The organism is Streptomyces sp. NPDC038213 (assembly GCF_055600495.1).
This window is the reverse complement of record NZ_JBVJYM010000011.1, coordinates 113,976-170,460: the sequence shown is the minus strand read 5'-3', so window position 1 is coordinate 170,460 and position 56,485 is coordinate 113,976. Positions and strand designations below refer to the sequence as shown.

The 56,485-nt window shown below is 72.7% G+C and carries 52 protein-coding genes and 1 tRNA gene (1 of these 53 running past the window's edge); 36 read left to right on the top strand and 17 right to left on the bottom strand.

Features of this window, described 5'->3' with window-relative positions:
* Positions 1–1,492, bottom strand: partial view of a SulP family inorganic anion transporter gene (locus ACZ7JZ_RS18465; protein ID WP_470940182.1) — the 5' portion only. It extends 845 nt beyond the left edge of the window; only the first 1,492 of its 2,337 coding nucleotides appear in the window; it begins with the start codon at positions 1,490–1,492; its stop codon lies beyond the left edge, outside the window.
* 248 nt (positions 1,493–1,740) lie between these two features.
* Between ACZ7JZ_RS18465 and ACZ7JZ_RS18460 the strand changes: the two genes are divergently transcribed.
* On the top strand, positions 1,741–3,186 hold the full coding sequence (locus tag ACZ7JZ_RS18460; protein WP_470940179.1) for a polysaccharide deacetylase family protein: 1,446 nt from the start codon (positions 1,741–1,743) through the stop codon (positions 3,184–3,186).
* Here ACZ7JZ_RS18460 and ACZ7JZ_RS18455 read toward each other — a convergent pair.
* A complete protein-coding gene (locus ACZ7JZ_RS18455; protein ID WP_470940176.1) occupies positions 3,161–4,183 on the bottom strand; it encodes an ATP-binding protein in 1,023 nt (340 codons plus the stop codon). The two genes, ACZ7JZ_RS18460 and ACZ7JZ_RS18455, sit on opposite strands and share 26 nt — an antisense overlap.
* A 102-nt stretch (positions 4,184–4,285) precedes the next feature.
* Here ACZ7JZ_RS18455 and ACZ7JZ_RS18450 point away from each other — a divergent pair, with 102 nt between their 5' ends.
* The gene (locus ACZ7JZ_RS18450) at positions 4,286–5,164 is read left to right on the top strand and encodes a Fic family protein (protein ID WP_470940173.1); all 879 of its coding nucleotides are present in this window, start codon (positions 4,286–4,288) and stop codon (positions 5,162–5,164) included.
* 423 nt (positions 5,165–5,587) lie between these two features.
* On the opposite strand, the gene ACZ7JZ_RS18445 is transcribed toward ACZ7JZ_RS18450, so the two are convergent.
* Positions 5,588–6,445, bottom strand: coding sequence for an HAD family hydrolase (locus ACZ7JZ_RS18445; protein WP_470940170.1), 858 nt, complete (start codon positions 6,443–6,445; stop codon positions 5,588–5,590).
* Between the two features lie 457 nt (positions 6,446–6,902).
* On the opposite strand from ACZ7JZ_RS18445, the gene ssd reads away from it, so the two are divergent.
* The 7 genes from ssd to ACZ7JZ_RS18410 all read left to right on the top strand — a co-directional run bounded on the left by ssd (position 6,903) and on the right by ACZ7JZ_RS18410 (position 12,167).
* Entirely contained in the window at positions 6,903–8,039 is a 1,137-nt protein-coding gene (ssd, locus tag ACZ7JZ_RS18440; RefSeq protein ID WP_470940167.1) for a septum site-determining protein Ssd, read from the top strand.
* Positions 8,036–9,184, top strand: a complete 1,149-nt coding sequence (locus tag ACZ7JZ_RS18435; RefSeq protein WP_470940164.1) for a TadA family conjugal transfer-associated ATPase — start codon at positions 8,036–8,038, stop codon at positions 9,182–9,184. The genes ssd and ACZ7JZ_RS18435 overlap by 4 nt, the downstream gene beginning before the upstream one ends.
* Positions 9,181–10,059, top strand: a complete 879-nt coding sequence (locus ACZ7JZ_RS18430) for a type II secretion system F family protein (RefSeq protein ID WP_470940162.1) — start codon at positions 9,181–9,183, stop codon at positions 10,057–10,059. Before ACZ7JZ_RS18435 ends, ACZ7JZ_RS18430 begins: the two co-directional genes overlap by 4 nt.
* Complete coding sequence (locus ACZ7JZ_RS18425) at positions 10,056–10,844, top strand: type II secretion system F family protein (protein ID WP_470940159.1); 789 nt, start codon at positions 10,056–10,058, stop codon at positions 10,842–10,844. Before ACZ7JZ_RS18430 ends, ACZ7JZ_RS18425 begins: the two co-directional genes overlap by 4 nt.
* An 84-nt stretch (positions 10,845–10,928) precedes the next feature.
* Complete coding sequence (locus ACZ7JZ_RS18420) at positions 10,929–11,159, top strand: DUF4244 domain-containing protein (RefSeq protein WP_470940156.1); 231 nt, start codon at positions 10,929–10,931, stop codon at positions 11,157–11,159.
* Positions 11,146–11,550 (top strand): TadE family type IV pilus minor pilin, encoded by a 405-nt coding sequence (locus ACZ7JZ_RS18415; protein WP_470940153.1) that lies wholly within the window; start codon positions 11,146–11,148, stop codon positions 11,548–11,550. Before ACZ7JZ_RS18420 ends, ACZ7JZ_RS18415 begins: the two co-directional genes overlap by 14 nt.
* On the top strand, positions 11,547–12,167 hold the full coding sequence (locus ACZ7JZ_RS18410; protein WP_470940150.1) for an Rv3654c family TadE-like protein: 621 nt from the start codon (positions 11,547–11,549) through the stop codon (positions 12,165–12,167). The genes ACZ7JZ_RS18415 and ACZ7JZ_RS18410 overlap by 4 nt, the downstream gene beginning before the upstream one ends.
* Here the strand turns inward: ACZ7JZ_RS18410 and ACZ7JZ_RS18405 are convergent.
* The gene (locus tag ACZ7JZ_RS18405) at positions 12,088–14,595 is read right to left on the bottom strand and encodes a DEAD/DEAH box helicase (protein WP_470940147.1); all 2,508 of its coding nucleotides are present in this window, start codon (positions 14,593–14,595) and stop codon (positions 12,088–12,090) included. The two genes, ACZ7JZ_RS18410 and ACZ7JZ_RS18405, sit on opposite strands and share 80 nt — an antisense overlap.
* Positions 14,596–14,676: 81 nt before the next feature.
* Between ACZ7JZ_RS18405 and bldG the strand changes: the two genes are divergently transcribed.
* The 11 genes from bldG to ACZ7JZ_RS18350 all read left to right on the top strand — a co-directional run bounded on the left by bldG (position 14,677) and on the right by ACZ7JZ_RS18350 (position 30,985).
* Entirely contained in the window at positions 14,677–15,018 is a 342-nt protein-coding gene (gene bldG, locus ACZ7JZ_RS18400) for an anti-sigma factor antagonist BldG (protein WP_328969280.1), read from the top strand.
* A 98-nt stretch (positions 15,019–15,116) separates the two neighbouring features.
* Positions 15,117–15,548: an ATP-binding protein gene (locus tag ACZ7JZ_RS18395; protein WP_470940144.1), complete on the top strand. Its 432-nt coding sequence runs from the start codon at positions 15,117–15,119 to the stop codon at positions 15,546–15,548.
* Positions 15,549–15,840: 292 nt separating this feature from the next.
* Complete coding sequence (locus ACZ7JZ_RS18390) at positions 15,841–18,240, top strand: sodium-translocating pyrophosphatase (protein WP_470940141.1); 2,400 nt, start codon at positions 15,841–15,843, stop codon at positions 18,238–18,240.
* Positions 18,241–18,369: 129 nt separating this feature from the next.
* The gene (locus ACZ7JZ_RS18385) at positions 18,370–18,942 is read left to right on the top strand and encodes a small secreted protein (protein ID WP_470940138.1); all 573 of its coding nucleotides are present in this window, start codon (positions 18,370–18,372) and stop codon (positions 18,940–18,942) included.
* 193 nt (positions 18,943–19,135) lie between these two features.
* Positions 19,136–20,656: a DUF7059 domain-containing protein gene (locus tag ACZ7JZ_RS18380; RefSeq protein ID WP_470940135.1), complete on the top strand. Its 1,521-nt coding sequence runs from the start codon at positions 19,136–19,138 to the stop codon at positions 20,654–20,656.
* Between the two features lie 245 nt (positions 20,657–20,901).
* Entirely contained in the window at positions 20,902–21,099 is a 198-nt protein-coding gene (locus ACZ7JZ_RS18375) for a hypothetical protein (RefSeq protein ID WP_470940132.1), read from the top strand.
* Between the two features lie 364 nt (positions 21,100–21,463).
* Positions 21,464–24,310 (top strand): type I DNA topoisomerase, encoded by a 2,847-nt coding sequence (gene topA, locus ACZ7JZ_RS18370; RefSeq protein WP_470940129.1) that lies wholly within the window; start codon positions 21,464–21,466, stop codon positions 24,308–24,310.
* A 183-nt stretch (positions 24,311–24,493) separates the two neighbouring features.
* A complete protein-coding gene (gene tmk, locus ACZ7JZ_RS18365) occupies positions 24,494–27,619 on the top strand; it encodes a dTMP kinase (protein ID WP_470940126.1) in 3,126 nt (1,041 codons plus the stop codon).
* Positions 27,620–27,900: 281 nt separating this feature from the next.
* Positions 27,901–29,112, top strand: coding sequence for a DNA polymerase III subunit delta' (locus tag ACZ7JZ_RS18360; protein ID WP_470940123.1), 1,212 nt, complete (start codon positions 27,901–27,903; stop codon positions 29,110–29,112).
* A gap of 128 nt (positions 29,113–29,240) precedes the next feature.
* A complete protein-coding gene (locus ACZ7JZ_RS18355; protein WP_470940120.1) occupies positions 29,241–30,806 on the top strand; it encodes an alpha/beta hydrolase in 1,566 nt (521 codons plus the stop codon).
* 102 nt (positions 30,807–30,908) lie between these two features.
* A tRNA-Thr gene (locus tag ACZ7JZ_RS18350) sits at positions 30,909–30,985 on the top strand.
* Positions 30,986–31,066: 81 nt separating this feature from the next.
* Here ACZ7JZ_RS18350 and ACZ7JZ_RS18345 read toward each other — a convergent pair.
* The gene (locus tag ACZ7JZ_RS18345; protein WP_470940117.1) at positions 31,067–32,380 is read right to left on the bottom strand and encodes a tyrosine-type recombinase/integrase; all 1,314 of its coding nucleotides are present in this window, start codon (positions 32,378–32,380) and stop codon (positions 31,067–31,069) included.
* Positions 32,377–33,036: a hypothetical protein gene (locus ACZ7JZ_RS18340; protein ID WP_470940114.1), complete on the bottom strand. Its 660-nt coding sequence runs from the start codon at positions 33,034–33,036 to the stop codon at positions 32,377–32,379. Before ACZ7JZ_RS18340 ends, ACZ7JZ_RS18345 begins: the two co-directional genes overlap by 4 nt.
* A 138-nt stretch (positions 33,037–33,174) precedes the next feature.
* Here ACZ7JZ_RS18340 and ACZ7JZ_RS18335 point away from each other — a divergent pair, with 138 nt between their 5' ends.
* The 11 genes from ACZ7JZ_RS18335 (at position 33,175) to ACZ7JZ_RS18285 (ending at position 38,864) form a co-directional block, all read left to right on the top strand.
* Positions 33,175–33,411 carry a helix-turn-helix domain-containing protein gene (locus tag ACZ7JZ_RS18335; protein WP_470940111.1) on the top strand — a complete coding sequence of 79 codons (237 nt, stop codon included), beginning with the start codon at positions 33,175–33,177 and terminating at the stop codon, positions 33,409–33,411.
* A gap of 46 nt (positions 33,412–33,457) precedes the next feature.
* Entirely contained in the window at positions 33,458–33,817 is a 360-nt protein-coding gene (locus tag ACZ7JZ_RS18330) for a hypothetical protein (protein WP_470940108.1), read from the top strand.
* A complete protein-coding gene (locus ACZ7JZ_RS18325) occupies positions 33,814–34,746 on the top strand; it encodes a bifunctional DNA primase/polymerase (RefSeq protein ID WP_470940105.1) in 933 nt (310 codons plus the stop codon). Before ACZ7JZ_RS18330 ends, ACZ7JZ_RS18325 begins: the two co-directional genes overlap by 4 nt.
* Positions 34,733–36,100, top strand: a complete 1,368-nt coding sequence (locus ACZ7JZ_RS18320) for a hypothetical protein (RefSeq protein ID WP_470940102.1) — start codon at positions 34,733–34,735, stop codon at positions 36,098–36,100. The genes ACZ7JZ_RS18325 and ACZ7JZ_RS18320 overlap by 14 nt, the downstream gene beginning before the upstream one ends.
* Positions 36,101–36,289: 189 nt before the next feature.
* Complete coding sequence (locus ACZ7JZ_RS18315; protein ID WP_470940099.1) at positions 36,290–36,508, top strand: hypothetical protein; 219 nt, start codon at positions 36,290–36,292, stop codon at positions 36,506–36,508.
* Between the two features lie 77 nt (positions 36,509–36,585).
* On the top strand, positions 36,586–36,942 hold the full coding sequence (locus ACZ7JZ_RS18310; RefSeq protein ID WP_470940097.1) for a hypothetical protein: 357 nt from the start codon (positions 36,586–36,588) through the stop codon (positions 36,940–36,942).
* Positions 36,939–37,226: a hypothetical protein gene (locus tag ACZ7JZ_RS18305; protein ID WP_470940094.1), complete on the top strand. Its 288-nt coding sequence runs from the start codon at positions 36,939–36,941 to the stop codon at positions 37,224–37,226. Before ACZ7JZ_RS18310 ends, ACZ7JZ_RS18305 begins: the two co-directional genes overlap by 4 nt.
* Complete coding sequence (locus ACZ7JZ_RS18300) at positions 37,223–37,486, top strand: hypothetical protein (RefSeq protein WP_470940091.1); 264 nt, start codon at positions 37,223–37,225, stop codon at positions 37,484–37,486. Before ACZ7JZ_RS18305 ends, ACZ7JZ_RS18300 begins: the two co-directional genes overlap by 4 nt.
* Complete coding sequence (locus tag ACZ7JZ_RS18295; RefSeq protein WP_470940088.1) at positions 37,479–37,880, top strand: helix-turn-helix domain-containing protein; 402 nt, start codon at positions 37,479–37,481, stop codon at positions 37,878–37,880. The genes ACZ7JZ_RS18300 and ACZ7JZ_RS18295 overlap by 8 nt, the downstream gene beginning before the upstream one ends.
* Positions 37,849–38,091: a hypothetical protein gene (locus ACZ7JZ_RS18290; protein ID WP_470940085.1), complete on the top strand. Its 243-nt coding sequence runs from the start codon at positions 37,849–37,851 to the stop codon at positions 38,089–38,091. Before ACZ7JZ_RS18295 ends, ACZ7JZ_RS18290 begins: the two co-directional genes overlap by 32 nt.
* Positions 38,088–38,864: a hypothetical protein gene (locus tag ACZ7JZ_RS18285; RefSeq protein ID WP_470940082.1), complete on the top strand. Its 777-nt coding sequence runs from the start codon at positions 38,088–38,090 to the stop codon at positions 38,862–38,864. The genes ACZ7JZ_RS18290 and ACZ7JZ_RS18285 overlap by 4 nt, the downstream gene beginning before the upstream one ends.
* Positions 38,865–38,980: 116 nt before the next feature.
* On the opposite strand, the gene ACZ7JZ_RS18280 is transcribed toward ACZ7JZ_RS18285, so the two are convergent.
* The gene (locus ACZ7JZ_RS18280) at positions 38,981–39,400 is read right to left on the bottom strand and encodes a hypothetical protein (protein ID WP_470940079.1); all 420 of its coding nucleotides are present in this window, start codon (positions 39,398–39,400) and stop codon (positions 38,981–38,983) included.
* Between the two features lie 139 nt (positions 39,401–39,539).
* Here ACZ7JZ_RS18280 and ACZ7JZ_RS18275 point away from each other — a divergent pair, with 139 nt between their 5' ends.
* The 5 genes from ACZ7JZ_RS18275 (at position 39,540) to ACZ7JZ_RS18255 (ending at position 41,858) form a co-directional block, all read left to right on the top strand.
* Positions 39,540–39,806, top strand: coding sequence for a hypothetical protein (locus tag ACZ7JZ_RS18275; protein WP_470940076.1), 267 nt, complete (start codon positions 39,540–39,542; stop codon positions 39,804–39,806).
* 159 nt (positions 39,807–39,965) lie between these two features.
* Positions 39,966–40,169, top strand: coding sequence for a hypothetical protein (locus ACZ7JZ_RS18270; protein WP_470940267.1), 204 nt, complete (start codon positions 39,966–39,968; stop codon positions 40,167–40,169).
* Positions 40,170–40,171: 2 nt separating this feature from the next.
* On the top strand, positions 40,172–40,696 hold the full coding sequence (locus ACZ7JZ_RS18265) for a DUF6879 family protein (RefSeq protein WP_470940073.1): 525 nt from the start codon (positions 40,172–40,174) through the stop codon (positions 40,694–40,696).
* A 1-nt stretch (position 40,697) separates the two neighbouring features.
* Positions 40,698–41,540 carry a helix-turn-helix domain-containing protein gene (locus ACZ7JZ_RS18260; RefSeq protein WP_470940069.1) on the top strand — a complete coding sequence of 281 codons (843 nt, stop codon included), beginning with the start codon at positions 40,698–40,700 and terminating at the stop codon, positions 41,538–41,540.
* 87 nt (positions 41,541–41,627) lie between these two features.
* Positions 41,628–41,858, top strand: a complete 231-nt coding sequence (locus ACZ7JZ_RS18255; protein ID WP_470940066.1) for a hypothetical protein — start codon at positions 41,628–41,630, stop codon at positions 41,856–41,858.
* A gap of 254 nt (positions 41,859–42,112) precedes the next feature.
* On the opposite strand, the gene ACZ7JZ_RS18250 is transcribed toward ACZ7JZ_RS18255, so the two are convergent.
* From ACZ7JZ_RS18250 to ACZ7JZ_RS18205, 10 genes are all read right to left on the bottom strand, one after another.
* Entirely contained in the window at positions 42,113–42,451 is a 339-nt protein-coding gene (locus ACZ7JZ_RS18250; RefSeq protein ID WP_470940063.1) for a hypothetical protein, read from the bottom strand.
* On the bottom strand, positions 42,448–42,957 hold the full coding sequence (locus ACZ7JZ_RS18245; protein WP_470940060.1) for a hypothetical protein: 510 nt from the start codon (positions 42,955–42,957) through the stop codon (positions 42,448–42,450). Before ACZ7JZ_RS18245 ends, ACZ7JZ_RS18250 begins: the two co-directional genes overlap by 4 nt.
* Positions 42,958–42,965: 8 nt before the next feature.
* The gene (locus ACZ7JZ_RS18240) at positions 42,966–43,127 is read right to left on the bottom strand and encodes a hypothetical protein (RefSeq protein WP_470940057.1); all 162 of its coding nucleotides are present in this window, start codon (positions 43,125–43,127) and stop codon (positions 42,966–42,968) included.
* An 8-nt stretch (positions 43,128–43,135) separates the two neighbouring features.
* Positions 43,136–43,504, bottom strand: coding sequence for a DeoR family transcriptional regulator (locus tag ACZ7JZ_RS18235; protein WP_470940054.1), 369 nt, complete (start codon positions 43,502–43,504; stop codon positions 43,136–43,138).
* Positions 43,501–43,863 carry a DUF6907 domain-containing protein gene (locus ACZ7JZ_RS18230; RefSeq protein WP_470940051.1) on the bottom strand — a complete coding sequence of 121 codons (363 nt, stop codon included), beginning with the start codon at positions 43,861–43,863 and terminating at the stop codon, positions 43,501–43,503. Before ACZ7JZ_RS18230 ends, ACZ7JZ_RS18235 begins: the two co-directional genes overlap by 4 nt.
* Entirely contained in the window at positions 43,860–44,132 is a 273-nt protein-coding gene (locus ACZ7JZ_RS18225) for a hypothetical protein (RefSeq protein ID WP_470940048.1), read from the bottom strand. Before ACZ7JZ_RS18225 ends, ACZ7JZ_RS18230 begins: the two co-directional genes overlap by 4 nt.
* A gap of 465 nt (positions 44,133–44,597) precedes the next feature.
* Positions 44,598–46,463, bottom strand: a complete 1,866-nt coding sequence (drmB, locus tag ACZ7JZ_RS18220; RefSeq protein WP_470940045.1) for a DrmB family protein — start codon at positions 46,461–46,463, stop codon at positions 44,598–44,600.
* Positions 46,460–49,717 carry a helicase-related protein gene (locus ACZ7JZ_RS18215; RefSeq protein WP_470940042.1) on the bottom strand — a complete coding sequence of 1,086 codons (3,258 nt, stop codon included), beginning with the start codon at positions 49,715–49,717 and terminating at the stop codon, positions 46,460–46,462. The genes drmB and ACZ7JZ_RS18215 overlap by 4 nt, the downstream gene beginning before the upstream one ends.
* On the bottom strand, positions 49,714–51,618 hold the full coding sequence (locus tag ACZ7JZ_RS18210; protein ID WP_470940039.1) for a UvrD-helicase domain-containing protein: 1,905 nt from the start codon (positions 51,616–51,618) through the stop codon (positions 49,714–49,716). Before ACZ7JZ_RS18210 ends, ACZ7JZ_RS18215 begins: the two co-directional genes overlap by 4 nt.
* Positions 51,615–56,378, bottom strand: coding sequence for a DEAD/DEAH box helicase (locus tag ACZ7JZ_RS18205; protein ID WP_470940036.1), 4,764 nt, complete (start codon positions 56,376–56,378; stop codon positions 51,615–51,617). Before ACZ7JZ_RS18205 ends, ACZ7JZ_RS18210 begins: the two co-directional genes overlap by 4 nt.
* Positions 56,379–56,485: the final 107 nt, after the last annotated feature.

The following is a 56,485-nucleotide window of genomic DNA, read 5'->3' as shown; positions in this document are numbered from 1 at the left end:
CGCCCAGCCGGGTGCCCGAGCTGCCGGTGACCTCCACCGCGCCGCCGTGCGCCACGTGCGAGTCGTGCCAGTCCTGGAGGGCCTCGAAGGCCGCGTGGTCCATGAAGGAGCCGTCGAGCTCCACCACCGCCGGGGCCCCGTGCGGGACCTGGCCCAGGGCCCGGCTCAGCCGCGGCACCGCGAGGAAGGTCAGCTGCCCGCGGACGCGTACGGAGTGCACGCCGTCCGCGAACTCCTGCGTGATCCGCGTCCGCGTCAGCCGGTGCAGGGCCACCGCCACCGCCACCGCGATCCCGACGGCGACCCCCTCCAGGACCCCCGCCAGCACCACCCCGACCGTCGTCGCCGCGTACACCAGCACCTCGCGGTGGCGGATCACGTTGCGCATGTGGGTGATGTTGACCATCTGCACGCCGACGGCCATGACCAGCGCGGCGAGCGCGGCCAGCGGGATCATGTCCAGTACGGGCACCAGCAGTCCGGCCGCGATCAGCACCCACGTGCCGTGCAGCATCGTCGACCTGCGGGTCGCCGCACCGGACTTGACGTTGGCCACGCTGCGCACGGCGACGCCCGTGATGGGCAGTCCGCCGAGGGAGCCCGAGACGATGTTCGCCGCGCCCTGGCCGCGCAGTTCGCGGTCGAGGTCGGCGCGCGGCGGGCGGTCCTTCGTCCCGCGCTCGGAGGCGATCAGCTTGTCCGTGGCCACCGCGGAGAGCAGCGATTCCACGCTGCCGACCAGGGTGATGGTCAGGACCGCGGCGAGCACGGCGAGCACCGGGCCCTGCGGCATCTCCGGCAGTGCGTGGCTGCGCCAGGAGGGCAGGTCCACCCGCGCCAGGCTCAGTCCGGCGAGGGCGGCGACGGCCGTGGCCGAGGCCACCGCGGCGAGGGCCGCGGGGATCCGGCGCAGCAGCTCCCCGGCGCGCCCGGGGATGCGCGGCCAGGCGAGGAAGACGAGCAGGGTCAGCGCGCTGATGCCGAGCGCGACCGGATGCAGGTCCGCCAACTGGCCGGGCAGGCCGAGGACGTTGTCGACCGCGGAGCTCTGGGGGCTGCCGCCGAGCACGATGTGCAGCTGGGCCAGCGCGATGGTCACGCCGATGCCCGCGAGCATCCCGTGCACGATGGCGGGGCTGACCATCAGGGCGGACCGGGCCGTGCGCAGCAGGGCCAGCCCGAGCTGGGCCACTCCCGCGAGCACGGTGATCGCGCACGTGGTGCGCCAGCCGAACTGCTGGATCAACTCGGCCGTGACCACCGTCAGTCCGGCGGCGGGCCCGCTCACCTGGAGCGGGGCGCCGCCCAGCCGGCCCGCGACGATCCCGCCGGCCGCCGCGGCCACGAGCCCCGCCTGCAGGGGGGCGCCCGTGGCCAGGGCGATGCCGAGGGAGAGCGGCAGAGCGATCAGGAAGACGGCGATCGACGCGGAGAGGTCCGCGGCGAGCGGCGAGCGGTGGGTGCGTGTGGTGCCTGTGGAGCGTGTGGACATGTTTCCCGTCTCCTCCGGGGCAGGGGGTGAAGCGGCGGGATTCTCAACACTCGGTAAATGGATCGTAATGGAGAGTAAAGACAATGGTGGGATAAAGCAGGCAAATGGGCTACATAGTCCCTCTCAAGGATGAATAAGCAGTTTTTACGGCTTGTCATACCTTTTCCGGGACCGCCCCCGTGCGACGTTGCAGCGGCCCGCCTCCTCGGGGGCACCCACGCGGACGACGCAAGGAAGAGGGTGGGCGGATGATGGCCGCCTCGAAGAAGATCGCCGGCGGCCTCGCGGCCGCGGCACTGGTCATGGCCGCCGCCGGCTGCTCCGGCCCGGAGCGGCCCGGGCGGGACCCGGCCGCGGGGCAGCAGCCCCCGCGCAAGGGGGCCCCGGCCGCGCCCGCGCCCGGCAGCGTGTTCCGCGCCATCGGCGACGGCTCGACCGCGTACACCGGCTCCCAGCCGAACACCGCCCCCGCGGCCCGGCTGGCGCCCGGCGAGAAGCCTCCGCAGTTCGTCGTCTTCTCCTGGGACGGCGCGGGCGAGGACAGCCAGCGGCTCTTCTCGTACTTCCGGGAGGTCGGCAAGAAGTACAACGCCCGCATGACGTACTTCCTCAGCGGCGTCTACATGCTCCCCGAGGAGAAACGAAACCTCTACGCGCCCCCGCAGCACTCGGCGGGCCGCTCCGACATCGGCTTCGGCGACACCGAGGGCATCCGGGAGACCGCCGCCCAGCTCCGCGGCGCCTGGCTGGAGGGCAACGAGGTCGGCACCCACTTCAACGGCCACTTCTGCGGCCCCGAGGGCGGGGTCGGCACCTGGTCCGTGGAGGAGTGGAAGAGCGAGATCCGCCAGGCCAAGTCCTTCGTCAAGAGCTGGAAGAGCAATGCCGGCCTGGCCAAGGAGAAGGCCCTGCCCTTCGACTACGACAAGGAGCTGATCGGCGCCCGCACCCCCTGCCTCGAAGGCCAGAAGAACTTCATGGCCGCCGCCCGGGAGATGGGCTTCCGCTACGACTCCAGCGGCATCAGCAAGCAGGTCTGGCCGAAGAAGGCGGACGGCCTGTGGGACCTGCCCCTCCAGCTGGTCCCGATGCCCGGCCGCGCCTTCGAGACGCTGAGCATGGACTACAACTTCATGGTCAACCAGTCCGGCACGACCTCCCAGGGCGACCCCGCCCAGCACCGCTTCTGGGGCGACCAGATGCGCGACGGCCTGCTCAAGGCCTTCGACCGGACCTACCGCGGCAACCGCGCCCCGCTGATCATCGGCAACCACTTCGAGTCCTGGAACGGCGGCACGTACATGCGCGCCGTCGAGGAGACCATCAAGGGCGTCTGCACCCAGAAGGACGTGCGCTGCGTGCCCTTCCGGGAGCTCGCCGACTGGCTCGACGCCCAGGACCCGCAGGTTCTGGAGCGGCTGCGCGGGCTCGACGTCGGCGAGGAGCCGAGGGAGGGCTGGCAGGCCTTCCTGACCGCCCCCGCCGCACCGCCCGCCGCCCCCGCGGAGCCCGGCTCCCGGGCGGGCGCCATGGACGACGCCCGGCCCGGCGACCGGTCCGCCTCCCGGCCCGTGGACTGGTCGGCGGCCCTCTCCGACCGGCTGCCCGGCGCGGCCCGCGGCCTGCCGGGCCTGCCCGCCGGCCCGGCGGGCGGCCTGACCCCGGCGCTCAGGCCGGCTGCGGCGCCGCAGTAGCGGAGGCGGGGCGCGGCGCGCCCACCGCGCCGAGCGCCTCGTGGAGGACGAAACCGGGATCGACCTGGCCCGCCAGGTCGGCCCCGGTCTTCGCGTTGCCCCAGCTCTCCGCGTTCCTGAGGTGGAAGTGCACCATCTGCTCGGTGTACCGTTCCCAGTCGCGCAGCGCGTACGCGCCGTCCACCGCCTCCCGCAGCTGCTCCAGCGCCGTGCGGTTCGCGGACTCCAGCAGCTCGAAGGGGGCCGGGCGGCCCTTCTCCATCGCGCGGACCCAGTCCGACTGCCCGACGGCCACGAGCAGGTCGTCGCCGACCTCGGCCCGCAGGAAGTCCAGGTCGTCCTGGCCCTGCACCTTGTTGCCCACGACCTTCAGCGCCACGCCGAAGTCCCGCGCGTACTCCTTGTACTGGCGGTAGACGGACACGCCCTTGCGGGTCGGCTCGGCGACCAGGAAGGTCATGTCGAAGCGGGTGAACATGCCGGAGGCGAAGGAGTCGGAGCCGGCGGTCATGTCGACGACGACGTACTCGTCGGGCCCGTCCACCAGGTGGTTCAGGCACAGCTCCACGGCGCCGACCTTCGAGTGGTAGCAGGCCACCCCGAGGTCCGCCTCCGTGAACGGCCCGGTGGCCATGAGCAGGGCGGACCCGCCGTCCAGGGGGACCCGGCGGCCGCAGGCCCCGTAGACCGGGTTCTCCTCGCGCACGCGCAGGAGCCGCGAGCCGGTCCCGGGCGGGGTGGTTTTGATCATGGTCTCGGCGGAGGCGATCCGGGGGTTCGAGCCCCGCAGGTACTCCTTGATGAGCGGCAGGTGCGCACCGAGTGCGGGCAGGGCCGCGGACTCCTCCTCGGGCAGCCCGAGCGCGGCTCCGAGGTGCTGGTTGATGTCGGCGTCCACCGCGACGACGGGGGCCCGCTGCGCGGCGAGGTGGCGGATGAAGAGCGAGGACAGCGTGGTCTTGCCGCTGCCGCCCTTCCCTACGAAAGCGATCTTCATGTTCACCAAGCGTAGCGGCATGGTGCCTTTGTGTGGTCGGGCCGAGTGAAGAAGACCACTCCAAGGTGGGGCGCGCGCCGGGGGTGCGTAGGCTCCCTACCTATGAGTACGTCAGCCGATCCCCTGGCCGCACTGGCCTCCCTGCCGGGCGTGCCCGAGTCCGTGGAATCCGTCCGCAAGGCCGTGGACCGGGTCTACGGGCACCGCGTGATGCGCCGCCGCAGCGCGGAGATCACCTCCGAGGCCGCCCTGCGCGGGGCCCGCGGCAGTGCGGCGCTCTCCGGCGCCGACTGGGCCCTCGAAGAGGTGCGCCGCCGCACCGACTTCGGCGCGGACGCCGAGGCGCGGACCGTCGGCGCCGCCCTGCGGCTCACCGCCGAGGCCGGACAGCTGCTGAGCATCTGGCGGCAGTCGCCGCTGCGGGTGCTGGCGCGGCTGCACCTGGTGGCGGCGGGCGACGCGGCGGGTGCTGCGGGTGCGGGAGTTGCTGCCGGTACGGATGGTGTGGGCGGTGCGGGTGGCGCGGCCGATACGGTCGGGCGGCCGCGGCTGGCCGGCGAGCCGGTGGACGAGCCGTTGGTGGAACTGCCCCTTCCGGGTGCGGACGAGGTGGCCGGCCGGCTCGACGGGCTGGCACGGCTGATCATTGCGGGCAGCTCGGCCCCGGCACTGGTCACGGCCGCCGTGGTGCACGGCGAACTGCTCGCGCTGCGCCCGTTCGGCTCGTCCAACGGGCTCGTGGCGCGGGCGGCGGAACGGATCGTGCTGATCGGCAGCGGTCTCGACCCGAAGTCGGTCTGCCCGGCCGAGGTGGGCCACGCGGAGCTGGGGCGGGCCGCGTACCGGGCCGCCCTCGACGGCTACGCCTCGGGGACCCCCGAGGGGATGGCGGCCTGGATCGCGCACTGCGGGCGCGCGGTGGAGTTGGGGGTCCGGGAGTCGACGGCGGTGTGCGAGGCGCTCCAGCGCGGGGCCGCCTGACCCGGGCCCGTCCTCGGGAGTGCCCCGGAAAAGGGTTGCGGCGACACCGTCTTGCTCGTGGTGTCGCCGCTGGCACTTGCGCCCAGTTACCAAGCGTCCTCGATATGTGCCCATCAGGTCGGGAGCTCTGCCCGGTCCCTGGTGCGGCTGGCCCGTAATCGACGGGTCGACGTCGCGTGGGTGCTCGGCGTTCGTGCTTCGGTCCGTGGGGCCTTACTGCGTTCTAAAGATGATCCTCTCGGATGTTCTTCGGTCTCGCGGGCCGTGAATCCTTTGTACCTCGGTTCGGGAGGAAGTGGAACCCTTTGCCGCAGTTCTTTACGTTCCCGGACGCTCCGGGGCGAATCGGACGGCGGAGATCCGTGCAGGTCAGAGCGGCCGCCCCGGGTGGGCGGCCGCTCTGCCGAGCGCTGCCGAAAGCGGTCAGGCGGACCCGGCGAGGGCGCCGGCCCGGCGCCTGCTCGCGTACCAGACCAGCCCCGCGGTGGCCGCTGCGGCGCCCACCGCGGCCGCGGCGACGAGCGCCGGGCGGGCCGGCATGGACAGCCCGGGCAGCCGCTGCTTGAGCCGCACCGGCCGGTTGAAGACCAGCACCGGCCACTCCCGGGCCACGGCCTCCTTGCGCAGGGCGCGGTCGGGGTTGACGGCGTGCGGGTGGCCGACGGCCTCCAGCATCGGCACGTCCGTGACCGAGTCGCTGTACGCGTAGCAGCGCGCGAGGTCGTAGCCCTCGGACTCGGCGAGCTGCCGTACGGCCTCGGCCTTCGTCGGGCCGTAGGCGTAGTACTCGATCTCGCCGGTGAAGCAGCCGTCCTCGCCGACCACCATCCGGGTGGCCACGACGCGGTCCGCGCCGAGCATCTCCCCGATGGGTTCGACGACTTCGGCGCCGGAGGTCGACACGATCACCACGTCGCGGCCGGCCGTGTGGTGCTCCTCGATGAGCGAGGCGGCCTCGTCGTAGATGATCGGGTCGATGAGATCGTGCAGCGCCTCGGCGACGATCTCCCGGACCTGCTGCACGTTCCAGCCCTTGCACAGGGCGGAGAGGTACTCGCGCATCCGCTCCATCTGGTCGTGGTCGGCGCCGCCGGCCAGGAAGATGAACTGCGTGTACGCGGTGCGCAGCACGGCGCGGCGGTTGATCAGCCCGCCCTGGTAGAAGGACTTGCTGAAGGTCAGCGCGCTCGACTTCGCAATGACCGTCTTGTCCAGGTCGAAGAAGGCGGCTGTGCGGGGCAAGGAGTGGTTTTCCACGCCCCGAGCATATGCGCCCACCATTCGGCGTAAGGTGTGGCGCGTGGGTTTGCCTGAGAAGGCTCTCGGGTACACCATGGAAGTCACGGATCGTTCGCGACCGTGCTAACCCGGTCTGGCTCCTCCCCCCCCGAGTCGGACCGTGGGGACGACCCCCGCTCTCCCCCCCGGCGGGGGTCGTCGCATGTCCGGATGCGTTTTCAGCCCGCATCCAGGCTGCCGGGACCGAGGTTTTTCTCCCGTGTGGGCCCCGGGCCCTCCCCCTCTTCTCCCCTCCTCCGGCCTGTCCGGGCCCTCCCATCGTGACAGTCGGTGACGGATTCGCTCCACTCCGGAACACCGGAATGGGTGGTCGGGATATTCACAAGGTGAGGGCCGTCCACAGATTTCGACCAAGATCCACTCGATTTTCCCGATCGCTGCAGGGTGATTCCACCGCGAAGTCCGCGGGGTGGATTTGCAGGGAGAAGGAGGCCGGATCGTGGCCGGAGCGAAGTCGCGCGAGCGGGAGCGGGGCCGGGAGCGGACGGCGGCCCCAGGGCCCGGGGGCGGTGCGCCGCTGATCATCACGGAGGACGCGGACCTCCTGGACGACCTGCTGAGGCTGTGCGCCGCGGCCGGCGCCGAGCCGTGGGTGCACCACTCGGTGCCGGAGCGGGCGGAGCCGGGCCGGGGCCCGGGCTGGGAGGAGGCCGCGCTCGTCCTCGTCGGCGAGGACGCGGCCCGCCGGGTGCGCGGGGCGCCGCGCCGGGCCGGGGTCCTCCTCGTGGGCGGGGACCGGGACGACCCCCTGGTCTGGCAGCGGGCGGTGGAGCTCGGCGCCGAGCGGGTCCTGCGGCTGCCGCAGGACGAGCCCTGGCTGGTGGACCGCCTCGCCGACGTGGCCGAGGGCGCCGGAGCCCACGCCCTGGCCGTCGGCGTCATCGGCGGCAGCGGCGGCGCCGGGGCGTCCACGCTCGCCTGCGCCCTCGCCCTCGCCGCGGCCCGCAGCGGCGAGCGCACCGTCCTCGTGGACGGGGACCCGCTCGGCGGCGGGCTCGACGTCCTGCTCGGCGGCGAGGGCGCCGAGGGGCTGCGCTGGCCCGATTTCGCGGCCTCCCGGGGCCGGGTGGGCGGCGGGGCCCTGGAGGAGTCCCTCCCGGAGCTGCACGCGCTGCGCCTCCTCAGCTGGGACCGCGGGGACCGGGTCCTCGTCCCGCCCGAGGCCGTCAGATCCGTGCTCGCCGCGGCCCGCCGCCGCGGTGGGGTCGTGGTCGTCGACCTGCCCCGCCGGATGGACGAGGGCGCCGGGGAGGCGCTGGCCCAGCTGGACCTGGGCCTCCTCGTGGTCCCGGCCGCCCTGCGCAGCGTCGCCGCCGCCAGCCGGGTGGCCAGCGCGGCCCGCGCCGCGGCCCGGGACCTGCGCGCGGTGGTCCGCGGCCCGTACCCGCCGGGGCTCGACGCGGACGCCGTCGCCGGTCTCCTCGGGCTGCCGCTCGCCGGGGAGCTCCCCGAGGACCCCGGGCTGCGGAGCTCCCTGGAGGCCGGGGAGCCGCCCGGGTCCCGCCCGAGGGGGCCGCTGGCCCGGTTCTGCGCGGAGTTCTGGACGCGGGCGCTGGCCGGCGGTGGTGCGCGATGAGCGCGGGACTGCTGGACGCCGTACGGCAGCGGCTGGCCGAGAGCGGCGCGGATCCCACGCCCGCCCGCGTGGCGGCCGCCCTCCGGGCCCAGGGGCGCCTCCTCGGGGACGCCGAAGTGCTCGGCGCCGCCCGGGAGCTGCGCTCCGAACTGGTCGGCGCGGGGCCCCTGGAGCCGCTGCTCGCCGACCCCGAGGTCACCGACGTGCTCGTCGCGGCCCCGGACCGGGTCTGGGTGGACCGGGGCGGCGGGCTGGAGCTGGCGCCCGTGCGCTTCGAGGACGCCGGAGCCGTGCGCCGGCTCGCCCAGCGGCTCGCAGCCGTGGCCGGGCGGCGACTGGACGACGCCCGGCCCTGGGTGGACGCCCGGCTGCCCGACGGCACCCGGCTGCACGCGGTGCTCCCCCCGGTCGCGGTCGGCTCGGCCTGCCTCTCGCTGCGGGTCGTGCGGCCCCGCGCCTTCACGCTGGAGGAGCTGGTGGCCGCGGGCACCCTGCCGCCCGGCGGCCAGCGGGTGCTGCGGGCCCTGATCGAGGCCCGGCTCTCCTTCCTGATCAGCGGGGGCACGGGGACGGGGAAGACCACGCTGCTGAGCGCCCTGCTCGGGCTCGTCGGCCCCGGCGAGCGGATCGTCCTGGCCGAGGACTCGGCCGAGCTGCGCCCCGACCACCCCCACGTCGTCCGCTTGGAGACGCGGCCCGCCAACCAGGAGGGCGCCGGGCTCGTGGGCCTCGCCGACCTCGTGCGGCAGGCGCTGCGGATGCGGCCCGACCGGCTCGTGGTGGGCGAGGTCCGCGGGGCGGAGGTGGCCGACCTCCTCGCGGCCCTCAACACCGGCCACGAAGGCGGCTCGTGCACGCTCCACGCCAACGCCGCGGCGCACGTTCCGGCGCGGCTCGAGGCGCTGGGCACGGCGGCCGGGCTGGACCGGGCCGCGCTGCACAGCCAGTTGGCGGCCGCCGTGAGCGTCGTGCTCCACCTGGTGCGCGACCGGACCGGCAAGCGCCGGATCGCGGAGGTCCACGTGCTGGAGCGGGACCCGGCGGGGCTGGTGCTGACCGTCCCGGCCCTGCGCTGGGGCGCGCGGGGGTTCCAGCGCCAGGCGGGCTGGGAGCGGCTGCGCCCGCTGCTGGGCGGTCTGCGGTGAGCGGGGCGGGGGCGGAGCCCCTGTACGCGGCCGTGGTGCTGTGTGCGGCTGCCGCCTGGGTGCTCGGCGGCGGTGCCCCTGCGCCCAGGCGGGCCCGGCTGCTGCTGGAGGGCGGTGCGGCGGACCCCGCCCCGGCCCCGGTCTGGCGGGAGCGGGCGGCGCGGGCCGCCGCGCGGGCGCGGGAGCGCCGTGAGTGGGCCTGCGCGGCCCTGGGGCTGCTGCTGGCGGTGTACAGCCTCTCGGTGGTCCCGCTGGTCGCAGGGGCGCTGGCCGTTCCCCTGGCGCGGCGCAGGCTGCGGGCCGGGCGGGCGGAGCGGCGGAAGCGGGCGCGCGAGGCGGAGGTGGTGTCCCTGTGCGCGGCCGCGGCGGCCGAGCTGCGGGCGGGCGCGCAGCCGGGGCAGGCCCTGACGGCCGCCCTGCGCGGCGGGCTTGCCGGGCCGGGCGGTCCGGGTCCGGCGGAGACGGCGGTGCTGGCCGCGGCCGCGTTCGGGGGCGACGTACCGCAGGCGCTGCGGCAGGCGGCCCGGGAGCCGGGGGCCGCCGGGCTGGCCGGGATGGCGGCCTGCTGGCGGGTCTCCGTGGACGGGGGCGCGGGCCTGGCGGCCGGACTGGAGCGGCTGGAGCGGGCGCTGCGGGCCGAGCGGGACCAGCGGGAGTCCCTGCGGGCCCAGCTGGCCGGGGCGCGGTCGACGGCGGTGGTCCTCGCCCTGCTGCCGGCGGTGGCCCTGCTGATCGGCACGGCGCTCGGGGCTGATCCGCTGCGGGTGCTGTTCCACACCCCGCTGGGACTGGGCTGCCTGCTCGCGGGCGCGGTCCTGGAGGCCCTGGGGCTGGGGTGGGCCTGGCGGATCGTACGGGCGGGGGAGCGGGCGTGAGCGGGGCGGCGGTCCACAGCCTGGGGACGGTGCTCGGGATCGCGGCGCCCGTGGCGTGGGCGCTGTGGGCCCCGGCCGGGTGGGTGCGGGAGCGGGCGGCCCGGCGCCGGGCCGCTGTGGTCCTGCGGGTGCCGGGTCCGCGCCGGGGTGGTCCGCGGCCGGGGGCGCGGGTGCGGGCCGGGGCGCGGGACTGGTGGGGCCCGGCGGGGGCGCTGGTGCTGGGCTGGCTGCTGGTCGGCGGTGCGGCCGGGGTGCTGGCCGGCGGCTGCGCTGCCTGGGCGGTGCGGCGTGTACAGGCCCGTGCGCGGCGCCCGTCCGGGGCGCCCCGTACGGATCCGCGGGAGACGGCCCGTCAGCTCCCCTTCGCCGCCGACCTGTTGGCGGCGTGCCTGGCCGCGGGTGCGGGTCCGCGGGAGGCCGCGGAGGTGGTGGGCGACTCCCTGGGAGGGCCGGTGGGCGAGCTGCTAGCCCGGGCCGGCGCGGAGCTGCGGCTCGGCGGCGAACCGGCCGCCGCCTGGGGCCGCCTGGCGGAGATACCGGGGGCCCGGCCCCTGGCGGACTGCCTGGAGCGGGCCGCGCGGACGGGGTCCCCGGCCGCCGATCCGGTGTCCCGGCTCGCGGCCGGCCTGCGGGCGGACCGCACCAGGGCGGCCGCAGCCCGCGCCCAGCGCGCGGCGGTGCTCATCACGGCGCCGGTGGGGCTGTGCTTCCTGCCCGCGTTTCTCGCGGTTGGGGTCGCACCGGTGGTGATCGGGCTGGCCTCCGGGCTGCTGTCCGGGGGCTGAGGGGCCGGACGCGCCGCAGTGGTGCGGGCGGTGACGGCAGATCAGAAGAGATCGATCGGGATCGGAATCGGAAGGGGAATGGCCATGAGGTTCTTCAGCGGAATGCGGGTGCGGGTGCGTGAGGCCGTGCGGGCGAGGCTGGCCGCGGTGGCTGCCGGCGGGCGGCGCGACGCGGGCATGTCCACATCGGAGTACGCCATGGGGACGATCGCCGCGTGCGCGTTCGCCGCGGTGCTCTACAAGGTGGTCACGAGCGAGGTGGTGGCCACGGCGCTGCAGTCGACGATCGGGAAGGCGCTCGATGCGCCGTTCTGACCGGGGGTACGTGACGGCGGAGGCGGCGCTGGTGCTGCCCGCGCTGGTCGCCCTCGCCGCGGTGCTGGTGTGGGCGCTGCTCGCGGCGGCCGCGCAGATCCGGTGCGTGGACGCCGCCCGGGCCGGTGCCCGGGCGGCGGCCCGCTCCGAGCCCCCCGACCGGGCGGTCGCCGTAGCCCGGGCCTCGGCGCCGGAGGGGGCCCGGATCGCGGTGGAGCGCACCGGAGGGCTGTGGCGGGTGCGGGTGGAGGCGCCCGCTCCCGGTCCGGAGTTGCTGCGGATCCGGGTGGGGGCGCAGGCCGTGGCCCTCGCCGAGGACGTGGTGGGGGAGGGGCCCGGAGTTCCTGCCGGATCCGCTGCCGGGGGTGCGGACACGGGGGCCGGGCCGTGAGCCGGGGCTTGCGGGCCGCGGGCCCGGACCGGGGGTCGGCGACCGTGTGGGCGGTGGTGGTGGCCTGTGCGCTGTGCGCGGTCTTCGGCGGGGTGCTGGCCCTCGGGCAGGTGGTGGTGGCGCGGCACCGGGCGGCCGCCGCGGCCGATCTGGCCGCCCTGGCGGCGGCGGTGCGGTGGGCGGAGGGCGCCGAGGCGGCCTGCGGGGCGGGCGGCCGGGTGGCCCGCGCCCAGGGGGTCCGGCTGGAGGAGTGCGTCCTGGAAGGGAAGGTGGCCGATGTGGTGGCCCGGGCGGACACGGGGCCCTTTGCGGCCCGCGTGCGGTCCCGCGCGGGCCCGCCGGAGGCGGTTGCGGGCGGTCCGCCTGGGCCGGTGGCGGGCGGTTCGGGGCCGGAGGGTTCGGGGTCGGAGGGTTCGGGGTCGGAGGGTTCGAGGTCGGGCGGTTCGGGGTCGGAGGGGTCTGGGCCGGACGGTTCGGAGGTGGCTGAGGGGCCGGGTCCGGCTGGCGGTGGCGGTGCGGGGGACGTGGCCGCGGGGGTTACGGGAGCGGCGGGTGCGGGTCTGCGGGACCGGCCGGGGGAGGGGGTGTGGGCGGTGCGGCGGACAGGAGGCGGGTGAGCAGCCGGACGGCGCCGCGCTTGTGGAGCGGGTCGTTTCCGTTGCCGCACTTGGGCGACTGGATGCAGGAGGGGCAGCCGGCCTCGCACTCGCAGGCGGCGATGGCATCGCGGGTGGCCGTCAGCCATTCGCGGGCCGTGCGGAAGGCCCGTTCGGCGAAGCCCGCGCCGCCCGGGTGCCCGTCGTAGACGAAGACCGTCGGAAGGAGGGTGTCGGGATGGAGCGGCACGGACACGCCGCCGATGTCCCAGCGGTCGCAGGTGGCGAAGAGCGGGAGAAGGCCGATGGAGGCGTGTTCCGCGGCGTGCAGGGCCCCGCCGAGGATCTCCGGGTTGATCCGGGCCTCGTCGAGCTGGTCCTCGGTGACCGTCCACCACACGGCCCGGGTGCGCAGGGTGCGCGGGGGAAGGTCGAGTTTGGCCTCGCCGAGCACCTCGCCCGTGATCAGTTTGCGGCGCAGGTAGGAGACCACCTGGTTGGTGACCTCGACCGAGCCGTAGCAGAGCCGGGCCGGGCCCCAGGCGATCTCGGTCTCGGTTTCGAGGACGGAGACGGAGGTGGTGTCGCGAGCGGTGGTCGAGAAGGGCGGTGAGGCCTCCTCGACGAGGGCGACCGGGCCGTGCGGGTCCTCCAGGTCCAGGCGCTGCACCAGGTAGGTGCGGCCCTGGTGCAGGTGGACGGCGCCCTCGTGGACGGCCGTGTGGGCGGCGGACTGCTCCACCGTGCCCAGCAGGCGGCCGGTGGCCGACTCGACGATCTGGACGGGGCTGCCGCCCCCGCCGCGGATGTCGGCGAGGTCCGAGGAGCGCTCGCGCCGGGTCCAGTGCCAGCCCGAGGCCCGGCGGCGCAGCAGCTTCGCGGCCTCCAGCTGGGGCAGCAGCCCGGCGGCTGCGGGGCCGAAGAGCGCCAGGTCGGCCTCGGTCAGGGGGATCTCCTCGGCGGCCGCGCACAGGTGCGGGGCGAGGACGTACGGGTTGTCCGGATCGAGGACGGTGGCCTCCACGGGCCGCCGGAAGAGGGCCTCGGGGTGGTGGACGAGGTACGTGTCCAGCGGGTCGTCGCGGGCGATCAGCACGGCCAGGGCGCCCTGGCCGGAGCGGCCCGCCCGGCCGGCCTGCTGCCACAGGGAGGCCCGCGTGCCCGGGTACCCGGCGATCAGCACGGCGTCCAGCCCGGACACGTCCACGCCGAGTTCCAGGGCGGTGGTGGCGGCCAGTCCGAGCAGTTCCCCGGAGTGCAGGGCGCGCTCCAGGGCCCGCCGCTCCTCGGGCAGGTAGCCGCCGCGGTAGGCCGCGACCCGGGCCGGCAGGGAGCGGTCGACGCCGGCCAGCCGCTCCTGGGCGATGAGGGAGATCAGCTCCGCGCCGCGGCGGGAGCGGACGAACGCGACCGTGCGGACCCCCTGCACGGCGAGGTCGGTGAGGAGGTCGGCGGTCTCGGCGGTGGCGGTGCGGCGGACGGGCGCGCCCTTCTCGCCGCGGAGCTCGGTCAGGGGCGGCTCCCAGAGGGCGAAGACCACCTCGCCGCGCGGTGAGGCGTCCTCGGTGACGGCGGTGACGGGCAGGCCCGTGAGCCGCCCGGCGGTGACCGCGGGCTCGCTCGCGGTGGCGGAGGCGAGCAGGAAGACCGGTTCGGAGCCGTAGCGGGCGCAGATCCGGCGCAGGCGGCGCAGCACCTGGGCCACGTGGGAGCCGAACACCCCGCGGTAGGTGTGGCACTCGTCGACGACCACGTAGCGCAGGGCGCGCAGGAAGGAGGACCAGCGGGGGTGGCCGGGGAGTATCCCGCGGTGCAGCATGTCGGGGTTGGTCAGCACGTAGTTGGCGTACTGCCGGACCCATTCGCGCTCCTCGACCGGGGTGTCCCCGTCGTACACGGCGGGGCGGACCGCGTTGCCGAGGGGGGCGGCGAGTTCCCGTACCGCCCGGCGCTGGTCGGCGGCCAGGGCCTTGGTCGGGGCGAGGTAGAGGGCGGTGGTGCCGCGGCCGTTGGGCGCCTGGGCGCCGTCGGCGAGGGCGCTGAGCACCGGGGCGAGGTAGGCCAGGGACTTCCCGGATGCGGTGCCGGTGGCCACCACCACCGACTCGCCGTCCAGGGCGAGCTCGGCCACGGCGGCCTGGTGGGCCCACGGGTGTTCGATTCCGGCCTTTGTGACGGCCGCCACCACATCGGAGCGGATGCGGTCGGGCCAGAGCGCATGGCGCCCCTCCCGAGGGGGCAAGTGCTCCGTATGGGTGATGCGCGCAGCCCGGTCCGGCCCCCGTGAGAGCCGGTCCAGGACCATGCCGGGGGTGGGTCGGGAGTCCGCGGCCGCCGTGGGCTGACCGGGGCGGTGAGTGTTGGCCATCGGAACCGAGTGTGTCACCGGCGTGCAGGACAATGAACCGAAGGCGTCGTGCGCGCCTGCCGGTAAGTGATTGAATGCCATCGCGGCTGCCAATCCGTCCCCTACCTTCGGATGGGGAGGCCCCTGGGGGGCGCCGCTCGATAGCAAGGTGCTGGAGGATCCGTGGACCTGTCCCTGTCGACTCGCACTGTCGGCGACCGTACGGTTGTCGAGGTCGGTGGCGAGATTGATGTGTATACCGCGCCCAAGCTGCGCGAGCAGTTGGTCGAGTTGGTGAACGACGGCAGCTACCACCTGGTAGTCGACATGGAGCGAGTGGACTTCCTCGACTCCACCGGCCTCGGCGTGCTCGTCGGCGGCCTGAAGCGCGTGCGCGCGCACGAGGGCTCCCTGCGCCTGGTCTGCAACCAGGAGCGCATTCTCAAGATCTTCCGTATCACCGGACTGACCAAGGTGTTCCCCATCCACACCACGGTCGACGAAGCAGTCAGCGCCACCGACTGACGCCTTCCGGCACTGCCGGAGCAGCGGAGTAGGGGCGGGGTACCGGGTCGTCCAGGCCCGGGCCCCCGCCGAGCACGCCCGAGTCCGAGGGGGATCCCATGGCCACCGTTGAACTCCGTTTCAGCGCCCAGCCCGAACACGTCAGGACGGCCCGCCTCGTCGCGGCCGCCGTGGCGCGCCGGGCCGGTGTGGAGGAAGCCCTCCTCGACGAGGTGAGGCTCGCGGTGGGCGAGGCCTGCTCGCGCGCCGTCGGCCTGCACCGGGGCAACGGGATCACCGCGCCGGTGCGGGTGGTCCTGACCGATGAGGAGAAGCTCTTCTCCATCGAGGTCGGGGACGAGGTGCCCGGCCAGGCCGCCGCCGGCGGTGCGCGCGCCGGGGACACCCCCGATGGCGACGCCGAGGGGGAGGACGAGATGGGCCTCGCCGTTATCAGCGGGCTCGTGGACGACGTCGAGGTCACCAGCGACGCCTCGGGCGGGGCGATCCGTATGAGCTGGCCCGTTTCCGGGGCTCCGGAACTGTCCTGACCGGGAATCCCGGAAGTATTCCCGCAATCCGAGATCGTTAATCCGAGATCTTTTCCGGTCCTACATTGCGATCTTATTCAAGGCCCTGCTGAGCAGGGCCTTTTTTCATTTACCTAGATCATGGATCAGGCGTCAATGCTTTTGCCCCATTACTGCTTTCGGGCGTATTGGGGTGCGGCGATCAATTGGTGAGAGGCGAGACCCCGCCAATTCCGTTTCCCGCGTACTGTTTTGATCGGGTAGGGCTCCCTACAATCCGTCCATCTTGAGCTCTTCACGTCAAGGAGGACGAATGACGGGGCTCTTCACCCCTAACGAGCAGGCCGGCGTCTCGAAGCTGGCAGCCGCAGTACTCACGGACGACAACCGCCTCATCGTCATCGTGATCGCCGTCGTGGCCCTGGCCGCCCTGGTCCTCGCGCAGGTCCTGGTACGCCAGGTACTCGCCGCGGACGAGGGCACCGACAGCATGAAGAAGATCGCGGCGGCCGTGCAGGAAGGCGCGAATGCCTATCTGGGACGGCAGTTGCGCACGCTCGGCGTATTCGCCGTCGTCGTGTTCTTCCTGCTGTTCCTGCTCCCGGCCGACAACTGGTCCCAGCGGGCCGGGCGTTCCGCATTCTTCCTGGTGGGCGCGATCTTCTCGGCGGCCACGGGATACATCGGCATGAGGCTCGCCGTACGCGCGAATGTCCGCGTCGCCGCAGCCGCCCGAGAAGCCACTCCCGCCCCCGGAGAACCGGAGAAGGACCTCACCGCCGTCGCCCACAAGGCGATGAAGATCGCATTCCGTACGGGCGGCGTGGTCGGCATGTTCACCGTCGGCCTCGGGCTTTTCGGCGCCTCCTGCGTCGTCCTCGTCTACGCCGCGGACGCGCCCAAGGTGCTGGAGGGCTTCGGCCTCGGCGCCGCGCTCATCGCGATGTTCATGAGGGTCGGCGGCGGCATCTTCACCAAGGCCGCCGACGTGGGCGCCGACCTGGTCGGCAAGGTCGAGCAGGGCATCCCGGAGGACGACCCGCGGAACGCCGCGACCATCGCCGACAACGTGGGCGACAACGTCGGCGACTGCGCGGGCATGGCGGCCGACCTCTTCGAGTCGTACGCCGTCACGCTCGTCGCCGCGCTGATCCTCGGCAAGGCCGCCTTCGGCGACCTGGGGCTCGCCTTCCCGCTGATCGTGCCCGCCATCGGCGTGATCACCGCGATGATCGGCATCTTCGCCGTCTCGCCGCGCCGTACGGACCGCAGCGGGATGACCGCCATCAACCGCGGGTTCTTCATCTCCGCCGCGATCTCGCTCGCGCTCGTGGCCGTCGCCGTCTACGCGTACCTCCCCGGCACGTACAAGGAACTCGCCGGGGTCGAGAGCGCCGCCATCACCGCACACAGCGGCGACCCGCGGATCCTCGCGCTCGTCGCGGTCGCCATCGGCATCGTCCTCGCCGCCCTCATCCAGCAGCTCACCGGCTACTTCACCGAGACCAGCCGCCGCCCCGTCCGCGACATCGGCAAGTCCTCGCTGACCGGACCCGCCACCGTGGTCCTCGCCGGCATCTCGGTCGGCCTCGAATCCGCCGTCTACACCGCCCTCCTGATCGGCCTCGGCGTCTACGGGGCCTTCCTGCTCGGCGGCGCCTCCATCATGCTGGCGCTCTTCGCCGTGGCCCTCGCGGGCACCGGCCTGCTGACCACCGTCGGCGTCATCGTCGCCATGGACACCTTCGGCCCGGTCTCCGACAACGCCCAGGGCATCGCGGAGATGTCCGGGGACGTCGAGGGCGCCGGCGCCCAGGTCCTCACCGACCTCGACGCGGTCGGCAACACCACCAAGGCCATCACCAAGGGCATCGCCATCGCCACGGCCGTGTTGGCCGCGGCCGCGCTCTTCGGCTCGTACAACGACGCCATCGCCACCGCCGTCAAGGAAGTCGGGGCCAAGGCCGGGGAGATGAACCTCAGCCTGGACATCGCCCAGCCCAACAACCTCGTCGGCCTGATCCTCGGCGCGGCCGTCGTCTTCCTCTTCTCCGGGCTCTCCATCAACGCCGTCTCCCGCTCGGCGGGCGCGGTGGTCTACGAGGTGCGGCGCCAGTTCCGCGAGCACCCCGGAATCATGGACTACACCGAGAAGCCCGAGTACGGGCGCGTCGTGGACATCTGCACCAAGGACGCGCTGCGCGAGCTCGCCACCCCGGGCCTGCTCGCCGTGCTCACCCCCATCGCCGTGGGCTTCTCCCTCGGCGTGGGCGCGCTCGGCTCCTTCCTCGCGGGCGCGATCGGCTGCGGCACCCTCATGGCCGTCTTCCTCGCCAACTCCGGCGGCGCCTGGGACAACGCGAAGAAGCTGGTCGAGGACGGCCACCACGGCGGCAAGGGCAGCGACGCCCACGCCGCGGTCGTCATCGGCGACACCGTCGGCGACCCGTTCAAGGACACCGCGGGACCGGCGATCAACCCGCTGCTCAAGGTCATGAACCTGGTCGCGCTGCTCATCGCCCCCGCGGTGGTGCAGTTCAGCTACGGGGACGACACCAGTCCGGTGATCCGCGCAGTGATCGCCGTCCTGGCGATCGGCGTGATCATCGGCGCCGTGTACGTGTCCAAGAAGCGCGGGATCGCTGTCGGCGACGAGGACTCCGGAGCGGCCGAGCGGGTGGCCCAGCAGCCCGGCGCCGCCGCTACGTCCTGACCGGATCTCCCGTACGCCCGGACGGCGGACAGGCGGTGCGCTCGGACGCGCCGCCTGTCCGCCGTTCTGCGCAGGTGCGGCGGGGCCGTGTATGTTCCGGGGCCGAGAGCCTTGGAAGGGACCGATCCGGTGAACAAGAAGCTTGCGGCCGCGGTGTCCGGCGGTGCGGTACTGGTACTCGTGCTGACCGGTTGCGGCGACGACAGTGAGAAGAAGGTCAACGACTGGGCCAAGAAGGTCTGCGACCAGGTCCAGCCGCAGGTCAAGAAGATCGAGGACGCCAACACCGCGATCCAGAAGGAGACCACGGACCAGAGCAAGGCCGAGGTCGTCCAGAAGACCGACTCGGCGGCGTTCCAGTCCATGTCCGAGGCCTACAAGGCGATGGGCGCCGCCGTCCAGGGCGCCGGGGTGCCCCCGGTCAAGGAGGGCGAGAAGACCCGGACGGACGCCGTCGCGGAGCTCAACGGCATCTCGGCCTCGTACGCGGAGCTGAAGAAGAAGGTCGACGGGCTCGACAGCAAGGACCAGGCCAAGTTCGCGGACGGTCTCAAGGACATCGCTGGCGAGCTCGACAAGCTCAGCAAGAGCGGCAACGAAGCGCTGACGAAGCTTCAGTCCGGCGAACTGGGCAAGGCCATGAAGAACCAGACGAGCTGCCAGCGCACCGACGGCCAGGCGCCGGCTCCCGCACAGAGCTGAGCCGCCGGGCCGCGGCGGGTGTGCCGCGGCTGCCTGCTGCCTGCTGCCGGTGTCCGGCGGGCGGTGACGACCGGTCACCGCCCCCGGGCGCCGGCAGCGGCATGCCCGGTATGAGGAATCGCCCGGTATGACGAATGGGCGGGTCTGTGGACGGCCAGCGGCGCCGGCCGCGGTGAGCGGACACAATGGCTGTGTGAGTACCACCAGCCTTCCCGTCCCCGACCGCGCCGCCGTGCTCCGCGCGGCCCTGCTCTCCGCCGGGTTCACCGCCGACGGACTGCTCGACCTGCTCGGCGCCCCCGCCTACACCGCACTCGCCCGCAGCGAGACCGTGCCCGCCCTCCGCGCCACCCGGGGGGACGGCCCGCTCGCCGTCCTGATCCGCCTGTTCCTGCTCCAGCGCCCGGTGCCCCGGGTCCACGCCTCCGGCGTGCTGCCCGTGGACGAGCTGCTCGCCGACGGCTGGCTGCGCCAGGAGGGCGACGAGCTCCACGCGACGGTCGACGTCCGGCCGTACGGGGGCCCGGACGGCGAGGACTGGTTCATCGTCTCCGACCTCGGCTGCGCCGTCGGCGGCGCGGGCGGTATCGGCAGCCGCGAGGAGGCCGTCGTCCTCGGTGTGGGCGGCGCCTCCACCACCCTCGCGGGGATCACGGTGCGGACCCCCGTCGGCTCCGCCCTCGACCTGGGCGCCGGCTCCGGCATCCAGGCTCTGCACGCCTCCCGCCACGCCACCCGCGTGACCGCGACGGACGTCAACCCCCGCGCCCTGGAGTTCACCCGGCTGACCCTCGCCCTCTCCGGGGCTCCGGAGGCCGAGCTCGCCGCGGGCTCCCTCTTCGAGCCGGTCGGCGGGCGTACGTACGACCTGATCGTGTCGAACCCCCCCTTCGTGATCTCGCCCGGAGCCCGGCTCACGTACCGGGACGGCGGGATGAGCGGGGACGACCTGTGCCGGACCCTCGTCCGCCAGGCCGGGGAGCACCTGAACGAGGGCGGGTACGCCCAGTTCCTCGCCAACTGGCAGCACGTGGAGGGCGAGGACTGGCGCGACCGGCTCCGCTCCTGGGTGCCGCGCGGCTGCGACGCGTGGATCGTCCAGCGCGAGGTGCAGGACATCACGCAGTACGCCGAGCTGTGGCTGCGGGACGCGGGGGACCACCGCAGCGACCCGCAGGAGTACGAGCGGCTGTACGAGGACTGGCTCGACGCCTTCGAGGCGGGCAAGACCCGTGCCGTCGGCTTCGGCTGGATCACCCTGCGCCGGACGGCGGCCGCCGAGCCCTCGATCGTGGTGGAGGAGTGGCCGCACCCGGTGGAGCAGCCCCTCGGCGACACGGTGCGGGCGCACTTCGAGCGCCAGGACTACCTGCGGTCGCACGATGATGCGGCCCTGCTGGAAGGCCGGTTCCTGCTGGCGGACGAGGTGGTCCAGGAGCAGGTGGGCCTGCCCGGCGCCGAGGACCCGGAGCACGTGGTGCTGCGGCAGAACCGCGGGATGCGCCGGGCCACCGAGGTCGACACGGTCGGAGCGGGCTTCGCCGGGGTCTGCGACGGGACGCTGACCGCCGGCCGGATCCTCGACGCCATCGCGCAGCTGGTCCAGGAGGACCCGGTGGTCCTGCGCGACCGCACGCCGGAGGCCATCAGGCTGCTGGTCGAGCAGGGCTTCCTGGAGCCGGCCGGGGACGGGGAGGCCGAGCTGAAGGGCTGAGGCCGGGGCGGAGGGCGGGGCCTGCGGCGCGTACGGCGGGGCGAACGGCGTACGGGCGCGGGACCGCGCGGCGCGTACGGCGTACGGGACCGCGCGGCGCGTACGGCGTACGGGACCGCGCGGAGCGGGGCACGCGGGCCGGGACGCCCCGGGTCACCCAGGGTGAGTTCACCCGCGCTTCGCCCGGATTTCGGCCTGCCGTACAACGCCGCATGCCACGCTCCCGGAAAGGGAAGGAGCGTGGCATGGAGAGCGGACCCGCAGTCTTCGCCGGGACGACGTTCCTGCTGTTCGGGGCCGGGCTGCTGGCCTGGACGGCAGCACGCGCAGTACGCCGCGAGCCGGTGGCCGAGGGCGTGCGCCCCGCGGTGGCCGTACCCGCCGCGGCGCTGGCCGGGGCCCTGTCGCTGGCCCTCGGCCTCTGGTGCTTCGGCCGCCTCTGAGCGGGGTGGCCCGGGCGGCCTCCGAGGGGGCGGTCCCGTCGGCGGTGCGCCGGTCGGCGGTTCGCGCCGCGGCGCGCCCGGGCGGCGCGCCGGATCCGCCCGCGCGGCCGGGTTCCCGCCGGACTTGTCCGGATCGCATCGGGTGAAGGCCGCGTGGAAGGGCGGCGAAGGGCTCGTGGACGGGGGGAGAACGGCCAGGTCCGGAGCCGACGGACGCATCCGGGCGGCAGGAATGGCACTAGTCGGGTTACCGTTCGAGTGGCCGTTGCGGGCTTCTGCCGTTTGACACGGGGGCGGGTTGTACCGTCACACTCCGCAGCGTCGCCGTACTGCGACCGAGTGCCGACCGGAGAGAAGAGCCAAGTTGTCCCCGACTAGCGAGACCGCAAAGGGCGGCCGCCGACTCGTCATCGTCGAGTCTCCTGCCAAGGCGAAGACGATCAAGGGCTACCTCGGGCCCGGGTACGTCGTCGAGGCGAGCGTCGGGCACATCCGCGACCTCCCGAACGGCGCCGCGGAGGTCCCCGAGAAGTACACGGGCGAGGTCCGCCGCCTCGGCGTGGACGTCGAGCACGACTTCCAGCCCATCTACGTCGTCAACGCGGACAAGAAGGCGCAGGTCAGGAAGCTCAAGGAGCTGCTGGCCGAGTCCGACGAGCTCTTCCTCGCCACCGATGAGGACCGCGAGGGCGAAGCCATCGCGTGGCACCTGCAGGAAGTCCTCAAGCCCAAGGTCCCCGTCCACCGGATGGTCTTCCACGAGATCACCAAGGACGCGATCCGCGACGCCGTCGCCAACCCCCGCGAGCTGAACCAGCGGATGGTCGACGCCCAGGAGACCCGCCGCATCCTCGACCGCCTCTACGGCTACGAGGTCTCGCCGGTCCTGTGGAAGAAGGTCATGCCGAAGCTGTCGGCGGGCCGCGTGCAGTCCGTCGCCACCCGGCTCGTCGTCGAGCGCGAGCGCGAGCGCATCGCCTTCCGCTCCGCCGAGTACTGGGACCTCACCGGAACCTTCGCCACCGGCCGTACCGGCGATGCGTCCGACCCGTCGACGCTGGTCGCCCGCCTGAACACCGTCGACGGCCGGCGCGTCGCCCAGGGCCGCGACTTCGGCTCGAACGGGCAGCTCAAGAGCGACGTCCTGCACCTCGACGAGGCCACCGCGCGCGCCCTGGCCGCCGCCCTCGCCGACACCGCCTTCGCCGTCCGCTCGGTGGAGTCGAAGCCGTACCGCCGCTCCCCGTACGCGCCCTTCCGCACCACCACCCTCCAGCAGGAGGCCAGCCGCAAGCTCGGCTTCGGTGCGAAGGCGACCATGCAGGTGGCGCAGAAGCTGTACGAGAACGGCTTCATCACCTACATGCGTACGGACTCGACCACCCTGTCCGACACCGCGGTGACCGCGGCCCGGGCGCAGGTCACGCAGCTGTACGGCGCCGACTACCTGCCGGAGAAGCCGCGCGTCTACGCCGGCAAGGTCAAGAACGCGCAGGAGGCGCACGAGGCGATCCGGCCTTCGGGTGATCGTTTCCGCACCCCGGCCGAGACCGGCCTGACCGGCGACCAGTTCCGCCTGTACGAGCTGATCTGGAAGCGGACCGTCGCCTCCCAGATGAAGGACGCCACGGGCAACTCCGTCACCGTCAAGATCGGCGGCCGGGCGGCGGACGGCCGGGACGCCGAGTTCAGCGCCTCCGGCAAGACCATCACCTTCCACGGCTTCATGAAGGCCTACGTGGAAGGCGCCGACGACCCGAACGCCGAGCTCGACGACCGCGAGCGCAGGCTGCCGCAGGTCGCCGAGGGCGACGCCCTGAGCGCCGACGGGATCACCGTCGACGGGCACGCCACCAAGCCGCCGGCCCGCTACACCGAGGCCTCGCTGGTCAAGGAGCTCGAGGAGCGCGAGATCGGCCGCCCGTCGACGTACGCGTCGATCATCGGCACGATCCTCGACCGCGGCTACGTCTTCAAGAAGGGCACGGCCCTCGTGCCGTCCTTCCTGAGCTTCGCCGTGGTGAACCTCCTCGAGAAGCACTTCGGCCGGCTGGTCGACTACGACTTCACCGCCAAGATGGAGGACGACCTCGACCGCATCGCCCGCGGCGAGGCCCAGTCCGTGCCCTGGCTCAAGCGGTTCTACTTCGGCGAGGGTGCCGAGGGCGCGGGCACGGCCTCTGCGGCGGGCAACGGCGACGGCGACCACCTCGGCGGTCTGAAGGAGCTGGTCACGGACCTCGGCGCGATCGACGCGCGCGAGATCTCCTCCTTCCCGGTCGGCGACGGCGTCGTCCTGCGCGTGGGCCGCTACGGCCCGTACGTCGAGCGGGGCGAGAAGGACACCGAGGGCCACCAGCGGGCCGACGTACCGGACGACCTGGCTCCGGACGAGCTGACGGTCGCGTTCGCGGAGGAGCTCTTCGCGAAGCCGAGCGGCGAGTTCGAGCTCGGCGCCGACCCGGTCAGCGGGAACCAGATCGTGGCGAAGGACGGCCGCTACGGCCCGTACGTCACCGAGATCCTCCCCGAGGGCACCCCCAAGACCGGCAAGAACGCGGTCAAGCCCCGGACGGCCTCCCTCTTCAAGAGCATGTCCCTGGACACGGTCACCCTGGACGAGGCGCTCAAGCTCATGTCGCTGCCGCGCGTGGTCGGCGCCGACGCCGAGGGCGTGGAGATCACGGCGCAGAACGGCCGCTACGGCCCGTACCTGAAGAAGGGCACGGACTCGCGCTCCCTGGAGACCGAGGACCAGCTCTTCACGATCACCCTGGACGAGGCGCTGGCGATCTACGCCCAGCCCAAGGTCCGGGGGCGCGCCGCGGCCAAGCCGCCGCTGAAGGAGCTGGGCACCGACCCGGTCAGCGAGCGCCCGGTGGTCGTCAAGGACGGCCGCTTCGGCCCGTACGTCACGGACGGCGAGACCAACGCCACCCTGCGCCGGGACGACGACGTCGAGACCATCACCCCGGAGCGCGGCTACGAGCTGCTGGCGGAGAAGCGCGCCAAGGGCCCGGCCAAGAAGACGGCGAAGAAGGCGCCCGCGAAGAAGGCGGCGGCGAAGAAGACGACGACGGCCGCGGCGGCCAAGAAGACCACCGCGAAGAAGACCGCGGCCAAGAAGACGACGACGGCCGCAGCCGCCAAGAAGACCACCGCGAAGAAGACGGTGGCGAAGAAGACCGCCGCGGCACCCGCGGAGGACTGAGCAGAGCTCCCGCCCCGGCCCTGCGAGGGCCGGGGCGGGCGGTGGCACACGGAGGGGCGGACCGGTTGCGGTCCGCCCCTCCGCACGGTTGTCCACAGCCCCCGGGCGGTCAGACGGCCAGGTCACAGCCCTGCGGCAGGCTGTGCACCCCGCAAGCCCGAGCACAGCGGATAGGCTGGGCGGATGACGCGAGCCGAGCAGCCAACGGTCGTGAACCCCACCTACGACGAAGCCCTAGCCGCAGACTCACGTGAGCGTGCGGTGCGCGCCCTGCTGCGCATCCCCCCGCTGAAGCGGCTGTGGAGTGCGCAGCTGGTCAGCGGTGTCGGCGACGCGCTCGCGCTGCTGGTGGTGGTGCTGCTCGCGTTCCAGGCCGCGGTGGCCCGGGAGTCCTTCGGGGGCGGCTACCGCGGCGCCGCCCTCGCCGTCGCCGCCGTCTTCGGCGTACGCATCCTCGCGACCCTCCTCAGCGGCGCCGTGCTCCTCGGGCCGCTGGCCGCCCTGACCGCCCCCGGAGGCAGGCTCGACCGCCGCTGGACGATGGTCGGAGCCGACGGGCTGCGCATCGCGCTGCACGTGGTCGCGCCCCTGTGGCTGGCCTGGGTGCCCGCGCAGGCGCTGACGGCACTGCTGGTCACGGCCTTCGTGTCCGGGATCGCCGAGCGCGTGTGGACGGTGGCCAAGGACTCCGCGGCCCCCGCCCTGCTGCCCGGGCCCCCGCCGGAGGGCGCGACCGTGCGGCCGCTCCCCGACCACCTGGAGGCCCTGCGGCGGCTGTCGCTGCGCACCGGCTTCGTCGCGCTGCCCGCCGCCGCGGCCGTCCTGGTCGCCGCCGGGCTGCTCGGGAGGCTGCTCGGGCTGTGGCTGGACTGGTTCCGCGACAATCCGGCGGCCCTCGGCTCGTACGTGGCGGCCGGCCTGTTCGCCGCGTCCGTCTCCGTCCTCGTCCCGCTCGTCCTGCCCGACACCAAGACCCCGCGCCCCCGCTCGCCCCTGGAGGGGCTGCGCCGCCCGGTCCAGGGCGACCGCCCGGAGAAGGGGCGCACGGGCGCGATCCCGCTGCTCGTGCTGGCCTGCGCGGCCGTCGCCGGAGCCGTGTCCTGCGCCGTGGCCCTCGCCCCGCTGCACGCCGCCGACCTGGGCGGCGGCCCCGTCGCCTTCGCGCTTCTCGTCCTCGCCCTCACCGGCGGGACGGTGGCCGGGATCCGCGCCGGGCAGGCCGGCAAGGTGCTGCCCGCGCTGTCGCGGCGGCGGATGCTGGCACTGTCCGTGGCCCTGACCGGATTCGCACTGCTCGCCATGGGCCTGGTCGCGGACACGACCACCGTGCTGCTCCTGGCCCTGCTGGCCGGCACGGGCGCCGGCGTCGCCGCGAACACCGGGCACGCCCTGCTCGACCAGGAGACCGAGGAGTTCCGCCGGGCCCGCATCGGCGAGCACCTGCACGCGGTCGTACGGGTCGCCGTGGCCGTCGGAGCCCTCGCGGCCCCGCTGCTCGCCGCCGGCATCGGCCCGCACCGGCTCGCCGGCGGGGACGTGGTCTTCGCGCACGGCGGCGCCGCCTTCACCCTCATGCTCGTCGGCGCCCTGCTGCTGCCCGTGGCCGCGATCGTGCTGGCGCGCGCCGACGACCGGCAGGGCGTACCGCTGCGCCGCGACCTGAAGGACGCCCTGCTCGGCGGCGAACCCGCCCAGGCCCCCTCGGCCACCGGCTTCTTCATCGCCCTGGAGGGCGGCGACGGCGCCGGTAAGTCCACGCAGGTCAACGCGCTCGCCGAGTGGATCCGCAGCAAGGGCCACGAGGTGGTCGTGACCCGTGAGCCGGGGGCCACCCCCGTGGGCAAGCGGCTGCGGTCGATCCTGCTCGACGTGTCCTCGGCCGGCCTGTCGAACCGCGCGGAGGCCCTGCTCTACGCCGCCGACCGCGCGGAGCACGTGGACTCGCTGGTGCGCCCGGCCCTGGAGCGCGGCGCCGTCGTCATCTCCGACCGGTACATCGACTCCTCGGTGGCCTACCAGGGCGCGGGCAGGGACCTGTCCCCGACGGAGATCGCCCGGATCTCCCGCTGGGCCACCAGCGGGCTCGTACCGAACCTGACCGTGCTCCTCGACGTCTCCCCCGAGACCGCCCGCGAGCGCTTCACGGAGGCGCCCGACCGGCTGGAGTCCGAGCCCGCGGAGTTCCACCAGCGGGTGCGCTCGGGCTTCCTGACCCTGGCCGCCGCCGATCCTGCGCGCTACCTCGTCGTGGACGCGGGCCAGGACCCCGAATCGGTCTCCACCGTCCTGCGGCACCGGCTCGACCGGGTCCTGCCGATGTCCGACGCGGAGCGCGAGGCCCAGGCCGAGGCGCGCCGCAAGGCCGAGGAGGAGGCCCGGCGGGCCGCGGAGGAAGCGCGGTTGAAGGCCGAGGAGGAGGCTCGCAGGAAGGCCGAGGAGGAGAAGGCGCGCGCCGAGGAGGAGGCCCGCAAGAAGGCCGAGGAGGAGGCGCGCCGCAAGGCGGCGGAGGAGCAGGCCGCCCGGGAGGCCGAGGAGGCCCGGCTCCGGGCCGAGGCCGAGGCCCGGCGCAGGGCGGCCGAGGAGCAGGCCCGCCGGGAGGCCGAGGAGAAGGCCAGGGCCGCGGAGGCGGAGCGGCTGCGCCGGGAGGCCGAGGAGGAGGCCCGGATGCGGGCCGAGGCCGAGGAGCGCCGACGCGAGAAGCAGCGCAAGGCCGAGGAGGCCCTGCTGAAGGCCGAGGAGGCGCGCCGGCTGGCGGAGGCCTCGGCCGCGGCGGCGGCAGCAGCGGCCGCAGCGGCCGCGGCCGCACCGGCGCCGGCACCTGCGGCCGCGCCTGCGCCCCCGCCCGAGTCGGCGCCTGCGGCCGGGGCCGCGCCGCGGGTCGGGCTCAGGAAGGAGCCCGCGACCCCCGTCCCGGCGGACGAGGCCGTGACCGTCGAGACCCCCGTGGTGCGGCCGGACCCCCGCGCCGACGAGCGGTCCGAGGAGATCACGCAGACCGTCCCCGTCCCGAAGGCGACGGCGCTGGACGAGACCGCCGTACTGCCGCCCGTACGGCCTGATGCACCGGCCGACCGGGTGCCGCCGGGCCTGTTCCGCGACGAGCCCCGCCCGGGCGGCCACGCCCCGGGGAGCAACGACCGGACCCGCGAGCTCCCGCTCGTCGACGAGACCGGACGGCCGCGCCGGCGCTCGGACTGGGCGGAGGACACCCCGCTCGACGACCTGCCGAGCCTGGCCGACGAGCTGCTGGGCCGCCGGGACCGGTCCGACGAGGGGGGCGGCGACGGAGGCGGGGGCCGCCGCCGCTGACGGGTGCGGCTGACGGGCCGCGCCGGCTGGCCCGCTCGGCGGGCGCTGTTGCCGACGGGCCCTATGCCTGGCGGGGCCCCGCTGTCGGCGGGGACCGCCACAATGGAACCCGCGGCGGGTGCACGGCCCGGCGGGTCCGGCGGCCGGACGTGCGGCGGGCGCCGGGAACAGCCGCGCGCAGGCGGACAGCGTGCAGACGGAACGACGTACTGGTGGAACGACCGTACGGACGGAACGACCGCACAAACGGAACGACGTACAGACGGAGTGGGAGCGGCCGGATGCCGGTGTGGGACGACCTGGTGGGCCAGGAGCGCGTGCAGACGCAGCTCGCCGCCGCCGCCCGTGACGCGGACGCGCTGGTCACGGCGGTGAGTGCCGGGGAGCCGGTGCCCGCCGCCTCCAAGATGACCCACGCGTGGCTGTTCACCGGCCCCCCCGGATCCGGCCGGGCCACGGCCGCCCGCGCCTTCGCCGCCGCCCTCCAGTGCACCAGCCCCGACCGCGCCCTCGGCGGCGAACCGGGCTGCGGATTCTGCGACGGCTGCCACACCACCCTGGTCGGCACCCACGCCGACGTGGAGATCGTCCGTACGGACCTGCTGTCGATCGGCGTCAAGGAGACCCGCGACCTGGTCCGCCGGGCCCAGCTCTCCCCGGCCGTCGGCCGCTGGCAGGTGATCGTCCTGGAGGACGCCGACCGCCTCACCGAGGGCGCGGGGAACGTGCTGCTGAAGGCCGTGGAGGAGCCCGCCCCGCGGACGGTGTGGCTGCTCTGCGCCCCCTCCCTGGAGGACGTGCTCCCCACCATCCGCTCCCGCTGCCGGCACCTGACCCTGCGCACCCCGTCGATCGCGGCCGTCGCCGACGTGCTCGTCCGGCGGGACGGGATCGAGCCGCCGGTGGCCGCGGCCGCCGCGCAGGCCACGATGGGCCACATCGGCCGCGCCCGGCGGCTGGCCACCGACGAGCGCGCCCGCGAGCGCCGCGCGGCCGTCCTGCGGCTGCCCCTGCGCGTGGACGACGTCGGCGCCTGCCTCAAGGCCGCGCAGGAGCTCGTCGACGCGGCCGCGGAGGACGCCAAGCAGGTCGCCGAGGAGGTCGACACCAAGGAGACCGAGGAGCTGCGCGCCGCGCTCGGCGCGGTGGCCGGCACCGGCGGCCGGATGCCGCGCGGCACGGCCGGGGTCATGAAGGAGCTGGAGGACCGCCAGAAGCGGCGCCGGACCCGCACCCAGCGCGACAGCCTCGACCTGGCCCTCAGCGACCTGATCGGCTTCTACCGCGACGTGCTCGCCCTCCAGCTCGGCTCGGGCGTCCCGCTGGCCAACGCGCCCGTACGCCAGGACCTCGACCGCGTCGCCCGCACCGGCGGCCCCGAGGCGACCCTGCGCCGGATCGAGGCGATCTTCGCCTGCCGCGAGGCCCTGGACCGCAACGTGGCCCCGCTGCTGGCCGTGGAGGCCATGACGATGGCCCTCCGCGCGGGCTGACCCGGCGGCCCGGCCCTCAAGCCGGGCCACCCCGCCAGCCGCCCCGCCCCCGCCGGACCTATCACTCATACGGGCAAGAACCCGCCCGTACCGGAGAGGACGGCACCTCGGGAGGCTACGCTCCCGGAATGGACACCAGGCGCCTGCTGCGCACCACCGGGACCGTGATCGCCGCAGCCGGACTGCTCGTCTCCGGCTGCACCTCGGACAGCGGCGGCCCGAAGGCCACGGCGGCCCCGGCCTCCCTCTCCGGCGAGTCCGCCGCCCGCGCCACGGCCGTGCCCGCCGCCCTGAAGCCGTTCTACGAGCAGCCGCTGAGCTGGCGGGACTGCGGTGTCTCCGGTTTCCAGTGCGCCACGATGAAGGCGCCGCTCGACTACGCGCACCCGGACAACGGCAAGGAGATCGACCTGGCCGTGGCCCGCAAGAAGGCCACCGGCCCCGGCAGCCGGCTCGGCTCCCTCCTGGTCAACCCGGGCGGACCGGGCGGTTCCGCGATCGGCTACCTCCAGGCGTACGCGGGCATCGGCTACCCGGCGCCGGTGCGCGCCCGCTACGACATGGTGGCGGTCGACCCGCGCGGGGTGGCCCGCAGCGAGCCCGTCGAATGCCTCACCGGGCCCCGGATGGACGCGTACACGCAGGTGGACCAGACCCCGGACGACAAGGCGGAGCAGAACACCCTGGTCAAGGCCTTCGAGGAGTTCGCGCAGGGCTGCGAGCGCCGCTCGGGCGAGGTCCTGCCGCACGTGTCCACGGTCGAGACCGCCCGCGACATGGACATGCTGCGGGCGGTGCTCGGCGACGAGAAGCTGACGTACGTGGGCGCCTCGTACGGCACCTTCCTCGGTGCCACGTACGCGGACCTCTTCCCGCACCGCGTGGGCCGGCTGGTCCTCGACGGGGCCATGGACCCCTCCCTGCCGGCGGTCGACCTGAACCGTGATCAGACGGCCGGCTTCGAGACCGCCTTCCGCTCCTTCGCCGCCGACTGCGCCAAGCAGGGCGACTGCCCGCTCGGCACCGGCAGCCCGGACGAGGCCGGCCGCAACCTGAAGGCGTTCTTCGCCAAGCTCGACGCCCAGCCGGTGCCCACGGGCGGCAGCCGCCCCCTCGGCGAGTCCCTGGCCACGACGGGGGTGATCGCGGCCATGTACGACGAGAGCGCCTGGCCGCAGCTCCGGGAGGCGATCCGGTCCGCGATGGACGGGGACGGCGCGGGCCTCCTGGCCCTGGCGGACAGCTACTACGAGCGCGGCGCGGACGGCAAGTACGCCAATCTGATGTTCGCCAACGCGGCCGTGAACTGCCTGGACCTCCCGCCGGCGTTCAGCGGCGGCCCGGAGGCGGTCGAGGCGGCCGTCCCGTCCTTCGAGAAGGCCTCGCCGGTCTTCGGCAAGGGCTTCGCCTGGGCCTCCCTGAACTGCACGTACTGGCCGGTGAAGGCCACCGGCACCCCCCACCGGCTGGAGGCCCGGGGCGCCGCCCCGATCGTGGTCGTCGGCACCACCCGCGACCCGGCCACCCCGTACAAGTGGGCCCGCTCCCTGGCCTCCCAGCTCGACTCGGGCGTCCTGCTGACCTACGACGGCGACGGCCACACGGCGTACGGCCGCGGCAGCGACTGCATCGACACGGCCGTCAACCGCTACCTCCTTGAGGGCGAGCCCCCCGCCGAGGGCAAGAAGTGCTGACCACCCCCGCCGCCCCCTGGTCGGGACCACCCCGGGAAACCCTGTAGACTGAGCGCCGCTGCTGATGCGAACCTCCCCCTGGGGAGAATCTCTCCGCAGCTTGCCGCCTTAGCTCAGTTGGCCAGAGCAACGCACTCGTAATGCGTAGGTCTCGGGTTCGAATCCCGAAGGCGGCTCCATGTCTGACCAGCGGTTTCCTTCGGGAAGCCGCTGTTCTGCTTTGTGGGCAGTTGCAGTTCCCGTTGCGATAGAACGGATGTTCAACCCCACAGGGCATCCCCCATCCGCTTCGCCGCGTCGTTGGCGAGCGCCGAGCCAACGTGCGTGTACCGCTGCGTCATCCGCATGGACGAGTGGCCGAGGATCTCCATCACGACCCGAGGGCTGACGCCGGACTCGATCAGCAGCGTGCCGGCCGTGTGGCGGCCGTCGTGCACGCGGGCGTCCCTGATGCCTGCGGCCTGGAGGATGTCCTTCCACTCCTCCCAGTCCATCCGGGGGTCGATCGGCTTGCCGTTCTCCTGGCAGAACACGAGGTCGTGCTCCTCCCAGAGTTGGCCGGCGGCCAAGCGCTCCTGGAGCTGCTCCTTGCGGTGCGCGCGCAGGATCGGTACCAGCGGCGGCGGGATGGGGGCCAGCCGCTTGTTCTTGCCCTTGGGCTCCCGGAACACGAGGCCGCCGCCCGTACGCTGCGGGCACACCTTGGCGTGCGCCTTGCACTCCTTCGGGCAGGGCCGGGGGCACCCGTTCTTGAGCCTCGCGTGCTGCTTGCAGGTGGACTTGCAGCCCTTGCGGTGATGGGCGGCACCGCAGGCGTGGGCGTCTTCGCAGCCGTGCTGCCACGTGAGCCGCTGGAGCTGCCACCAGATCTTCATGACGCCGCGGTCGAGGTCCACGTACTTCCAGCGCAGCCCGAGGGCCTCGCCCTGGCGGAGGCCTTCGGCCAGGGCCACCGACCAGCGCGCACCGTTCCGCCTCTGGCTCGCTTCGGTGAGTACCGCCTTCGCTTCGGCCTGGCTCAGCGGGTCGATCTCGACTTCCGCCGCGGACGGCGGCTCAACGAGGGTGGCCACGTTGCGGTGAATCATGTCCCGCTGCATGGCGACCTTCAGCGCGCGGGCGATGATCCGGTGCGTCTTCAACACGGTCCCGGACGACAAGTCCCGGCGCAGCATGTCCAAGTACATCGCGTCCAGGTGCTCCGGGGCGAGCTTGTCCACGCGGTGCTTGCCGATCCCCGGGAACAGGTACAGGCGGCACTTCGACCGGTAGTCGTCCAGCGTGCGCGGCGCCATGGTTCCGTCGGCGACTTTCCGGGCGCACGCGGTGTCCATCCACGTGGTGAGCCACTGCTCAACCGTCGGCGGCCGGCCTGCCTTTCGGGTCTTGCCGGTGTCGCGGAGCTTCTCCAGCTCCTTCACCTTGGCGCGGACGCCAGCCTCGTCGGGCCCCTGGCGGTGCCGCCGGTCCGGGGCGCCGTTCGGCTTCACGCCGACCGTGACCCAGCCGTGCCACTTCCCGTCCGCCTCGGAGTAGTACACCGAGGACTCGCCGTTGCTCCGACGGCCGCTCATCCGGCGCGACCGGGGCGTCCGGGCGGAAGGAACTGGCGCTGCCGGGCGTTGGAGATCCAGCGCCTGACGGTCGCAACGGGCGTGTTCGTCTCGTCCGCGATCACTGTGGCCGGGGCGTTGTGGCCTGTCACCACCAGCCACTTGTAGGTGCGCGCAAGATCGCGGAGGAAGTCGTCCGTGATGCGGCCAGCCGGGCGGGAAAGCCGCGGTGGTCGTTCGCCGGCGTCCTGCGGGCCGCCGCTGAGCATGATCATGTTGCCGGGCACGGTCACGTCGTTCGGGTCGTCGGCCCCTCGGAGTTCCTCGACGCTGCCGAAGTGTCGCTCCAGCTGCTCCACGCTGACGGGCTCTTCTCGGGGGTCCGCCAAGAGCACTTTGAGGTACGGGTTGTTCTCGCCCAGGGCTTCCCACATCTGGCCCATGACGCCCTCGCCGTTCACGGCCTCCTCGATGGCCTGGAAGGGGACGTACCGCCACACGTGGGTGCTGATAGGGGACGGGCTGTCCATGACCACGGTGTGCACGTTGAGACGTTGCTGAGGGCCGGTGCCGGAGCCGCGGAGCCGCATGTAGACGGTCGTGCTGTCCGTCATCGCCTTCGCGCGAACCCAGCCGCCGGGAGCGCACACGGCGCGCCAGTCGGTCAGTTCCTTCATGGGCCCAGCATCCCAAGTGCGCAACCAATGCGCAACCTCTCCGAATAACCTGGACACCCTTGCACGGCCGGACGCGACCCACTACCTTGAAATGAGCAGCCTGGCAGATAGCTCAGCCAGCCCTCTCAAGGAGCCTGCATGTCCCGGATTCTCTACCCGACCGATGAGGCGGCCCAGCAGCTTGGCGTAAGCCTCACCACAGCCAAGGCGCTCATCGCCGCCGGTGAGCTGCGCAGCATCAAGATCGGCCGCTCGCGCCGGATTCCGGCGGAGGCCCTGCACGAATTCGTGCGCCGCCTCGACATCGAGCAGAACGGCGACGGCGCCGGGGTTGCAGCCCCGACGCCGTCCGAGAACACCTCTGCCACGTCCTGAAACGCCAACGGCCGGGGTTGCAGCCCCGGCCATGGATGGAGTCCTCATGACCCACGTTACCGCCGTGCTCCCCGTCCTCGCGAGCACGGAACTCGACATCTTCGACGCCGACCAGCGCAGCCGGATCCCGGCCGCTGTCGGCATCGCAGCCACCACCCCGGTCGCGAACCTGATGAACCCGGCCCTCGTCACAGCGTGCCGCCGAGAGGACCTGCCGCCGCTCACCCCGCGTGCCCTCGCCGTCCTGGTCGAGATCGCCGAGATGAAGGAAGAGGGCATGCCGGCCGAGATGGTCAAGTTCTGGGACCTCGTGTCCGGACTCATCTGGCGGGCCGGGGACTCCAAGGTCGTGCTCGCCGAGGTCGCCGAGCTGATCTCCGGTGCGCGCACCGAGGCTGGCGAGTGACCACCCGCACCACGCAGGGAAGCCCCGTCACCGCCACGGTGACGGGGCCCTCCCGCGTGCTCCACGAGGCCCTCGCCCTCGCCTCCCTCGGCTGGTACGTCTTCCCGCTCATCCCCCGCGACGGCACCCCGGCGATCAAGGAGTGGGAACGGCGGGCGACCACCGACCTCGACCACATCACCCGGGCCTGGACCGGCCGCTACCGCGGCTACAACCTCGGCGTGGCCTGCGGCCCGTCCCGGCTCGTCGTCCTCGACCTCGACCGCGACAAGGGCCAGACCCCGCCCGAGGAGTGGAACGCGCCCGGCATCGTGGACGGCCTGGACGTCTTCGCCGAACTCCACGCCCGCCACGGCGAACGGCTCCCCATCGGCACCACGCCTACGGTCCTCTCCCCATCCGGTGGCCTGCACTTGTACTACGCGGCCCCGGACGGCGTTGACGTACGGCTCTCCGCCGGCCGAGTCGGCTGGAAGGTGGACGTCCGCGCGCACGGCGGCTACATCACCGCCCCGCCCACCGTCACCGGCAAGGGCGCGTACCGGTGGATCACCGACCCGGGCGAGGCCAAGCCGCAGCACATGCCGCTGTGGCTGATCCGCCGGGCCGCCCCGCCGAAGCCGCCCCCGCTGGTACTCCCGGCCGTCGTGAAGGACTCCAGCGGCTACGCGGCCTCCGCCCTGCGCGGGGAGCTGCAAGCCGTCCTGGATGCCCCGGAGGGCACCCGTAACGACACCTTGAACCAGGCCGCGTTCAACCTCGGCACCCTCATCGGCGCTGGCCGCCTCGACTCCCGCGTCGCTGTCGAGGCGTTGGTGGCCGCGGGCGAGTCCATCGGGCTGGCGCCGCGCGAGGTGCAGAAGACCGTCACGTCCGGCGTGAGCGCCGGTCTCAGGAACCCCCGGAGCACCGCCAGTGACCACCGTTGACGACATCCTCGCCGCCCTCCCGGTCGCCGCCGCGATCCCGGAGGGCGACCAGGAGCGGCCGGGGCACCTCACGGCCGAGTTCTACGCCGCCCGCCCCGTGTTCCAGCACATCCAGCAGGCGGCGCACTCACAGGGGCGCCCGGCGGACGTCTTGTTTTACAGCACGCTCGCCCGGCTCTCCGGGATGATCTCGCCGCACATCAAGGCCGTGACGGGGATCTCCGGAAAGGCGTCCCTGAACGTCTTCGCGGCCGCGGTCGGCCCGTCCGGCTCTGGGAAGTCCACCGGGCAGTCAGGGGCCCGCGAGCTGATCGTCCCGGGGGACCCTGAGTTCCGTGACGGCCTGCCCGTGGGCACCGGTGAGGGCATCGCCGAGATGTTCATGGGCACCGTGGACGAGCCCACGGGCGAGATCCACCAGCGGGGCCCGTTGAAGGGCGATCCGGTCACCCGGAAGGTCCGGAAGCAGGTCCGGCACAACGGGTACATCTACATCGACGAGGGCCAGACCATGGCGACCCTGGCCATGCGGCAAGGCTCCACGCTCGCCGAGACGCTCCGCCGCGCGGCCGTCGGCGAGGCCCTCGGGCAGACGAACGCCTCGGAGGAGCGGACGCGGTACGTGGCGCCCGGCTCGTACAGCCTCGGGCTGTTCGTCGGGTTCCAGCCCAGCACGGCCGTGCCGCTGCTGAACGACGCCAGCACCGGCACCCCGCAGCGCTTCTTCTGGTGCTGGTCGCTGGACCCGAGCATCCCGGACGACCCCCCGCAGTGGCCCGGACCGATCACCAAGCACCCCGGGCAGATCCGGACCGCCGAGGACATCGACGTCGTCTTCCCTCCCCGCATCCGCCGGATGCTGTGGGAGGAACGGACCGCCCGGAACCGCGGCGACGTGAAAGTGGCCGAACTCGACGGGCACGCCGGCCTGATGAAGGTGAAGGCCGCCGCGCTCTTCGCCCTCATGGACGGCGGCCGGTACGAGGTCACCGAAGAGGACTGGGCCCTCGCCGAAACCGTCTGGGACACCTCGTGCGCCGTCCGCGACTCCCTCGTGGCCCGCGCCCGCCGCGAGGCCGAAGCACAGCGGCAGGCGACCGAGGACGCCAAGGTCAGCGTCGAGGTCCGCGCCCACATGGCCAAGAACGAGGCCGACCGCCGGATGGAGCGACTGGTACGGCTCGTGGTCAAGCACTGTTCCAAGCCGGGCGGGATCAGCTTCGGCTACATGCGGCGGGCTCTCCGGACCGAGGACCGCCCTTACCTCTCGGCAGCCGTTGACCTTGCCGAGGAACGGGACCTGGTGACCGTCGAGGACGACCACATCAGCCCGAACACGACCACCAGGGCGTGAGGACGCGGGGACGGCTGAGGACATGAGGACGTCCGTCCTCAGCCCCCGTCGCGCCAGAGCACCTCACCTCTAGACAACTACATACACGCACAAAAGGGACATGAAATCTCTTTCGTGTGACGCGCGACAAGGGGCTGAGGACGCCCGTCCTCATGTCCTCATGTCCTCATCCTCACCTCAGGAGTCCTCATGGAACCCGTCCACACGACCTACGCCGCAGGCAGCGAACAGCTGATCGCTCGCGTCATCGCCGAGTACCGCTGCGGCCATTGCGACAGCGACACCGAGGCCTGGACCGACCACCACGGAAACCCCCACCTGAACATCCACCACGACAGCGGGTGTCCCGTCCTCACCGGCACCCTCAGCGCCGTCCCGGACGTCGCCCGCGCCGCACACCCCCACTGAACGTCCGTCCGCGGCGGCTGGTGTCTCGCGCGCGCACGCGAGCCGCCCACCGCCGCCCTCCCCGAAGGGACCCCACCGTGACCACCACGAACAAGACCGCCGCCGTCCTCGCCCTCGCCCGGGGCGGGAGCAACCACCAGGCCGCGACCGAGGCCGGCGTGTCCACCCGCACGATCCTCCGGTGGCGTGAGGACGAACAGTTCGTCCACGACGTCGCCGAGGCCCGCACGCAGCTCCTCCGCCTCGCCGTGGGCCGCCTCGCTGCCGCCTCTGTGAAGGCCGTGGACACCCTTGTGGACGCCCTCGACACCGAGCGCGGACAGGCCCGCGTGCAGGCCGCGAAGGTACTCCTGGAGTCCACCCTCTCCCTCCGCGAGTCCCTCGACCTGGAGGAGCGGCTCGCCGCCCTCGAAGCTGACCGGGGCCACCGGTGAGCCGCCGCCTGCAACTGGGGCGCCTGGAGGCCCTGGAGGCCGCGCGGAACAGCAACCGGATCCAGTTCCGCACGCCCGCCGGCCGCAGCTTCAGCGTGGACATCGCCGACGTGATGGCGATCATGATGGACGGCCTCGGCTGGCTGAACGAGCCGACCAGCGACCCGCCCCGCGGCCCGGTCCTGGAAGCCCTCGCAACGGCAGTGCCGGACAAGGAGTTGGGCCTCATCGCCCAGAGCGCCGTCATCGCCGCCCAGCAGGCCGTACAGGCGGCCAGCTCATGAGCGACGAACTCCTCACCCTGGCCGAGTTGGAGGACCGGGCGTGGGCGGTCGTGGCTGCCGCGGCCGAGGACCGCGCCGAGGACGTGGACGAACTCCTCGTAACGCTCCCGTGGGACGACCTCGTGGCGGTCGTGTACGCGGTCGCCCGCACCAGCGCCACGATCCTTGCAGGCCCCCGCGGGCGGGCAGGGTTGGCCGAGGCGATCCGCGGCCAGCTGCTGGCGCGGCGGGCCGAGCGCGAGGGCCTCGGCGATGAGTGAGCGGGTGTACGTGCCGGCCGAGCTGGCCGCGACGACGTTCTCCGCCCTGGCCCTGTACCTCGCGGACCGTACGCGGGCGAACGGCGGCGCGCTGACCCCGGAGGCCCGCACCCTTCTGCGGGCCCTGCACGCGGCCGCACAGGGAACCGGGGTTGGCGCCGACCACTGTTCCTCCGAAGGAAGCGGTACTAGCAATTCCCCCACGCTGGGGGCGAACGAGGTCGCGGACGTGCTCGGCTGCTCCAGACGCTGGGCCACGCATCTCCTAAGCTCCGGCCGGCTCGTGGCATGGCGGGTCGGCCGGACTTGGATCACCACTCCGGGCGACCTCGACCGCTACCGCTTCGGCGAGGAGACGCCTGATGAATCCACCCCCGCAGGACAACCGACCTGACATGCTCGGCGCGATCGGCGCCGCGCTCGCCGAGCAGAAGGCCGCCGCCGAGGCCGCCGCCGCACCCGAGCGCCAGGCCTTCGAGGCCGCCCTCGACCGCGACGCTGCCCTGTACGGCACCGCAGGGTGGGAGTCCCTCACCCCGGCCCGGAAGGCCCTCGTGGGCCGTCACGTGGCCGCCCGCACGGCTGCTGGGACGGAGGCGGCATGACCCCCGCCGACGCCCGCACCGCATTGGCCACCGCCCGCACCGAGGCCGACCAGGCCCGCGAGTTGGTCGAGGCCCTGGCCGAGCGCGTCCGCGGCGGCGACCAGGCCGTCACCGCCGAGCAGATCGGCGGACAGCGCCAGCTCGCCGAACTGGCTGGCCTCCGGGTAGAAGCCGCCGAACGCAAGCTCGCTACCGCCATCGCCGCCGACCGCGACGCCCGCGCACGCGCCATCGGCGACCGCGTCCGCGACCTCGTGGCCGCCGACTCGACCGCACCCCTCATCGACGCCGTCAAGGCCGTCATGAGCGCCGTCACCGCCCTCGTGGACGTCGCCACGGAACGCCGAGAGCTGATCCGCGCGACCGCCGTCGAGGGCGTCGCAATGAACGATGAACTCGGCCGGAGCCAGAATGACCCGTGGCCGTCCCGCGCGTACGGCTTCATGGCGCAGACCACGGGCGGCATCAACGTCGTCGCCATCGACCAGGGGCACGTGCAGGCGTTCCAGGTCGGCGACCTCCTGGGCGTGGCTCTGGCTGCCGCTCTGGCCGGCCAGAACGAAGCCTGCCGCCAGCTCGCCCACATGGTGACGACGACCCCTGAGGCGGTCGAGCACACCGCCAAGGGTGTCCCGGGGCTGTCCGAGGCCCTCCAGTGCACCCGCGAGCAGTACGAGGAACTGGCCCGGCCCGCGCAGCTCGAAGCGGCGCGGCAGGGCCGTATGCCGTCCCCCCCGACCACCAGCGCCACCGACGAGGGTGCAGCCGCGTGACCGCGAACAGGAAGTGGGGCCGCACCGGCGTCACCCGAACCGGTCACCTGCTCGACTTGGAATGCTGACTGGCCCTTTGGCATCCTCGCCCGACCTCTGCTGGTGGCCGGGCGAGGTTAGATCCAGACGGACCAGACACCCGCTACTGCCCCTGCCGCGACACCCAGAACGGCCAGGGCGATTGAGGCGGTGTTGTCCGCGGCCTGCTTCAGAACGGCGAGCCTGGCCACCTGTTGCAGGTACTGCACATCGTTCCAAGTCGATGTCACTTCGAGTACTTGCCTGCTCAGCTCCTGTTGATCATCCGCTGGTAGCTCGCTTCGGACGATGAGGTTCAAACCTCGGAAGCGCCACTGCAAGTCTCGGTACTCGCGGCGCAGATCACGCACCCCACGGGTAATGCCAACAGCCGCCACCACACCGGCAGCAAGGGCGAGCGACGCGTTGCTGATCTTCACACCCGCGATGAGCCCGCAGGCGGCGGGAGCCAACACCAGGAATGCAGCGCCGGCCGCGATGATGGTTCGGTCTCTCATTCGCAGAACCTACCCTCGCCCAGATCCGCCTGCCTACGGGTGTACACGACGCCGTTGCAAGTCTTGACCCGATCCCCTGCGGCAGCCCTTCCAGTTCATGCAAGATGCAGCCCACCGACGTCTTGGGAGGACCATGCGTATGCCCACGGTCGTGGGGCTGCTTGCCTCCGCGGCACTCCTCATCAGCTGTTCCAGCCAGGAGCCCACATACGACGAGATGGCTGGCCAGTGCGCCGCAGCGCTCAAAGCCCGGCCGTACGGCGACACTGCCAAGCCGAAGCCATGCGAGGGGTTGAAGGAGGAGGACTACACCCTGCTCAACCTGGGTGGCGTGCTGGACGGGCTGGGATGGACCGACGAGAGCGGGCGCTTCGACAAGGACAAGATGCTTCAAAGCACACCGTAGATCGCCGTGACCACTTGCCCGACTCGTGAGCGGGAGGAGATGCGTTGCAAGCAACCACCCGCACTGTGCTAGGCCCGCGCAATCTGGCGCAACCACCAACCAGGCGACAGCGATTCGCCGCATGCTGGTTCCCCAACCATCATGAGCGGAGAGACGGCCATGACCCTGCGCTTCATCGGCACCACCTCGGAGTTCGGCAACTGTCCGACCCTGTACGAGATCATCGAAACCGGCGACATCGTCACCCAGGGCAAGAAGCTCACCGACCCTGAGCACCTCGCGCAGCTGCGAGACGTCGGGGAGGACGAGACGTTCGTGGTCATTCCGCGCGAGCTCCTGATCCGCTTCGCACCGAAGGAGTGACCGTGCTGGTCCCGTTCGAGGAGATCATCCCGCTGTTCTCGGAGTTCGAGCACACCGCGTTCCGACTGGAGACGCGCCGCGGGTACGCCACCGACCGGGCCGGCGCCCGCTTCCAGGCCTTCATGCGCGGCATCGACCCGGCGCCGGAGCCGGACAACCCCTGGCACGTCAACGTGCGCGAGAAGGCCGAGCAGGGCGCCAGGTTCTCCAGGGTCCGCATCATCGACACCCCGCCCACCGACGGACAGCGGTTCCTGATGGCCGCAGCGGCGGCGAACGCGGACGCAGGCGAGGACATCCGGGTCCTGGCCCGCGCCGAGGCTGGGCCGCTGGAGCTGCCGGACTTCGATTTCTGGTTGTTCGACTCGCGCACCCTGGTCCGCTTCCACATCGACGCGGACGACACCACGACCGGTGTCGAGGTCATCACCGACCCTGCCGACGTGCTCGCCGCGTGCCGGGCCCGGGACCGCGCCTGGCCCCTGGCCGCCCCTTCTGGCGAGGTGTGGGCGCAGGTACGTTCCTGATGTGAGCACGGACTTCCAGAACGCCCGGGTGGCCCTCGGCGCGCGCCTGCGGGAACTGCGCGCCGAGGCCGGCCTGTCGGGGAAGGACCTCGCCGCCCGCCTCGGTTGGCAACGCTCGAAGGTGTCGCGGCTGGAGAACGGCAAGCAGACCGCCACCGAGGCCGACACGGACGCGTGGGCCGCCGCCGCGGGCGTGCCCGAGCAGGCCCCCGATCTCCGCAGCCGTTTGAAGGGGCTGGAGTCCCAGCAGCGTTCCTGGCGCAGGCAGCTCGCCGCCGGGCCCCGGCCCGTTCAGGACCGGTACGTGGTCGAGTACCAGCAGACCGCCAGCATGCGCGGCTACGAGGCCACCGTGGTCCCCGGGCTGTTCCAGACCCCCGGGTACGCGCGGCACCTCATCGAGGCGAACACGGTGCTGTTGCAGTCCCCGCGGGACACCGAGGCGGCCGTCGCCTCCCGGATGCGCCGCCAAGAGGTGCTGTACGAGACGGGGAAGCTGTTCCGGGTGCTGGTGTGGGAGGGGGCGCTTCACGCGCTCGTGTGCCCGCGGGACGTGATGGCCGGCCAGCTCGACCGGCTGATGGGACTCATTGGCATGAGCACGGTCGAACTCGGCATCGTCCCGTTCGGCGTGCCCATGGCCCTCACCCCCAAGCACGGGTTCTGGATCTTTGACGAGCAGCGGGTGATCGTGGAGACGATCAACTCCGAGCTGACGTACGACACCGCTGACGACCTCGCCCTGTACGGCCGGGTGTGGGACGCACTGAACGAGTCCGCGGTGTACGGGGCGCAGGCCCACCGGCTCCTCGCCCGCGCGAGGCACGTGCTCACGACGCCGTGAGCAACCTGCGCCAACGCCGGTGGTCGGCCGCGCAATCCGGCGCAACCGGGCGGACCGGCCGAGGGCCGGATTCCTACGTTGCTGGTCATGGCGACAGCAACGGGCGCCGTACGCGCCGTCCTCGACCCCGCCCCCGTCCGGCAGCAGCATGCCCCCGCCCGGAAGCCTCGGGCCAACGCTGACGAACACACCCTGCCCCCCTGCCGCCTCGGCGAGCACGAGTACTGCCGGCCCGGGGAGGTCCGCACCTGCTTCGGCGACCTCGCGATCCCCGCCCGCCGCTGCGACTGCACGTGCCACAGCGAGGGCGGCCGGTGAGCGGTGGCCGGATCTGCTGCCGATGCGACCGGACGATCCTCGGCCCGGCCCGCGAGACCGCCCCCGACTCGATGTCCGGGGCCCGGCCGAGCAACTGGGCTCACCCGGAAGGGGACCCGGCGTGCCGGCGGAGGGTGGCACGGGAGCGTGAGTGATCTTCCGGCTGTCCGTGCCCGCGGCGGAGCACGGCCGGCCGGACAGCAGCGGGCCCCCGGCGCGCACGCTGGCGCCGGGGGCCGCTGTGTAGGCCTCGGTCAGGCCGGATCCTGGGGGCCGTCCACCTCCTCCCGGACCGGATGGATGATGCACATAACCCCGCTCGGGGTCCTCTCGATGCGGTCGATGGCAACGCCGTCACGTGCGTAAACGTCGTCGGAGAGGGGCTCCTCCCCCGGTGGGGGAGTGGCGGACGAATCGGACACCGGTCGGCGCCACTCGCGCCAGCACGCGACGACCGCCAACCCCCACACGGTCAGCACCCCCGCATCACGGGAAGCGGCGAAGACGCCCGCCAGGGGCACCAGCGCGCCGACCACGAGGACGCACCCGCCCGCCGCCCTGCCGCCCACCGACGGCCCTTCGGCGGCGCTCACGCCAGGACCCCGTACACGGTCCCGCCGAGCCAGTTCACGGCCTGCGCGAGAGGCACCGCGGCGAACCCGGCCACCCCGGCCGACGTACCGAGGCAGACACCGCACCAGGCCCCGCGCTTGATGTCGCTGGCGTGCTGGGACTTCTTCGCCAGCGCCACCAGGGCAATGGTCAGGATCAGGACCAGGGCGCCCCCGGTCTGCGTGAGCGGCAGATAGGTGCCGGCGGACGCGCTCTGCCCGGCCCGGCCGCCGACACCCCACACGAGGGCAACGTCACCGAGCCAGTTCGAGATCCACAGGGCAGTGTCGGCGGTCCAGCCGACCAGGCCGCCAACGCCGAGGATGGCCAGCACGCCGTACGCCCACGCGGCGAGGAACGGCAGGAGCGCCGCGGCGTGCTTCACGGGGTCCTTGCGGAGAGGCTTCGAGCCCGGCCACCAGCCGACTCCGAAGTGGATGAGGATGCACAGGCCGACGGTCACGCCGCCGATGGTCACGATGTTCACGGGGGTCCTCACCGGAGGGCGGCCGCGGCGAGCGCGGCGAGAAGCAGGATGAACGCGGCGGTCCCGACGACGGGCGCGGCGTGAAGGTCGCGGGCCCGCGCCGGGCCCGTGAGGCGGAGCCCCACGAGCGCGGCGAGGGCGGCGACCGCGAAGAACACGGTCGGCAGCACGGCGGCCGTCAGCCGGTGGCGCGCGGGTAGTAGTCGCCGAACGCGTCGGCGTGCGCCGCCAGCTGATCCGCCGCGGCGCGCAGAGCGGCGTACCAGCGCGCAGCCGTCGCATCGTCGGCGATCGTGTACGCCGGGGCCGCGTCGGCGACGGCCTGAGCTGCGGCGCATGCCTGGCTCACCGCGGCCTCGGCCTGCGCCACCCGGTGCGCCAGCCGCTCCGCCCGGCTCCCCGCCGGGGCGGGCTGCTGCGCGAGGTCGCGGCGGACGGTGTCCTTCGAGATGCCGAGCTGTGCGGCGATGCTCCGGGTGGATGCGCCACCGTGCGCCAGCTGGCGCACCTGCGCGCGCCGGGCCTCGATCGTCAGGGGCGAGGTCACCAGTCACCCCCGGCCCGGAGGACGGCCAGGCGCAGCGCCAGCTGCCGCAGCTCGGCCGCCGCCTCGGTCAGGACCGCAGCCAGGGCCTCCAGTTCGGGCGGGGCGAGGGTGGCCGCGGGGATGTACAGCTCGACGTGCACGCTGGGCTTGATCGGCTGCTGACCGAACGGGAACTCGACCAGCTCGGCCGAGAGCACGGCCCGGCCGTTGTAGCCCCGGACGATCTCGGGCCCGGCGTGGTGGACGTCGCTGCGGTACTCCGCCGGCGCTTCCGCATGCCCGGTGCACCACGCCGGCTCCGGCAGGGTGACGGGCCCGTGGTCGATCGTGTGCACCGTGACGGTGCGGGGCCCGGTCACCGGCCGGCCTTCGGCAGGGGTGCGGCGGCGCGGTAGCCGGTGGGCGGGTGGTCGGCGAGGCGCGCGCGGAGGTAGTCCGCGGACCACCCGGGGTCGTCGCCGTTGTGGAGGACGTTCTCCAAGGCGATCTGTGCGTGCATCGCCCGGTCGGCGAGCACCTGGTGGTGCGTCTCGCGGTCGCCGATCGTCGTGGGGGCGGGGATGGCGAGCGCTTCGAGCACGGCGGCCAGGAGGCCGCGGAGCTCGGAGGGCGGGGTACGGTCGTTCACGGTTTGGACTCCTTGATGCGAAGGAAGTTCGGATCAAGGCGCCGTCGTGATGTTCGAGCATCCGACGGCGCCGCCATGCCCACGGGGTAGTGGACGGCGGAGTGCGGCGGACCGCGTGCCGAGCGCGTTGCAGTTGCCGTTGCAGTTCGCCCCGGATCGGGTACGGTCGTGCGAGGTCCAGACGACGTCTGAGCAGGGGATACGACCCGGAGCGACCCTACGCGGCCGAGCAGTACGAAAACTCGTAATGCGTAGGTCTCGGGTTCGAATCCCGAAGGCGGCTCCATCGAAGCCCCAGGTCGCGTAGCTAGCGACCTGGGGCTTTCTGCTGACCGGGCAATACCTGTACGGCTGGGGAGGCGGGGTGCCTGCGCCCTGCCGGATTCCGGAGCCGTGGAGGCACTGCTCCGGAATCCGGCATCCGGGAGGGCGGCATCCTGTGTCAGGTCGCCTCCACCATCGACGTCACCGGCCCAGGACGCCCCCGAAGTACCCGACTCGGGGCTCATCGGGGGTGCCGACGAGGAGGGCGCGGTCGAGTAGGACGTTGTTGTGCTCGCAACTCGTCTCCGGCAGCATCACGCAGGCGTGGCAGGCCGCCAGGTTGACGCCTCCCGCACCGGATGCCTCGGTCTCCATGCAGAGGGGGTCCGACGAGCACCATTCGGCGCGGTGGACGGCCGAGCGCACCGTACGGCCGAGAGTCTCCGGTTCACCTTGGGCTACCAGGCCTCCGAGGCTGCCAGCCGAGTCGCTCGTCGCCGTGTAGACGAGCACCCCGGCCATGCCGTCGGCTGCGTACAGGCGCTCGCGCAGTGCCGCGGCCGGGTAGCCGGCCTCCAGACTCCACTCGTTGATGAGCACGTGAGCCAGCGTGTGCAGGAGGACCATGCGGGGCGTTGCCGGCGACGGGACGACCCTCTTCGGGTCGTCGGCGCGCTGTTCGAGCACCCGCTGGTGGGCGGTGCGCATCCGCTCGACCCGGGCAGCAACCGCAGCGCTCTCCTCCCAGGCGCCGAGTCGGTCCCCGTCCAGCCTGAGGAATACGCCCTCGCCCCGCACCTCCATGGCCGGGAGCCAGCGCAGGGGACTCTCCGAGAGCGGCACCTCAGGGGCACCGGTCGTCGACTCGGCATCGACGAGCCGGGTGAACGCCTTCAGGGCGCGCACCTCGCGAAGCCTCTTGACCAGCATCGGTCCGGTGACACCGAGAGGGTCCAGCACGCTCTGGTCGCCCAGGGGCGCCTCGCAGACGAACTGCTCGTCGTGGGAGTGGCTGCCCTCCTCGTTGCCCGCGCGGAGGCGCTCGTACTCCTTGTTGCGCAGCGCGAGGTAGCGGTGGTCGGGAGTGGGGGCCGACTCGCCGTCGGGGTCCTCCTCGCGCTCCGCGTCGAGGAGTGCCATCACCTCGTCCAGCGGTACCGGACAAGCCCCTCTGAACGCACCCTTGAGGTAGATCTCGACCTGCTCCCGTGCGTCGTACTCCCGGAGGGCCGCCCAGTGCTCGGCGAGCGGGTCCGATCGGCCGTTGCTCCACGGCGGGATGGAGAGGGCCGACTTCAGCACCGGCTGCCACAACGCCGATGAACCCCGCTGGAGTGTGCGCAGGGCGAGTCCGCACCCGGGAGCCGGGACGGACGCGCTGAGCCACGGGCGGGTTCCCTGACACCGCAGGCCCAGGTCCTTGAGCGCGTTCCTGCGGAAGGAACCCTCCATCGAGACCTCGGGAACCTGCCCGCAGGTGCAGGAGATGAGAATGGAGCGGAGCGAGGACGTGCGCCCCGACGTGCGCATCTTGAGCTTTCCTCCGCACGGCGCCGCCCTCGCGGCGCCGCGGTCCGTTGTGCGGTGCAACCACTCCCGGTACGGGAACTCGCCGAGGTGGCCGGCCTCGCAGGCGACGACGAAACGGGAGGGGACCAGGTCGGCCTCACACGTACCGCAGACGCTCCGCCCGACAGGGGGGGTGAACTCGCGGTGTCGTTGCAGTTCGTTGCACTCGGGGCAGGAGTGCATCAGGGGGAACCGCCGGACCCGGAGACCGTCCCTGCTGGCGTCGTCGGAAGCTGGCGGCAGCCGGAAGAAGTCGACACCGAGCACCCGGGCAAGGCGCCGTTCGTGGATCTTCGGGGACTCCTCCCGGTTCCAGCTCTGCTCAGCCCCGTCGAGTCCGGAGACGATGAAGGACTCGTGGTCGACAGCGATGAGGGATCCGACGCCGTACGTGGTGATCACCTGGGCGCGGCGGACCGCACCGCGCCGCGGAAGGTTGCGGGCGGGTGCAGCGCCGGACGTGCCGGTCCGCTGCCGGCGAGCGGGGGGCGGGGTCATCGTGTTCCCTCCATGAACAGGGCGGTCTCGGCGTCCACATCGCGCAGGCTCCACAGCGTGGGCCACGCCTCGGCGTCCTGGGATTCATCGTCGTACGCCTTCAGGAGCGACGGGGTGCGCCGGCCCCTCTGCGGCTCGAACAGGAGGCCGCTGTGGACATCGGCTTCTGCACACCACCATTCGACGAACTCGTCGAATGCCTGCGCCACGATGTCGGCCTCCTCCTCGGCAACCGCCTTCACGCGGTCCAGGAGGATCGACTTGATCCGGCCCCGGACCACGTGTTCGTACGACTCGACCCGCCCGGCGCCCTCATTGGGCCGGGCAGCCGGGATCATGATGCGGGCGAGCGCGACGATCACTGCGTGGAGCCCCCGGTCCCGGGCCCTGGCGGAGAACGGGGTGACGGAGGTGGACTCGACCTCGCGGTACAGGGCCGAGTGGAAGTGCTGGAAGCTCTCGTAGTGCGAACGGTCCCGGGACCGGGTCGAGTTGAACATGACCGTGACCAGGCCGGGATGCGCGCGGCCGACCCGGCTGGTGGCCTGGATGTACTCGGCGGTCGTCTGCGGCTGGCCCATCACGGCCATGAGGCCGAGGCGGTCCACGTCCACGCCGACCGCGATCATGTTGGTGGCCAGGAGCACGTCCACGGTGTCGTCACCGGGCAGCCGCCGCTCGATGCCCTTGAGGCGGCTGGGGATCTCGCTCGCGTCGATGCGGCTCGTCAGCTCGGAGTAGTTGGCGAGCGTGCGGGCTTCCACCCCCTCGCGCTCGGCGAGTACCTCCAGGTAGGCCACCACGTCGTCGTGGACCTGGAGTTCGGCCGCGGACAGGAGCCGGAGGCTGTTGAAGTAGCCGACGAGGCTCCAGTACGCGTCGCGCACCCCGTCCCCCGCCTTCGCCTGCTTGGCCCGGTGCAGCAGGGTGGCATACGTGCGGATCAGGAGGGTGGACTGGCTGGTGCCCGGGGCCAGGAGGCCGACGTAGCGCCGGCTCGCCTTCCCCTCCCGTGAGGTTTCGACGGCGAACCACGAGTCGCGGGCGTCCAGCCCGGCCGGCGGGAACTGCCGCACTTCGCGGGCGAAGAGGTGGCGGCCCTGATCGGCGGCACGGCGGATGGTGGCCGTGGAGGCGATCACCTTGGGCCGGTCGGCGAGGGCGTCCACTGCCGTCTCGTAGAGCCCCGTGAGCGTCCCCAGCGGTCCGGAGATCAGGTGGAGTTCGTCCTGGACGATCAGCTCGGGGGGCGGGGTTCCCCCCTCCGGGGTGTCGTCGCGGTTGAAGAGCGCGGAGGTCTCCGGGCGCCACGGCATCGACGCGAACTTGTCGACGGTGGCGATCACCAGGGTCGGTCGTGCCGCGTAGACCGCGTCGTCGATCAGATGGACGGGCAGGCCGTCGGTGAAGTCGCAGTCCGCGCCGGGGCACCGGACGTGCATCCGCTGGGCGTCCAGATCTACCTCGTAGTTCCGCGCGTCGAGGCGGGTCCCGCACCAGGGGCAGGCGTGCAGCTGGACGGGGTTCTCGGTGGCGAGCTGCTTGTCGAGATTCCTCTGCAGCGCGTCGAGCTTCTCACCCGCCACAACCAGCTTGTTGGGAGTGGCCGAACGCCCCACCCACATACCGACGGAGAACGCCTCTTCGCCCAACTCGGGGGTCCGGCGGCGCATGCGTTCCATGGCGCAGAGCAGAGTCGCGGCGCGCTCGAACTGCTGGAGGGTGAGCAACCGCAGCGTGTAGCGCATGAGGACGGTGACTCCGCCCCCGTCTGCGCCCTTGCGGATCCTACGCAGGAACGACGTGAAGGCGATCAGTCCGAGGTACGCCTCCGTCTTGCCACCGCCGGTGGGGAACCACAACAGGTCGGAGACCCGCCTGTCGTGGTGCTCGGGGTCGTCGATGCCGGCCAGGCAGAGCAGCACGAAGGCGATCTGAAAGGGGCGCCAGTGGCCGGCGGCCGGATCGGGGGCCCCGATCCGGCCGTCCTTCACCCACTTGCTGCGGGCCCGCTGGTCTGCCATGGCGCGGTTCGCGAGACGGAACGCGTGCATGAGATCGGGCTTGGTCCGCAGCAGCCCGATTCCCTCACGGATCCGGTCGAGAGCCTCGCCGCAGGCCTCCACCTGCTGCTGCGCGGACTTCTCGTAGGCACTGCCCGCCAGAGCGGCCGCCTCGGCCGACTTGCCGTCGATCCAGTGCCCGTAACCCGTGGCGAGATCTTCCAGAGCGGTCAGGACCCCGGCATCGGACTGCTCGGCCAGCCCGAGCATGGACAGGGCGGAGCTGTCGATCTCCGGGTTGGAGTCGGTGAGCAGCACCTCCACAGTGGGCACGAACTGGCTCCGCACCTCCGGGACGGCGGGCGTCTCGGCTTCTGTCATACCGATCGGCTGGGGGGTCCAGTCCCATTCGGCAGCGCATCCGTGGCCGACTGCGAACGTGGGGGCGTGGCGGTGCAGCAACCGGCTCGTGGCGATCTCGGGGTCGTGGGCGGCGGCGGGGGCGGGACGCTCGACGAAGGCGGTGGAGCCGTCTGCGGCCCGGACCGCCAAGCCGCACTGGAAGAGGGAGAAGGCGTCCTGGAGGTCCCGTTCGCCGACGGTCTGGCGATTGATCAGGGTGACCGTGACCGTGACGGTGTTGTGGACCGCATCGGCGGGCCGGACGTTGACATGCAGCAGCGCCTCCGGAGAGAGCTCGATGGTCTTCTTCGGATCCGGCCGGGTCACGTCGATGTGCTGGTCGGGGAGGGTGATCTCCCTGCGCCGCCACTGCTCCCGCTGGTCGGAGGTGGTACGGGCCTCGGCCCGGCGGGCCGGGACGGGCGTGCCGCCGGCGTCGGTGGGCACGTAGACAGCGGCGCGCGCCGAGACCACGATCATGCTGCTCACGGTCGGACGGACCGCGAAGGTCAGGCCCATGGAGGAAGGACGCCTGTCCGCTGAGGCACCCACATCCTGCGCTGTGCCGGACTCCTCGGCCTCTTCACGGGTGAGCAGGGGGGCGGAGTCCAGTCCGGCCTGCTCGGCCTCGTCCTCGTCCTTCCGCGCCTTCGCGGCGCTGTCCGCCGCCCGCGGGTAGAGGACACCGGCCAGGTAGCGGTCGATCGGTGCGTCCTGGGCGAGTACCTCGTGCCGGTCGTCCGGCACGGCGTCCGGGGCGGGGCCGAGGAGCTCGCGGCGAAGCCCCACCAGCAGTTCCCCGTCCCTGACCCGGTAGTGCTCCGCGTGGGGGCCTGCCACCTGTGTCATGAGCGCTGCTCCTCGTAGTCGTCGGCTCTCCGGTACCGGCCGATGCCGGTGATCCGCGGGGCGATCCACACCCCGCGCCCGCCCAGCCCGGCGTTCGTACCGGCGGCGGTGCTGCCCGTCACGGTCTCCAGGGTGTCGATCCGCAGGCCGTGGATCTCGTCGGGCCACCAGGGGTCCCAGTTGCGGTTGACCTTCTGCACCCCGAAGAGATCCTCGCGGAAGCGCTGCGAGGCCTCTCCGATCTCGACGCCGTCGTGCACCAGGGCGTACGGCGGGCTCTCGGACCCGCCCACCGGCAGGTCGTGGCGCTTGCGCAGCAGCACCTCCTGCCCGGACCGCACCCGTTCCAAGAGGTACGCCTGGGCGGCGACGGCGTCGGTCCGGTGGCCGGGCGGGTCGTCGCGGCAGATGTCGCCCGCCCCGGCGACGATCCCGTAGCGGTCGTAGGACCGCCACGATCCGATGTAGCGGCGGCCGTCGCGACGGCCTCCCGCCCGCTTGAAGTGCGGCAGTTCGGGAGGGGCCGCGTGGTACAGGTCCTGGCGGGCGCGGGTCATGGCCACGTACAGGGCGCGGGCTTCGGCGGGAAGGTCCAACTCCTCCCGGTGCTGCTTGTGGAGCTCGGCGGGCGACGGCGGCGTCAGGACGACCACCCGGTCGAACTCCAGGCCCTTCGCGCGGTGCACCGTCGATACGACGATGCGGGCGGTCTCGGGGTCTGCGGCTTCGTCCGGGAACCTGCCGTCGGCGACCGCACGACGCAGCCCGTCCAGGTCGAGGACCCCGCGCCCTGCTCCGCGTGCGACCCTGCGCAGTACCGTCCACAGGGCGGCGGAGTCGGGTTTCCAGGGGAGGGGGATGTCCGAGAGGAGGGTACGGAACCGGTCCTCGGTGAGGCCTGTAGCCTCCGTCCGGCGCAGCAGCTCGGCCACCCAGTACGGCACCGGCCGCTCCTCCAGGGGGCGCCGTATCCGGTGGTCGATGTCGTGGGCGTGCAGCAGTGCGGAGACCACGAGGGCCTGCCGGTTGTCACGGGTCAGGACGGCACAGGTGTCGGAGAGCCCGCGCAGGCCATCCAGGGTGTACTCGTCGCCGAGGTCGCCCATGCCGTTCGCCGGGTCCATCAGGAGATCGCGCAGTTCGTCGTAGAGCCGCTCGGCCTCGTCCGGTCCCGTCACTTGCTGGAGGAGCGGGCCGTAGGGCAGTGCGATGCCGGCCTCGGCCGTAGCCGCCCGGAAGTTCCCGGTGAGACGCAGCTCCACCAGGTCGTCGGGGTAGGAGCAGCGCAGCCAGTCGAAGAACCGGCCGGTCTCGTCGGCGCGTTCGTGCGGGTCCGCGATCTGGAAGCCGTACACGGACTGTGCGGAGTCTCCCACGACGGTGAACCCGCAGCTGTTCTGGTACCGGTCGAGGACCGTCTCCACCAGCTCCCGGCGCCCGCCCAGCAGGTCCTGCACCTCGTCGATCACGATATGGGCCGGGGGCACCGCGTCGTCGATCTCCAGAGCGCCGTCCTCGATTGCGCGGGTCGCGGCCGCGATCCGCGCGTCGAACCCGACCGCACCCCACTCGCCGTCCGGGTGTGCTTGGAGGAGCACCTCGTAGGCCCATGCGTCGAAGGTACGGGCGCGCACCCGGTGGGCCCGCTCCCCGTGCCGGGTGATCCGCTCGCGCAGCTCGCGGGCCGCCGCGCGGGAGAAGGTGAGTACTAGGATCTCGGCGGCTTCCAGCGCCTGGTCGGGGTCCTCGCCACCGCACAGTGCGTCGAGCCGGCGAACGAGGGTGTGGGTCTTTCCGGCACCGGCGCCTGCCGTGACCAGTACACGGGCGTCCCAGGGCTGTTCGACCACGGCCAGCTGCTCGGCGGTCAGCGGAGGACTGTCCTGGTAGGCGTCGGTCACTTCCGGCTCCAGAGGTGCTCGAACTGGGTAAAGGCGAGGCTGGTGTCGAAGTTGGCGATGTTGTCGCTGACGTTGAGGACCAGGCAGCTGTCCTTGCCGCCGTTCCGCGGTCCGCGCAGGCCGCGGCCGATCATCTGCTGGTACACGTTGGTGCTGTACACCGGTCGGGCCACGACCACGGCACGGGTGGCGGGTGCGTCGAACCCCTGGGTCAGCACACCGTAGTTGGTGAGGACCCGGATGCTGCCGCTTCGGAACTTCTCGATGCGGGTGCGGCGGTCCTGTGCACTGGTCGTCGAGTCCACGGCAGCGGCCGGGACACCCCGGTCGTTGAGCATGGCCGCCAGGTACTTGGCGTGGTCGACGGAGGTCGCGAAGAGCAGGGTCGGCCAGTCGTCCGGCAGGCCGGCCACCGAGTCGACGATGCGCCGACTGCGCGTGTGGTCGTCGGCGAGCCGCTGCTCGGCTGAGCGCGAGAGCATGGCCATGCGGTCGGCGTGTGTCTTCTCGTCCTGAGTGAGCTCGATGCGTCCGCCCTCGAGGGTGCGGTGCTCGACCTGCGCGAGCATGCCCCAGTCCTGGAGGTCGCGGTACGGGTCGCCCGAGGGGAAGACGCCTTCGTCGAGCCGCCGGTTGCCGAACCGTCCCACGAGGCGGCGCGTCTCCTCCTCGTTGGTGTTCCGGAACGGGGTGGCGGTCAGGCCGAGCAGGTGCCTGCCCGTCTCGTACTGGGTGAGCCCCAGGTGGCCCAGGATCTCGGTGTACCGCTTGGAGATGGCGGTGTGGGCCTCGTCCACGATCACCAGGGCGGCCTGGCGGAGCCAGGCGTACTGGTCGGTGTCCAGGCACCGCTCCAGCTTGGCGTCGGTGGCGACTACCAGGTGCGGATGGTCGACGATGTCGCCCACCTCGTTGGTGCTCCACAGCCGGCTGATGGTGAGAGGGCGTTCGGCGCCGACCCTGCTCCAGACGAACTTCCAGCTCTGGACGGCCTGCTCGCACAGTTCCTCGGTCTGCGCGATCCACAGCAGCGGGCCCTTGAGGTCGGAGACCCGCTTCACCCAGCGGATCACCGCCTCGGCGGTGACCCGGGTCTTACCGGCGCCGGTCGGTAGCGACAGCATGCCGCGCTGGGGTGCCAACCGGTCGAGCATGGTCGAGATGTTCCGGACCAGGTCCTCCTGGTACCCGTGCAGAGCCGGGAAGTCCCGGGGGCCCTCGACGGTCTCGAACGGCGGCGGGGACGGCGTCCTCGAACCGGCGAACGCGACCGGCAGCCTCAGGTCCGAGACGAATGCGATGGCCGCCGACGAACCGCCGTAGGCGACAGGAGCGTTGGGGAAGCGCGCCTGGATGTCCCTGGCATGCTGCTGGAGCACGCCGTCACCGTGCGCGTTGAACGCCATCTGTGCGATCCGGTGCCCGGTCGGCTCCACACCGCCGGTCGAGTGGAGTTCCGCCTCCATCAACCCCTCGGGGAGACCGCTGCGGAGGGCGTCGGCGCCGATCAGAAGGTCGATTTTGGCCACCACGTCCGTGGCCTCGCGTACCGCCTTCTGCGCAGCCTTCAGCTCGCCGTCGCGTTCCATACGGTCCTGGTGGTCGAGCACCGACCGGCAGCCGGCGGCGCCGAGGCCCAGACCGAGCTCGCGGTCGATCAGGCGCAGCATCGGCTCCGGGGCCAGGGGAACCCGGACCTTGACGGTGCCGTCCTGACGCACGGCGTCCAGGGGGGAGGCGTGCGTGCCGTTGGGCGTACGGGTGACCTCTTCCAGTTCGGTGCACCGCTGCACCGTGCTGTTGCGGTTGCCGCTGTTCAGACGCTGCCGCAGGGCGGGGAACAGCTCGACGAGCGGAACGGGGTCGCCCACCGGTACTTCCCGGGTCTCCAGGCTGATCACGTCGGCGTAGCGGAGCATGCCCCACTTCTCGACCATCAGCTCGGCGTCGCCGGTGGTCGGCACGAGCAGCGCCGGGAGCTGCTCGGCGCGCAGCGCCTGGTACTGGGCCGTGCCGACGGCGACGGTGATCTCGCCGTCGGGCCGGGTCTCCCAGGCGTCTCCGATCCGGCACCGGGTGAGGGAGTCCTCGGGGAAGTCCGCGCCGATGCGGGTCAGCATCACGTACGTGGCACCGACGAAGGAGTCGTCCGCGCTGCGGGACACCTCGTCGAGGAGTGCGTCCCAGCGGTCGGCGGGGACCTCGTCGACCGTGGTCGGGAGCCGCAGCCTGCGAGCCTTCTCGGGGGAGATGTCGGCGACCGGCAGCACGTCCCGGTAGTCGGCGAGCTGCGGTCCGACGGCCTCCTTGACCGGCTTGATCCCCTGGGAGGTGGCGGTCGTGCCGAACTTCCTCAGCATCCATCGGATCGGCGAGGGCACGGCCTGACGCGTGGCGGTCTGTGCACCGATCTGGCGTGTCCAGTTGTCCACGACGGCGTCGTCGGGCAGCACCTTCAGGAAAGCGGCCCGGGACTCCTCGGACAGGGCACGGAAGAGGTGGAGCGGGCCGCCGATCGCGGCGCCCTCGACCTTCATCCGGCTGAGCGCGGGGCGCGGGGAACGACTGTCCAATCCGCGCAGGTAGGCGGCGTGGAGGGCTTCGCGGTACTCCACGAACCACGCTTCGTCCTCCTGGGGGCGGACCCCGCCGGACGGTCGTTCCTGCAGGCCGACCTGGGAGAAGAAGGGGGTGTCGTCGGAGTGGAACCCCATGTCGACGGCGATGCCGGGGTCGCGCGTCGCATCGGCCACGGCACCCGGCAGCATGCAGTCCCCGACCGGCCGGAACCGGCCGTCGGCGGTGCGCACGCGGAGCACCGTGCGCGGAGTGGACACCTTCTCCAGGACCGTGTGGGCCAGCCGCCGCACCCCCGCCTGACGGAACAGCTCCCAGAAGCGCTCCCAGTCAGAGTCGCCGTAGTGGTCGAAGCCCTGGTCCAGGACGCTGACGAACCTGCCCTCGACGTCGGCCTCCCGGATACCCAGGACGTTCAGCGCGTGGGCCAGCGAAGGGTCCTGGGAGAGCCTGTCGTCCACGTACACCAGGGTCTCCCGAAGGCCGTTCCGGGTCGCACGCCGGAACACCTTCCCGTGCACGGGAGCGACGAGCCCGTGCTCCTCGGTGAGCACGATGCGGGCCCTGCGGGCCTCTTCGGCATGGGCCGAACGGCTCTCGACCATGTCTGCGAGGATGCGGACGGCCACTGCCGACGCCTCGGGGGTCCCGGTCCCGACCAGGGCCTCCAGCCATTCCCGGACACCGGTGCGCTCGTGCCCGGCCGCAGCGATGATGTGCTCGACCTTCCCGGACCGCAGGGCGTCCGCCTCGGCACTCGGGTGCAGCCAGTCCGAGGGGCGTCCGGGGCACTCGTGCCACATCCGCAGCCACCTGGACAGCCTCTTCAGGTCCTTGTCGAGGCGCGGGTGGATCTTCAGCGTCGCCGGGACGCGCAGTACGCCGTCCTGGTCGGGCAGCGCCGGACGGTCGGCGGTGCGGGCCCAGATCTCGCGGGTCAGGAACTCGTCGGCCCAGCTGACCGCCTCCTTGGTCCGGCCGGGCAGCAGGGGGAGGTAGGCGGCGGGGTCCTCTTCGGGTGCCAGGGCAGGGAGGGCGTCGACGACCAGCCTCGCCGACATCCGGATCATTTCCTGGTTGAAAGGGGAGGAATCCAGGAGGTTCTGCCTGTCCTCGTTCGTCTTCCAGGCGCCGTTGAGGATGCCGCTCAGCGACATCTCGTACTTGGTAGGGAAGAAGGACCAGAACCTGCCGCGCCCGCGTGATCGCGGGCTGACGTGGAGACCGCTCTCCGGGTCTTTCTCCAGGGCGGGGACAGCCCAGGCGAGGTCGAGCGAGAGCCGGTCGTGCAGTTCGCCGGCGTCCGCACGGGCACCGGGGCCGGGTTCGTGGGTGGTGGTGAACACGCGCCACCGGTCGCTGGCGACGGACTTCCCGGTCCGCTCCTCAACCAGGGTGTGCAGGTCGCCGACCCGCTGGGCGGTCAGTGTCCGGCGGGCCACGGGCCGCGGCCGGCGGTCCTCCAGCACCACCTTGGCGACATGCGGCGAGAAGAGCTGGAAGCCGGTCGGGAACTCCTCGCGGGGTTCGCCGTGGTCCTTGCCGCGCCCACCGTGCATGTCCCGGCCCAGCCGGTCGTCCGCCTTCGGGAGCAGGGGCAGGCGGACGACGGTGGTGGCCCAGCCCAGCAGCTCGTTCAGGACGTGGTCGGAGGCGCGCTCGGCCTGCACGTCCAGAGGGCGGGCCATGCGCAGCACGGGGGCGTCGAACCCGGTGCCGTAGCGTGCCGTCACGCCGGGTACGGCGCTGATCTGTTCGTACGACCAGGCGCGGTCGAAGCCGAAGCTGCCGGTGCTGCTGAAGAATTCCGGTGCGTCGGTCACCACGAGAACCGATTTTACGCCCACCCCGAATCGCCCGATCTGGCCGCCGCGCTTCTTCGACATGCTCATTCGGAGAATTGTCTCAGCGCCTTCCGGGGTGACCGGGTTCCCCTCGTTTGCGCAGTACAGATGGGATTCGGTGAGAATGACGCAAACCCGCCCACCCGCCCCGTCAGACATTTCGTCAGCCGCGTTCTGAACAAGCTCGAAAAGCTGGCGGTCGCCGTATCCTCCCTGGGTGATACGGCGCTCTCCGTTGGCGTGTTCGGCCACAAGGCCGGGATCCACGGCATACGTCTGCAGGACACGCGAGGACTGCTCGATGACGGTTTGAACGACCGAAGAGGACAATGACGGCACTACTTCTGCGCTCCTGGTGTCGAGATTTCTGGACGGAAGGGCGAACGACGGGCCGGCGCGCCCGTCGTTCGCCGTGCCGGTGGGCGTGGATTTCCACAGTGCCTTCG

Coding starts and splice junctions, on each gene's coding strand:
- ACZ7JZ_RS18460 (WP_470940179.1), top strand. CDS start 1,741: ATGATGGCCGCCTCGAAGAAGATCGCCGGCGGCCTCGCGGCCGCGGCA.
- ACZ7JZ_RS18455 (WP_470940176.1), bottom strand. CDS start 4,183: ATGAAGATCGCTTTCGTAGGGAAGGGCGGCAGCGGCAAGACCACGCTG.
- ACZ7JZ_RS18450 (WP_470940173.1), top strand. CDS start 4,286: ATGAGTACGTCAGCCGATCCCCTGGCCGCACTGGCCTCCCTGCCGGGC.
- ACZ7JZ_RS18445 (WP_470940170.1), bottom strand. CDS start 6,445: ATGGTGGGCGCATATGCTCGGGGCGTGGAAAACCACTCCTTGCCCCGC.
- ACZ7JZ_RS18435 (WP_470940164.1), top strand. CDS start 8,036: ATGAGCGCGGGACTGCTGGACGCCGTACGGCAGCGGCTGGCCGAGAGC.
- ACZ7JZ_RS18420 (WP_470940156.1), top strand. CDS start 10,929: ATGAGGTTCTTCAGCGGAATGCGGGTGCGGGTGCGTGAGGCCGTGCGG.
- ACZ7JZ_RS18415 (WP_470940153.1), top strand. CDS start 11,146: ATGCGCCGTTCTGACCGGGGGTACGTGACGGCGGAGGCGGCGCTGGTG.
- ACZ7JZ_RS18405 (WP_470940147.1), bottom strand. CDS start 14,595: ATGGCATTCAATCACTTACCGGCAGGCGCGCACGACGCCTTCGGTTCA.
- ACZ7JZ_RS18395 (WP_470940144.1), top strand. CDS start 15,117: ATGGCCACCGTTGAACTCCGTTTCAGCGCCCAGCCCGAACACGTCAGG.
- ACZ7JZ_RS18390 (WP_470940141.1), top strand. CDS start 15,841: ATGACGGGGCTCTTCACCCCTAACGAGCAGGCCGGCGTCTCGAAGCTG.
- ACZ7JZ_RS18375 (WP_470940132.1), top strand. CDS start 20,902: ATGGAGAGCGGACCCGCAGTCTTCGCCGGGACGACGTTCCTGCTGTTC.
- tmk (WP_470940126.1), top strand. CDS start 24,494: ATGACGCGAGCCGAGCAGCCAACGGTCGTGAACCCCACCTACGACGAA.
- ACZ7JZ_RS18360 (WP_470940123.1), top strand. CDS start 27,901: ATGCCGGTGTGGGACGACCTGGTGGGCCAGGAGCGCGTGCAGACGCAG.
- ACZ7JZ_RS18355 (WP_470940120.1), top strand. CDS start 29,241: ATGGACACCAGGCGCCTGCTGCGCACCACCGGGACCGTGATCGCCGCA.
- ACZ7JZ_RS18345 (WP_470940117.1), bottom strand. CDS start 32,380: ATGAGCGGCCGTCGGAGCAACGGCGAGTCCTCGGTGTACTACTCCGAG.
- ACZ7JZ_RS18340 (WP_470940114.1), bottom strand. CDS start 33,036: ATGAAGGAACTGACCGACTGGCGCGCCGTGTGCGCTCCCGGCGGCTGG.
- ACZ7JZ_RS18335 (WP_470940111.1), top strand. CDS start 33,175: ATGTCCCGGATTCTCTACCCGACCGATGAGGCGGCCCAGCAGCTTGGC.
- ACZ7JZ_RS18330 (WP_470940108.1), top strand. CDS start 33,458: ATGACCCACGTTACCGCCGTGCTCCCCGTCCTCGCGAGCACGGAACTC.
- ACZ7JZ_RS18315 (WP_470940099.1), top strand. CDS start 36,290: ATGGAACCCGTCCACACGACCTACGCCGCAGGCAGCGAACAGCTGATC.
- ACZ7JZ_RS18300 (WP_470940091.1), top strand. CDS start 37,223: ATGAGCGACGAACTCCTCACCCTGGCCGAGTTGGAGGACCGGGCGTGG.
- ACZ7JZ_RS18295 (WP_470940088.1), top strand. CDS start 37,479: ATGAGTGAGCGGGTGTACGTGCCGGCCGAGCTGGCCGCGACGACGTTC.
- ACZ7JZ_RS18290 (WP_470940085.1), top strand. CDS start 37,849: ATGAATCCACCCCCGCAGGACAACCGACCTGACATGCTCGGCGCGATC.
- ACZ7JZ_RS18285 (WP_470940082.1), top strand. CDS start 38,088: ATGACCCCCGCCGACGCCCGCACCGCATTGGCCACCGCCCGCACCGAG.
- ACZ7JZ_RS18280 (WP_470940079.1), bottom strand. CDS start 39,400: ATGAGAGACCGAACCATCATCGCGGCCGGCGCTGCATTCCTGGTGTTG.
- ACZ7JZ_RS18275 (WP_470940076.1), top strand. CDS start 39,540: ATGCCCACGGTCGTGGGGCTGCTTGCCTCCGCGGCACTCCTCATCAGC.
- ACZ7JZ_RS18270 (WP_470940267.1), top strand. CDS start 39,966: ATGACCCTGCGCTTCATCGGCACCACCTCGGAGTTCGGCAACTGTCCG.
- ACZ7JZ_RS18255 (WP_470940066.1), top strand. CDS start 41,628: ATGGCGACAGCAACGGGCGCCGTACGCGCCGTCCTCGACCCCGCCCCC.
- drmB (WP_470940045.1), bottom strand. CDS start 46,463: ATGACCCCGCCCCCCGCTCGCCGGCAGCGGACCGGCACGTCCGGCGCT.
- ACZ7JZ_RS18215 (WP_470940042.1), bottom strand. CDS start 49,717: ATGACACAGGTGGCAGGCCCCCACGCGGAGCACTACCGGGTCAGGGAC.